General features: G+C 48.3%; 42 protein-coding genes and 2 pseudogenes. 14 read left to right on the top strand and 30 right to left on the bottom strand.

Translation table 11 applies throughout. The annotated features are described in order from the left end of the window. Positions 1 to 303 precede the first annotated feature (303 nt). Complete coding sequence (locus TW77_RS21335; RefSeq protein ID WP_046006979.1) at positions 304 to 669, bottom strand: hypothetical protein; 366 nt, start codon at positions 667 to 669, stop codon at positions 304 to 306. Positions 670 to 867: 198 nt separating this feature from the next. Between TW77_RS21335 and TW77_RS25830 the strand changes: the two are divergent. After that, positions 868 to 1,053 (top strand): annotated as a pseudogene (locus TW77_RS25830) (transposase); the annotation flags it as partial. A gap of 938 nt (positions 1,054 to 1,991) precedes the next feature. Here the strand turns inward: TW77_RS25830 and drt5 are convergent. The 7 genes from drt5 to TW77_RS21300 all read right to left on the bottom strand — a co-directional run bounded on the left by drt5 (position 1,992) and on the right by TW77_RS21300 (position 10,517). Next, a complete protein-coding gene (gene drt5 / locus TW77_RS21330) occupies positions 1,992 to 3,467 on the bottom strand; it encodes an antiviral reverse transcriptase Drt5 (protein WP_046006978.1) in 1,476 nt (491 codons plus the stop codon). Positions 3,468 to 3,509: 42 nt separating this feature from the next. Then, entirely contained in the window at positions 3,510 to 3,941 is a 432-nt protein-coding gene (locus TW77_RS21325) for a hypothetical protein (protein ID WP_046006977.1), read from the bottom strand. A 108-nt stretch (positions 3,942 to 4,049) separates the two neighbouring features. Further along, complete coding sequence (locus TW77_RS21320) at positions 4,050 to 4,643, bottom strand: hypothetical protein (RefSeq protein WP_046006976.1); 594 nt, start codon at positions 4,641 to 4,643, stop codon at positions 4,050 to 4,052. Positions 4,644 to 4,988: 345 nt separating this feature from the next. Continuing rightward, complete coding sequence (locus TW77_RS21315) at positions 4,989 to 7,799, bottom strand: bifunctional aconitate hydratase 2/2-methylisocitrate dehydratase (RefSeq protein WP_082079005.1); 2,811 nt, start codon at positions 7,797 to 7,799, stop codon at positions 4,989 to 4,991. Positions 7,800 to 8,121: 322 nt separating this feature from the next. Further along, positions 8,122 to 9,177 carry a succinylglutamate desuccinylase/aspartoacylase family protein gene (locus TW77_RS21310; RefSeq protein ID WP_046006975.1) on the bottom strand — a complete coding sequence of 352 codons (1,056 nt, stop codon included), beginning with the start codon at positions 9,175 to 9,177 and terminating at the stop codon, positions 8,122 to 8,124. Beyond that, on the bottom strand, positions 9,164 to 10,069 hold the full coding sequence (rimK, locus tag TW77_RS21305; RefSeq protein ID WP_046006974.1) for a 30S ribosomal protein S6--L-glutamate ligase: 906 nt from the start codon (positions 10,067 to 10,069) through the stop codon (positions 9,164 to 9,166). The genes TW77_RS21310 and rimK overlap by 14 nt, the downstream gene beginning before the upstream one ends. Position 10,070: 1 nt before the next feature. Further along, positions 10,071 to 10,517 carry an ATP-dependent zinc protease family protein gene (locus tag TW77_RS21300; protein WP_046006973.1) on the bottom strand — a complete coding sequence of 149 codons (447 nt, stop codon included), beginning with the start codon at positions 10,515 to 10,517 and terminating at the stop codon, positions 10,071 to 10,073. 343 nt (positions 10,518 to 10,860) lie between these two features. Here TW77_RS21300 and TW77_RS21295 point away from each other — a divergent pair, with 343 nt between their 5' ends. Together TW77_RS21295 and TW77_RS21290 are read left to right on the top strand one after the other, a co-directional pair. Next, on the top strand, positions 10,861 to 13,380 hold the full coding sequence (locus TW77_RS21295) for a TonB-dependent receptor plug domain-containing protein (protein WP_428838753.1): 2,520 nt from the start codon (positions 10,861 to 10,863) through the stop codon (positions 13,378 to 13,380). 228 nt (positions 13,381 to 13,608) lie between these two features. After that, positions 13,609 to 14,127: a flagellar protein FlhE gene (locus tag TW77_RS21290; RefSeq protein WP_046006971.1), complete on the top strand. Its 519-nt coding sequence runs from the start codon at positions 13,609 to 13,611 to the stop codon at positions 14,125 to 14,127. Positions 14,128 to 14,165: 38 nt separating this feature from the next. Here the strand turns inward: TW77_RS21290 and TW77_RS21285 are convergent, their stop codons facing one another. The 3 genes from TW77_RS21285 to TW77_RS21275 all read right to left on the bottom strand — a co-directional run bounded on the left by TW77_RS21285 (position 14,166) and on the right by TW77_RS21275 (position 17,617). Then, positions 14,166 to 14,633, bottom strand: a complete 468-nt coding sequence (locus TW77_RS21285; RefSeq protein WP_046006970.1) for a hypothetical protein — start codon at positions 14,631 to 14,633, stop codon at positions 14,166 to 14,168. A gap of 222 nt (positions 14,634 to 14,855) precedes the next feature. Next, positions 14,856 to 16,208, bottom strand: coding sequence for a M24 family metallopeptidase (locus TW77_RS21280; RefSeq protein WP_052713298.1), 1,353 nt, complete (start codon positions 16,206 to 16,208; stop codon positions 14,856 to 14,858). 407 nt (positions 16,209 to 16,615) lie between these two features. After that, positions 16,616 to 17,617, bottom strand: a complete 1,002-nt coding sequence (locus tag TW77_RS21275; protein WP_046006969.1) for an FHA domain-containing protein — start codon at positions 17,615 to 17,617, stop codon at positions 16,616 to 16,618. A gap of 301 nt (positions 17,618 to 17,918) precedes the next feature. On the opposite strand from TW77_RS21275, the gene TW77_RS21270 reads away from it, so the two are divergent. Next, entirely contained in the window at positions 17,919 to 20,537 is a 2,619-nt protein-coding gene (locus tag TW77_RS21270; protein ID WP_082079003.1) for a serine/threonine-protein kinase, read from the top strand. A 25-nt stretch (positions 20,538 to 20,562) separates the two neighbouring features. On the opposite strand, the gene TW77_RS21265 is transcribed toward TW77_RS21270, so the two are convergent. Then, positions 20,563 to 21,105, bottom strand: a complete 543-nt coding sequence (locus tag TW77_RS21265; protein WP_046006967.1) for a hypothetical protein — start codon at positions 21,103 to 21,105, stop codon at positions 20,563 to 20,565. Between the two features lie 210 nt (positions 21,106 to 21,315). On the opposite strand from TW77_RS21265, the gene TW77_RS21260 reads away from it, so the two are divergent. After that, complete coding sequence (locus TW77_RS21260) at positions 21,316 to 22,044, top strand: glycosyl hydrolase family 18 protein (RefSeq protein ID WP_046006966.1); 729 nt, start codon at positions 21,316 to 21,318, stop codon at positions 22,042 to 22,044. Positions 22,045 to 22,080: 36 nt separating this feature from the next. Here the strand turns inward: TW77_RS21260 and TW77_RS21255 are convergent, their stop codons facing one another. Next, entirely contained in the window at positions 22,081 to 22,482 is a 402-nt protein-coding gene (locus TW77_RS21255) for an ACT domain-containing protein (RefSeq protein ID WP_046006965.1), read from the bottom strand. 351 nt (positions 22,483 to 22,833) lie between these two features. Here TW77_RS21255 and TW77_RS21250 point away from each other — a divergent pair, with 351 nt between their 5' ends. From TW77_RS21250 to TW77_RS21235, 4 genes are all read left to right on the top strand, one after another. Next, the gene (locus TW77_RS21250; RefSeq protein ID WP_046006964.1) at positions 22,834 to 24,342 is read left to right on the top strand and encodes a helix-turn-helix domain-containing protein; all 1,509 of its coding nucleotides are present in this window, start codon (positions 22,834 to 22,836) and stop codon (positions 24,340 to 24,342) included. 237 nt (positions 24,343 to 24,579) lie between these two features. Next, the gene (locus TW77_RS21245; protein ID WP_046006963.1) at positions 24,580 to 25,713 is read left to right on the top strand and encodes a DcaP family trimeric outer membrane transporter; all 1,134 of its coding nucleotides are present in this window, start codon (positions 24,580 to 24,582) and stop codon (positions 25,711 to 25,713) included. Between the two features lie 10 nt (positions 25,714 to 25,723). After that, complete coding sequence (locus TW77_RS21240; protein ID WP_046006962.1) at positions 25,724 to 26,581, top strand: substrate-binding periplasmic protein; 858 nt, start codon at positions 25,724 to 25,726, stop codon at positions 26,579 to 26,581. Between the two features lie 10 nt (positions 26,582 to 26,591). Next, positions 26,592 to 27,896: a dicarboxylate/amino acid:cation symporter gene (locus tag TW77_RS21235; RefSeq protein ID WP_046006961.1), complete on the top strand. Its 1,305-nt coding sequence runs from the start codon at positions 26,592 to 26,594 to the stop codon at positions 27,894 to 27,896. Between the two features lie 38 nt (positions 27,897 to 27,934). Here TW77_RS21235 and TW77_RS21230 read toward each other — a convergent pair whose 3' ends face one another. The 10 genes from TW77_RS21230 to TW77_RS21185 all read right to left on the bottom strand — a co-directional run bounded on the left by TW77_RS21230 (position 27,935) and on the right by TW77_RS21185 (position 36,332). Next, a complete protein-coding gene (locus tag TW77_RS21230) occupies positions 27,935 to 28,915 on the bottom strand; it encodes a hypothetical protein (protein ID WP_046006960.1) in 981 nt (326 codons plus the stop codon). Positions 28,916 to 29,022: 107 nt separating this feature from the next. Next, positions 29,023 to 29,679, bottom strand: a complete 657-nt coding sequence (locus TW77_RS21225) for a hypothetical protein (protein ID WP_046006959.1) — start codon at positions 29,677 to 29,679, stop codon at positions 29,023 to 29,025. A gap of 127 nt (positions 29,680 to 29,806) precedes the next feature. After that, positions 29,807 to 30,805 (bottom strand): hypothetical protein, encoded by a 999-nt coding sequence (locus TW77_RS21220; protein ID WP_046006958.1) that lies wholly within the window; start codon positions 30,803 to 30,805, stop codon positions 29,807 to 29,809. An 18-nt stretch (positions 30,806 to 30,823) separates the two neighbouring features. After that, positions 30,824 to 31,654: a lamin tail domain-containing protein gene (locus tag TW77_RS21215; RefSeq protein ID WP_046006957.1), complete on the bottom strand. Its 831-nt coding sequence runs from the start codon at positions 31,652 to 31,654 to the stop codon at positions 30,824 to 30,826. Between the two features lie 2 nt (positions 31,655 to 31,656). Continuing rightward, positions 31,657 to 32,292, bottom strand: a complete 636-nt coding sequence (locus TW77_RS21210) for a glycoside hydrolase family 19 protein (RefSeq protein WP_052713297.1) — start codon at positions 32,290 to 32,292, stop codon at positions 31,657 to 31,659. Between the two features lie 175 nt (positions 32,293 to 32,467). After that, positions 32,468 to 33,268 (bottom strand): hypothetical protein, encoded by an 801-nt coding sequence (locus tag TW77_RS21205; protein WP_046006956.1) that lies wholly within the window; start codon positions 33,266 to 33,268, stop codon positions 32,468 to 32,470. After that, on the bottom strand, positions 33,261 to 34,298 hold the full coding sequence (locus TW77_RS21200) for an MlaD family protein (protein WP_046006955.1): 1,038 nt from the start codon (positions 34,296 to 34,298) through the stop codon (positions 33,261 to 33,263). Before TW77_RS21200 ends, TW77_RS21205 begins: the two co-directional genes overlap by 8 nt. After that, positions 34,270 to 34,968, bottom strand: coding sequence for an ATP-binding cassette domain-containing protein (locus TW77_RS21195; RefSeq protein ID WP_046006954.1), 699 nt, complete (start codon positions 34,966 to 34,968; stop codon positions 34,270 to 34,272). The genes TW77_RS21200 and TW77_RS21195 overlap by 29 nt, the downstream gene beginning before the upstream one ends. Then, complete coding sequence (locus tag TW77_RS21190) at positions 34,968 to 35,720, bottom strand: ABC transporter permease (RefSeq protein WP_046006953.1); 753 nt, start codon at positions 35,718 to 35,720, stop codon at positions 34,968 to 34,970. Before TW77_RS21190 ends, TW77_RS21195 begins: the two co-directional genes overlap by 1 nt. Positions 35,721 to 35,870: 150 nt before the next feature. Beyond that, entirely contained in the window at positions 35,871 to 36,332 is a 462-nt protein-coding gene (locus TW77_RS21185; protein ID WP_046006952.1) for a GNAT family N-acetyltransferase, read from the bottom strand. Positions 36,333 to 36,507: 175 nt separating this feature from the next. Between TW77_RS21185 and TW77_RS21180 the strand changes: the two genes are divergently transcribed. Continuing rightward, positions 36,508 to 37,851 carry a dicarboxylate/amino acid:cation symporter gene (locus TW77_RS21180; protein WP_046006951.1) on the top strand — a complete coding sequence of 448 codons (1,344 nt, stop codon included), beginning with the start codon at positions 36,508 to 36,510 and terminating at the stop codon, positions 37,849 to 37,851. Positions 37,852 to 37,881: 30 nt separating this feature from the next. On the opposite strand, the gene TW77_RS21175 is transcribed toward TW77_RS21180, so the two are convergent. Together TW77_RS21175 and TW77_RS25280 are read right to left on the bottom strand one after the other, a co-directional pair. Then, positions 37,882 to 38,319: an energy transducer TonB gene (locus tag TW77_RS21175; protein ID WP_046006950.1), complete on the bottom strand. Its 438-nt coding sequence runs from the start codon at positions 38,317 to 38,319 to the stop codon at positions 37,882 to 37,884. Between the two features lie 94 nt (positions 38,320 to 38,413). Next, on the bottom strand, positions 38,414 to 38,584 hold the full coding sequence (locus TW77_RS25280) for a DUF6435 family protein (protein WP_125780123.1): 171 nt from the start codon (positions 38,582 to 38,584) through the stop codon (positions 38,414 to 38,416). 242 nt (positions 38,585 to 38,826) lie between these two features. On the opposite strand from TW77_RS25280, the gene TW77_RS21170 reads away from it, so the two are divergent. Then, the gene (locus tag TW77_RS21170; RefSeq protein WP_046006949.1) at positions 38,827 to 40,086 is read left to right on the top strand and encodes a phosphatidylserine decarboxylase; all 1,260 of its coding nucleotides are present in this window, start codon (positions 38,827 to 38,829) and stop codon (positions 40,084 to 40,086) included. A 155-nt stretch (positions 40,087 to 40,241) separates the two neighbouring features. Here the strand turns inward: TW77_RS21170 and TW77_RS21165 are convergent, their stop codons facing one another. Together TW77_RS21165 and TW77_RS21160 are read right to left on the bottom strand one after the other, a co-directional pair. Beyond that, positions 40,242 to 41,117, bottom strand: a complete 876-nt coding sequence (locus TW77_RS21165; RefSeq protein WP_046006948.1) for an SDR family oxidoreductase — start codon at positions 41,115 to 41,117, stop codon at positions 40,242 to 40,244. A gap of 97 nt (positions 41,118 to 41,214) precedes the next feature. Beyond that, positions 41,215 to 41,775, bottom strand: coding sequence for a DJ-1/PfpI family protein (locus tag TW77_RS21160; protein ID WP_082078999.1), 561 nt, complete (start codon positions 41,773 to 41,775; stop codon positions 41,215 to 41,217). Here TW77_RS21160 and TW77_RS21155 point away from each other — a divergent pair. The 3 genes from TW77_RS21155 (at position 41,768) to TW77_RS21145 (ending at position 45,188) form a co-directional block, all read left to right on the top strand. Next, positions 41,768 to 42,526 carry a LysR substrate-binding domain-containing protein gene (locus tag TW77_RS21155; RefSeq protein ID WP_240479529.1) on the top strand — a complete coding sequence of 253 codons (759 nt, stop codon included), beginning with the start codon at positions 41,768 to 41,770 and terminating at the stop codon, positions 42,524 to 42,526. The genes TW77_RS21160 and TW77_RS21155 overlap by 8 nt on opposite strands. A 269-nt stretch (positions 42,527 to 42,795) precedes the next feature. Next, positions 42,796 to 44,085, top strand: coding sequence for a peroxidase, FMP-type (locus TW77_RS21150; protein ID WP_046006947.1), 1,290 nt, complete (start codon positions 42,796 to 42,798; stop codon positions 44,083 to 44,085). 359 nt (positions 44,086 to 44,444) lie between these two features. Beyond that, entirely contained in the window at positions 44,445 to 45,188 is a 744-nt protein-coding gene (locus tag TW77_RS21145) for a hypothetical protein (RefSeq protein ID WP_046006946.1), read from the top strand. Between the two features lie 108 nt (positions 45,189 to 45,296). On the opposite strand, the gene TW77_RS21140 is transcribed toward TW77_RS21145, so the two are convergent. From TW77_RS21140 to TW77_RS21130, 3 genes and pseudogenes are all read right to left on the bottom strand, one after another. Beyond that, on the bottom strand, positions 45,297 to 46,361 hold the full coding sequence (locus TW77_RS21140; protein WP_046006980.1) for a nuclear transport factor 2 family protein: 1,065 nt from the start codon (positions 46,359 to 46,361) through the stop codon (positions 45,297 to 45,299). Between the two features lie 124 nt (positions 46,362 to 46,485). Then, entirely contained in the window at positions 46,486 to 47,514 is a 1,029-nt protein-coding gene (locus tag TW77_RS21135) for a helix-turn-helix domain-containing protein (protein ID WP_046006945.1), read from the bottom strand. 88 nt (positions 47,515 to 47,602) lie between these two features. After that, a pseudogene (locus TW77_RS21130) lies at positions 47,603 to 47,804 on the bottom strand (MBL fold metallo-hydrolase); the annotation flags it as partial.

Raw genomic sequence — 47,804 nt, 5'->3', positions numbered from 1 at the left:
TCAAAACTACTCGATTTAGGCCCGTTTTTAGAGAATAAAAACTGGTTATTCTTAGCTTTGACACTATTCACAGTGCCGCTGTTAATTGCTGAGAACAAGTACTTTTGGCGAGTTGACAGACGCCCACTCCAAAATTGGTCAGCCATTCTCACTGAGCATTGATTTTGAATGGGTGTCTCTTTCAATTACTCTGGAAGACATGACTCCAGTTGGCTACCTTGAGGCTGCATAATTCTACTAATGAGCTGTACTAGGTTGGGTGGAGTTAGATTTTTTGATTGGGTGTCCGTGTTATTCCTTTACTTAGGTTGACGCTCCACAGAAGTCTCTACCATTTGGCAAAGACAGCACCCAAGGTTCTATCGTTTCAGAGGTAAATATCTCAAGCTTTTTCCCTGTGGACAACTCAAAGACTGGGTCTATTGCAATTTGCCGTCCTTGCACCGACACCCTTATAACCTCGGTATCTAGGGTTTCTAGTATCTTATCTTCAGCCCCTTCATCCCAACAGGCAAATTCAACCACTCCATTTGAGATTACCCGCCACGCTCCCAAGGTATGAAAACTCCAATTTTCACCACTCATGGTCAGCACATCCCCGTTCCAAGAGCTAAAAGAGACTTTCAATGGAAGGTGTTGTTGCACTTCTAATATTATTTTTTCAATCATAAATCTTGCTCTACATGAGTTCTTAAACGGGCAAACTGTTTACGCTCGGCCTTTGTTGGCCCTCTAGGGCACTAGGGCACGAGTTGACAGACGCCCACTCCAAAACCTGTCTGCCACTGGGTGTCTACGTATTTTCTCGCAGTCGCAGTCATTCTTCAAGGGCCCATAAAAGGAACAAACAACGCTGGGTGTCTGTGCTTTTGCTCCCACCCTATCCTCACCAGATTGCAAATAGAGCCTGAAAACTGGCTCAAACTCACCACACGATTCACCAAAGTATTCCACGGCGCAGTCGGCAGCCAGCAAGCCTTGACTGAATTTTGTGAGCACCTGCAAAAAAAGCGGCGCCCTAACCTGGCAAATTGTGAACGCTTATTAGGATAGAGTTGTCATTATCCTAAATTCAAGTGGTGACTGTCTTACTCTGGCAGCGCTTATCTGTGCCCCAAAATACCAAATAACTACTGTTGCAACTGAAAGTGCTCATCCGTAAAGCCTGATTTCTGAAAGTTTTCACTTATCTGTTTGCAGTAGCGCTTGTATTCACAGTCTACGAACCCATTAATGGAACAAGTTGCGTTGGGTGTCTGCGTAGCTACTTTGGGTGTCTACGTAGCTTTAGGATAGAGTTGTCATTATCCTAAATTCAAGTGGTGACTGTCTTACTCTGGCAGCGCTTATCTGTGCCCCAAAATACCAAATAACTACTGTTGCAACTGAAAGTGCTCATCCGTAAAGCCTGATTTCTGAAAGTTTTCACTTATTTATTTGCAGTAGCGCTTGTATTCACAGTCCGCGCATCCACTAAAGGAACAAGTTGCGTTGGGTGTCTGCGTAGCTTGCGTTCCAAAACTTGTCTGCCACTGGGTGTCTGTGTATTTGTTCGGTCGTTACAGACCGAGTGGGTGTATTAATTTTAGGGTGTGCAGGCTCGGAACTCATTTGGGGCGCTGAATAATCAGTTAAGCCCGGATATATGTCAGAGCAACACATTTATAGCGGACTGGACCAAACATCAGGCACGGCAACACGGGTAACATAACGAACGAGATAACGAAAATTCGCTATCTCGCAGGCCTTCTCGGCTTGACATCGCTGGAGCGTCCATATATGTCCGTGTTATTCCTTTTCAACGGACCCGTAACTAGAACAAATAAGGCTGGGTGTCTCTGTTATTTCGGACACCCATTCGAAAACTTCTAACACATGACAAGCCAGAAAAGGAACTGATAACAATGGATATCCGTGTTTTTTCCCTCACTGATCGCTGGTTTTGAATGGGTGTCTTCTTTAATTCCCTTTTAATTCTGCTTTAATTTCTTTTATAAACTTTTTATACAACTACCAATTAACTTATTTATCGGACTTACTTTAGAAAAGTAATCCATCAAGTAGTTTTTAGCCTGCTTGTTATCGTTTCTCATACCCACAGCTGAAGCCCATGCTAACCAACCACTAGAACCATTTTTAAGGTGGGTTTCACGCAGTTCTGGCATTCCATATCTATGCTCTGGTATTTCAAGGATTTTTGCTTTAGAAATAATAGTTGCATCATTATGTTGGTACAATGCGCTAAGTAACTTCGATGCAAACTTCGTATCAAGTAAGTATGTCTCAACTATTTTAGCTAACCAGAATAATTGATATTCGTTCAGAAAGTGATTTTGTGAGATTAAACCATAAAACCCTTCTGCCAAAGCTTCTTTGTCAGCACATTTTTCACTGTAAGCATAAACCTTTTTAATCAAATTCGGATGTTGATGAAGAAAGATTGGGAGGTATTTGTGAAGTTCATTTGTGTAAGAATTGATTGCTTCGAGCACTAAACTCGCCTCACGATCAGAAATATTTATCTTATCTAATAATAGAATTAAACTAGTGACTTCCTCTGGTGTTAGCTCCCTCATTATATGTTCAAAGGTTTCATAACCTACATCAGAGCCATGATAGATAGTGATTTCACCAAAGATGTTACTTATAACTTCATCTACTTGTGCATCGATTCCTTCATTAGCATCGATATATAATTGAGTCTTATGAGAATTTATATTTAGAGATTTTTGACCTAATAGCTTCTGGATCGCTTGAAAGTCTTTTGTGACAGTTTCTTTTGAATCAGATGCAATAATAAAATCATCCATGAATCTGCACATCTCTTCAGATTTTATTAACATAGAGTAATCTATATATGACAAGAAGTGACTACCTAACATTTTAGACGGGTATATACCATGAGGCAGGAAATCAATCGAAAACCCACCATTAATCTCCCTCATAAACTGTCCTAACATCTCGACCTCTGAAGTGGGTGCTCCACAAGAAGCAAACCAATTAATAAGATCATGATGGTAAATAGAATTAAAGTAAGACGATATATCAAATTGAATATGATATTTATACTTTGATTTAACTGAATTTAAGCGCGCATTAAAATCCAGGAAAGATTCATTTATTGGTACAGGTTTTCCATCTTTAAATTTATATCCAAAACTTAACCTTCCATCATTTTGTTTACGATTGAAAATAGCCCTATTCTTATATGCAAGTTGGTACATATAAAACTCTGCGACAGGATCAAGTTTTTTTGTTCTTCTCAGGTGCTGTTTCGCTTTACTGGCATAAACAACTTGTTGAGGTAAAAAGCAATGCTCTTTATCTCGAGGGTCAGCGATTTTATTTAGATAAGCTTCAAGTTCATCATACGCATTTTCAATAATGAATTTACACGTTTCTAGAGGAAAAAGCGTTCCCTCAAAATCAGAATTATAAAACTCTAATATTTTATCTTTATTACTCATTTTTATGCGACTCTGCTTAAATGAATATTTGCGTCTAACGTTTCACTCAGCCGCAGCTTTAGCTGTCGGCTGGAGTGACTTGTTAGCTGGTGTTAGTGAATAGAAAAGGGGCGCATGTTTTTCAGATACACGCTTTTCCTTTACCCAACGCTCTACATCCTGCGCAGTGAAGCTAGGCTCTGAAAATTGGATTTGCCGAATTACATCTTTAAATACATCTTGACCGAATGCATCGGCCTTTGATAGCCACTCAAAAGCTTCAAGATCAACAGTTTGGCTTTCTGCCTGTTTATATTTTTGTAGTGCCAACTGAACTGAACCATTTGCATTATTTGCTTTGGAATAAATATGCCAGTTCTGGGCTCGAATATAATCAGAAAGCCTCGCTTTAGAGCGATTCTCATAAACCGCATATGCTAAACCAGCGATACCAACAATCAAGCCAGCAACTCCTAACCAATCTGAACCTGTCACTATTTCTCCTTTGGATAGCTAACGCCTCGTTAAGGGCAATAAATTGTTGGCTAAAGTTAGCGATGAAGGAGCAAAAGCCAACTGTTTTTTGTCCTTTCAAACGACTTGTTAGCTGCATTTGGCACCAATACTTTCAAGTTCAACTGCAGCATTTAATGGAATAACTTGGTCATTACTAAATCGAGCGTTCAAAGTAAGATAAGCTGATAGATCTTTATAGTTTACTAACTCCGGCTTGGAATCTATTACTATTACCAAATAGAAGCTTAAGCTATCCGATGGTCTAATTAATTCACCAATTTGCTTATAAGAAGCTTCGAATTCAGGTAATCTCTGCACTTGTTCTAGCCAAGCAAATGGAATCGAACCTATTGAAGAATCTGACATATATACTTTATATGGTAATTCTACCTCTAAATCTTTTTCAGAATGATTTACAAAGCTTATAAGCGGAAAACTATCATCGAGACGCAACTGTCTTAAGGTTACAGCTTCTTTTCCTGAATTTTGGAATGTAACAGGAACAGATAGTACGTATGAACATTGTTCTCCGTTTATTTCGACATACTTAATTAACCCACTACCATGTACGATAAATGGTTTATTAGCATCTAAGGACGTTTTATAAGCCAAGCCACTTAAAATAAGAGCCCAAAAAGCAATTACTTCAGACCAGCCAATTTCCTTTTTAAACTTAAACATACACTCCCTATTCGACTATGCAGCTAACAGCTCATCAGCCTGAATGCCAGTTAAACCCAGTTCCTAAAACCGTACAGAACCACATCTAAATTAATTTATTCATATCAATAACAATAACCTACCACTATTGTACTAGCTACTCAAGCCAAATCAGCTCAGTTAGAACGAGCCGTGATCATAGCGAGGCTCAAAAGTAAGGACAAAACAAGAAACTTAACCCAATAAACAACCACACTCACCTATAACTGTACAAGCGAACAATACTTAGAAACGGCTTCCCCCAATCTCCACCCAATAAAAAAGCGCGTAAAAACGCGCTTTTTTTAGTCTTTTAATCTGTAAAGATTAAAGAACTTTAACAGGTACCGCTTGCTCTGAACCGAACTTAGTTGTCAGTTCTTCTTCAAGTGGGGTGAACGCAGTCAGGTCGATGCCTTCAACAGCGGCTTGGTACTCGTCCATAGTTGGGAAACGACCCAGAACAGTGGCAAGTACTACCAACGGCGTAGAGCCAAGTAGTGATTCACCTTTCTTCTCGGCTGAATCCGCTACAACACGGCCCTGGAACAGGCGCGTAGAAGTTGCGATTACAGTGTCACCCGGTTCTGCTTTTTCCTGGTTACCCATACACAGGTTACATCCAGGACGCTCTAGGTACAGGATGTTTTCGTACTTAGTACGTGCCGCTGTTTTCGGATTTTCATCGTCAAACTCAAAGCCTGCGTACTTAGCCAGTACTTCCCAGTCGCCTTCTGCTTTTAGCTCATCAACAATGTTGTATGTTGGTGGCGCAACAACCAGTGGTGCTTTGAACTCGATTGAACCGTTTTGCTTCTCAAGGTTGCGTAGCATCTGTGCGATGATCTGCATGTCGCCTTTGTGAACCATACAAGAACCAACAAAGCCCAGATCAACTGGCTTACCGTCGTAGAAAGACACAGGACGGATCACGTCGTGTGTGTAACGTCTTGATACGTCTTCGTTGTTTACATCCGGGTCGGCAATCATTGGCTCAACGATTTCGTCCAGGTTAACCACAACTTCTGCGTAGTACTTAGCGTTGTCATCTGGTGCCAGTGCTGGTTGCTCACCAGACTTGATACCCGCGATACGCTCGTCCGCCAGGTCAATCAAACCCTTAAGCGTTTTCGCTTCGTTTTCCATGCCCTTGTTGATCATGATCTGGATGCGGCTCTTAGCCAGCTCGATAGACTTGATCAGCGTTTCGTCGTTAGAGATACAGATTGACGCTTTCGCTTTCATCTCTGCAGTCCAGTCAGTGAAAGTGAACGCCTGGTCAGCCATCAGCGTACCAATGTGTACTTCGATGATACGGCCCTGGAATACGTTTTCACCGCCGAATTGCTTCAGCATTTGTGCCTGAGTAGCGTGTACCACATCACGGAAGTCCATGTGCTTCGCCATTGCGCCTTTGAAGGTTACCTTCACAGACTCTGGAATTGGCATTGCAGATTCACCCGTAGCCAGTGCCAGCGCCACAGTACCTGAGTCGGCACCGAATGCGACACCTTTAGACATACGCGTGTGCGAGTCACCACCGATGATGATTGCGCGGTCATCCACAGTAATGTCGTTCAGTACTTTGTGGATTACGTCGGTCATTGAGTGGTAAATGCCTTTCGGATCACGTGCTGTGATCAGACCGAACTTGTTCATGAACGCCATCAGCTTAGGAATGTTTGCCTGTGCTTTTGCATCCCAAACAGACGCTGTGTGACAGCCTGACTGATATGCGCCGTCTACCAAAGGAGAAATCGTAGAAGCAGCCATAGCTTCCAGCTCCTGAGACGTCATTGGACCTGTGGTGTCCTGAGAACCAACAATATTTACTTTAACACGTACGTTTGAACCTGCGTGCAGCGGCGTCTCAGACGCAACACCGATTGCGTTACGGTTAAAGATTTTCTCAACCGCTGTCAGGCCCTGGCCTTCATGCGATACTTCTTTAGAAGGCGCATATACTTCTGGTGCTTCAACACCTAAAGTTTCAGCTGCAAACGTCTGTAGTTTCTTACCGAATACCACCGCGTAAGAACCACCCGCCTTCATGAACTCCACTTTTTGTGGTGTGAATGAAGATGATACGTCAACCAGCTCTTTGTCGCCGTTGTATAGTTTCTTCGCTTTGGTGTCGATAGTCAGCAGAGTACCAGTCGCAACAGAGTATGCTTCTTCCAGTACCGGGTCGCCATTTGCATCGGTAACCACTTTGCCGTTTTCGTCGGTTTTCTTCACCCAGTTTTTCAGGTCAAGACCAATACCACCGGTTACATCAACGGTTGTCAGGAAGATAGGTGCGATACCATTAGTACCCGCTACAACCGGTGCAATGTTGATGAAAGGAACATAAGGGCTTGCCTGGGTACCAGCCCAAAGTGCCACGTTGTTCACACCAGACATACGAGATGAACCTACACCCATAGTGCCTTTTTCAGCAATCAGCATCACTTTTGCATTTGGGTGCTTCTTCTGTAGCTCAACAATCTCTTGCTGTGCTTCAGGCGTGATCATGCACTTACCGTGTAGTTCACGGTCGGCACGTGAGTGTGCCTGGTTACCCGGAGAAAGCAGGTCAGTTGAAATATCACCTTCACCGGCAATATAAGTCACAACGTCAATTTTTTCGTCAATATCAGGCAGCTTAGTAAAGAATTCCGCGTTCGCGTAGCTTTCTAAGATGTCTTTTGCAACGGCATTGCCCGCTTTGAATGCTTCTTCCAAGCGTGACGTGTCTTCATCGTACAGGAAAACCTGGGTTTTCAATACGTCGGCCGCTTGCTTAGCAATGGCTTCGTCGTTGCCCAGCGCAAGGTCAAGTAGTACCGCGATAGAAGGACCGCCTTTCATGTGCGAAAGCAGTTCGAATGCAAAGTCAGCCGTGATTTCAGCTACAGACTCTTCGCCCAGGATAATTTCTTTTAGGAATTGTGCTTTCACACCAGCAGCGCTGGTTGTGCCCGGAAGCGTGTTGTAGATGAAGAAGTTCAGTGAATCTTCACGGTGCTCATGCCCTGTGTCTTTGATTTGGGCAATAATTTCAGATAGCAAGTCAGCGCTATCGATTGGTTTTGGACTCAATCCAAGTTCCGTTTTACGGGTTTGGATTTCTTCCATGTACTCATTATACAAACTCATATAAACCTCGTCAGGCAGTAATACGTGTAGATAGAACCGACCCATTCTACCCTACTTTGCCCTTGCACGTAATCTTTTAACGAAAAAAGCCTGTTTTCGCTCAATTTTTACGCCAATTTAACCACATAGGGCCGCGTCAGGAAGGATGAAAATTTCGGTGTCACTTAACCTCAGGGGAAAGGCTTTAAACTCGGGTTGAAAGTGTTAACTTTTGAGATAAAAAAGATGAACAAAATACAGCCAACTAAACAGCCAGCTTGCTCCAGGAAGTACAAACAGCTGGCCGGGCGCAATGAAATCGCCCGAGACCAGCTGCGATGGATCAGTTGTTGAGTTCGGTGTCGACCGGCTGCTCTTCTAAATCCAGCTCGTCGATAAACTCACCCAGTTGTTGCTCCACTATGGTGTTAGCATGGGCAAAGTAGGCAATATGAAACACCGCATCACCTTCATTGACCAAAGGTAAAGACTGCTGACCGATAATAATGCCACTGCGTGGTGCCTGGATAGCCACTTCATTGCCACCCAGCGGGTTACTGATATACCCCAGCACCTGCTCTTTATTGACTCGCTCTCCCAGGCCCACCATTGCGCGGACAATACCGTCAGTATGGGCGCGCACCCAGCTGGTGGAATCCGCAATCACTGGCTCTGGCACCTTTTTAGTACGCCGGCCTTTGAGTACCTTCAGCCGTCTGAGTACGTTTTCAACGCCTTTTAGTCCGGCGGCAATGCCCAATGGATCAAAGCGCAGCGCTTCTCCCGCTTCGTAGGTAATAACGGGGATCCCCAGGTTGCTGGCTTCACTGCGTAACGAGCCATTACGCAGCGTGGCGTCTATTACCACAGGTGTGCCAAAGGCTTTGGCAATGTCTGCGGTTGCTTCGCACTTCAGATTGGCCCGTATCTGGGGCAAATTGGAACGATGGATAGCACCTGTATGTAAATCAATAATATGCGTACATTTGCTGGCAACCCGTTTAAAGAACACATTGGCAACACGAGCAGCCAATGAGCCCCGCTCTGAACCCGGAAAGCAGCGGTTCAGATCTCGTCTGTCGGGCAAATAACGTGACTTATGAATAAAACCAAATACATTCACTACCGGCACAGCAATCAGGGTTCCCCGCAACGCCTTTGGATCCACTTTTGCTAAAAGCTGGCGCACTATCTCTACGCCGTTAAGTTCATCGCCATGAATGGCGGCGCAAACCATCACCACAGGGCCAGCCTCTGCGCCATTAACCACTTCAATAGGAATGGTTAACGGAGAGTGGGTATAGAGCTTGGCCACTTCCAGCGACAAGGTTTTGCGCTCAGCCACCTCAATGGGTGTATCAAGTAGTGTAAATACCTGGTTTTTTTTAGCCTTTGCCACGCGTTGCGGTCCTCTTACTGGCTGCATTCTTTTCCATAAACTCTATGATCATACCGGCAATGTCCTTTCCGGTTGCTTTTTCTATGCCCTCAAGGCCTGGCGACGAGTTTACTTCCATCACCAGTGGCCCACGCTCTGAGCGCAGCAGGTCAACACCGGCTACATTCAGGCCCATTGCTTTAGCCGCAGCAACAGCGGTTTTGCGCTCTTCCGGGGTAATGCGGATCAGGCTGGCACTGCCGCCGCGGTGCAGGTTAGAGCGAAACTCGCCTTCCTGCGCCTGACGTTTCATCGCAGCTATCACCTTATCCCCAATCACAAAGCAGCGAATATCCGCACCGCCGGCTTCTTTAATGTATTCCTGCACCATAATGTTGGCTTTCAGGCCCATAAAGGCTTCAATGACACTTTCTGCCGCTTTACGGGTTTCTGCCAGCACCACGCCAATACCCTGAGTGCCTTCTAGCAGTTTGATCACCACGGGGGCACCGCCAACCATTTCCAGTAAGTCTTTTACATCATCGGGCTTATTAGCAAATCCGGTGATGGGCATGCCAACGCCTTTACGGGATAACAGCTGTAATGAGCGCAGCTTATCACGCGAGCGGGTAATGGCCACCGACTCGTTTAACGGGTAAATGCCCATCATTTCGAACTGGCGTAACACGGCACAACCATAAAACGTGACCGAGGCACCAATTCGCGGCACCACAGCATCTACATCTATTACCTTTTCGCCTTTGAAATGAATTTCTGGCTCATTGGAGTTGATGTTCATGTAGCAGCGCAGCACATCCAGCACCACAGGCTCATGGCCGCGCTCCTTTGCCGCTTCTATCAAACGACGGGTCGAGTAAAGGTTTTTATTCCGGGATAGAATGGCGATTTTCATGTTAATTCCTTGCTTCAATTCTTTTTTTAGTTAAATACGAGGCTGCAGGATCGACACAGATCCGCCCCTCCATTGCTGTACGACCGAGTAACATTCTAAATTTCATGTTATCCCGGTTGGTCAGCGTGATTTCAATGGGCCAGCGCTCGGTACCAATGTGCAATGTCGATTGGATCACATAGCGAGATTCCTGATGGCCCCCCGAGTCTGTTACCCTGCGCACGTCCAGCACCGGCGCTTCACAGACCAGTTCATAGTCGGTGTCTTTTTGTTTAGGGTGCATCCAAAAACGAACCCAGGATGCGCCTTCTTTTTCAAACTCTTCTACTTTGAAGGCATGCAAACAAGAGGTTCGGGCGCCGGTATCCACCTTAGCTTTGATCCTGTCTATACCCAGCTCAGGCAAAGACAGCCATTCGCGCCATCCAACCTGTATTAAAGTCGACATTTTTGTGCTCCTTAAAAAAGCGCTTTATACCTTGCTCTTAAACAATAGACTAACAAAATTTATTTATCCAAAGCAGCAAAGCAATTGATTGAACAATAAAATTTTGACCCACAGTAACAAAGGCGTGATGACTAAGCCAGCAAGCCTGACTCTGATTGACACTTTGTAATTTTCTGACTGGCATTTAATACAATGTTACTAAATAAACATAAAAACTTGAGCTGTTATAATTTATAACGAATTCGAATTTCCCATAGAATTATCCACCTTTAGTATTGCCATCCTTTTCGTGGGCCAGACAAAAAAAGCCCGTACAGAAATCAACATATAATCAGGAATGACCATGTTAAGACCGAGTACTCTGGCAGCCAGCATCAGCATGGTGCTGGGCGCCGCCGCTTCGTTTCACACCAGCGCAGAAGAAAGCCAGGCACCTAAGGCCAGTAACACCACAGAAGTGATTGAAATCACAGGTACCCGACGCAGCCTGCGCAGCGTTACTGAAAGCACGGTACCGGTCGATGTTATCAGCCTGGATGAAATCACCAGCTCAGGCCAGCTTGAACTCAGCCAGGTTTTGACAACGCTGGTACCAAGCTTCAATTTTCCGAACTCGCAACTGGCAGACGGCACCGATCACGCACGCCCGGCAGTATTGCGCGGACTGGCGCCCGATCATACTTTAGTGCTTATCAATGGTAAGCGCCGCCATGCCAGTGCCCTGCTGAACCTGAATGGCACGGTTGGTCGTGGCTCCACAGCGGTTGACTTGAACACCATTCCGACCGCAGCTATCAAGCGCATCGAAGTATTGCGTGACGGCGCTGCGGCACAATATGGCTCAGACGCCATTGCCGGTGTGATCAACATTGTGCTGAACGATGCCGATGAAGGCGGCAACCTGTCGGTCACTTATGGTGAGTACGACACGCAAATGGCCGGCTCTGCACAACTGCTGCGCACCTATGAAGATGCCGAGGGCAACCTGGCGTTTGACAAAGGCGCAGATCGCGAACTAAACGATGGCGGCACCACCACTGTTAGCGGCAATATTGGCTTTGAGCTTGGCGACAAGGGCTTTATCAACGTGGCTGCTGAGCTGCGTAACAAGCAACCGACTAACCGCTCAGGCATTGATGAGCGCGAGCAGTATGCCCGTGATGAAAACGGCAAGCTGGATCCCCGTGAATTTACCGCAGAGCGTTATAATCACCGATTTGGTAAAGCCGACATCGAAGACTTTGCGCTGTTTTACAACGCAGGCTACGCACTGGCGTCAGACTTAGACTTGTACTCATTCGGCAGCTTCTCAAGCCGCGATGGCAACTCGGGCGGTTTCTTCCGTCGTCCTCAGGATGGCCGTAATGTCCTTGAAGTTTATCCGGATGGCTTTTTACCGCAAATAGACACCGAAGTGCGCGACTACAGCTTTGCTGTGGGTGCCAAAGGGGATGCCGGTGACTGGCAGTACGATGTCAGCACCAATTATGGCCTGAACGACTTTGGCTTTGGCGTATCGAACAGCCTGAATACTTCTATGGGCGCAAGCAGCCCAACCGAATTCGACAACGGCGCACTGGTTTATAGCCAGTTGCTGGTCAATGCAGAAGCCAAAACGGAACTGGATTTAGGACTGTACGACAGCGTATTTGTTACGCTTGGCAGTGAATACCGCCGCGAAACCTATGAAATTCAGGCGGGCAAACTGGCGTCTTATCAGACGGTATTAGATGCAAACAGCCAGCCGGTTGCCGCAGGTGGCGCACAGGTTCTGGCTGGATTCTCCCCAGAAAGTGCGGTAGATGAGTCACGCCATAATGTCGCGTTGTTTGCTGAGTTTGATACTTACCTGACCACCGACTGGAACCTGGTATTGGCGGCCCGCTATGAAGATTACAGCGACTTTGGCTCAACCCTGACTGGTAAGCTTGCAACCCGTTATGTAGTAAGCGACCAGCTGTCGCTGCGTGGTGCGCTGAGCACAGGCTTCCGCGCGCCTTCGCTGGCTCAGACTTCATATAAGTCGATTGCCACCGTATTTGAAGACGGCGTACCAAATGAAGTTGGCCTGTATCCGGTCGATACCCCTGCGGCTGAGGCACTGGGTGCCAAGCCACTGGAAGCCGAAGAGTCTGTTAACCTGACAGCCGGTTTCATTTATACGAAAGACGCTTTTAGCCTGACACTGGATGCGTATCGCATTGATATTGACGACCGCATTGTGATGTCTGAAAACCTCAGCGGTGACGCGGTTGAGCAGATCCTGCAACAGGCTGGCGAATTTAATGTACAGCGTGTTCGCTACTTTACCAATGCGATTGACTCGCGCACTCAGGGTGTAGACATTGTTGCAACCTATCGCTTTGATTTGGCGGATTATGGCGACCTTAACCTCAGTGCTGCCCTGAACCTCAACGATACCGAGGTGACAAATGTCAAAGCCAATCCGGCTGAGCTTGCTGCGCTTGGTGAAAGCTACCAGTACTTTGCTCGTCGTGAAATTGAACGCTTTGAGTCGGGTACACCGGATAACAAATGGAACCTGGTGGCAAACTGGCAACGTGAACAGTGGCAGGTTATGGTCAAAGCAACCCGTTACGGAGAAGTGACCGATCCTTCCAGCACAGTTGAAAAAGACGAAGTACTGGCAGCCAAATGGATCACAGACCTGGAAGTGGCTTACAAGGTGAACGAGCAATGGCGCGTTGCCCTTGGTGCAAACAACCTGTTTGATCAGTATCCTCAGGATACCGTCAGCAACATCGGGTTCAGCAACTTTAACCAGATCTTCCCTTACTCAGCGTTCTCTGCTTACAGCACAGATGGCCGCTTTGTTTATGGTAAGGTGTCGTTTAACTTCTAATTTTACACAGGACTGACTCCCCTGCAGCTGCAAGCTCAGCTGTAGGGGTATACGCTTTTCAATTTAGAGCCTCACCTCCCCGCTCAGCACTTTTATCCTGAGATTTGAACAGTTCATACCTGCGTCAGAATTCACTCAAAAAGCTATTTTGTAACTTGAAGATTACTTAATTGACACAACAAAGAAAAAACAAAACACTAACACCTTTACAACAAAAGGAGTTAGTACATGTTTACAAAAAAACACATATATTCATTGTGCCTGGTATCTGCGTCTGTCTTATGGACGAGTGCTTCGGCAGCCAATACTCAACCTGATGACCTGCTATACCCTTCCATCTCAGTGTCTACCGAAGAAATTTCACCTAACAACCTTGAGGGTCCGATTACTATAAATGGCGGTGCCTGGGCAAGTAGTGGTTATGGACCAACATTAAGAAATACGGGCCTATATTACACGCTGGACCTTCCCGTTGTTGGTTCCGTGCCTTTTGGCTCAAAGATTACTTCTGTTCATTACTCGTGGAGTTATTCATACGTACCTCCAGGCATGTTGGTATACCTTTGCCTTAACTCAACGAATAATTGTGTCAATGTCAGTGCCAGCAAATCAGGCCGACTCACTAACTTCAATGATCAGGCTGCCAACAAGAAGTTTATCTTCGCATTTGGTGTCCGAGGCAATGGCAGCGCATTGTCACCCGCAGCTTACGGGCAGCGTAGTCAGGTTATCGTCAATTATAATTAGAAATAAACTATAGGCCTTCGAGAGAAGGCCTATAAAGATCACGCATACTCATTAACACTTAACATGCCCGCTTTTGCCTGATAGTCCATTGGCAGCGTTTTATTAAACGCAATCATTTCGTTATAAATATCAGCATCAGAGGCTCCCTCACCTTTCATACGATTGAACAAAGCAATACGTTGCTCAGTCACCTGTTCGGCAATTCGGTCAAACTCGACGGACTGATCGGCCCACTTTTTGTGTGCAACGGGATCAGTCAGTGGTGGCGCCTCATTGAGGTTAACGGTCATTTTGTTAGGGATAAAAGTGATGGCTTCTGCCATTTCTCTTGCAAATACAGGATCTGATTCAACATCATCCCGAAAAGAATCCCATGTATGCTTCACGGCCGTGGCGCTGGCTTGTGTAGATTGGTTACTGACATCAGCTTCCGTGTTGGTCGTTTTTACGGAAGCATACTGCGAGACTGGGCTCACTGCGCCCTGGATAGAAGTGTTTAAAATCATAATTCGTCTCCTTGTGAATGTTTTGTTACTTAAGCAAAACCTACGCCACTTCTAAATACCCTTTAAATTTAGAGAATTACCAATACACCCTGCCCTTAGTTGCAATTAGGTGCCGCACTATGGCGCCAAATTGCCGCACCAATATACCGCTGATTGCCTTTTCGAAGTATGTACAATACTCGTGATAGTTGCACCTGCCTCCTTGTAAGCGCTGATAAAACGTTATCTGATCACATGCCATTGTGTCTGACGGCCTGCCAGATACCAGACGTGCTTACCATCGAATACCGCATCTTGTTCCAGCTTAATTTGGATCCACTGGTTGTCCCACTCCGGTAGCTGCGTCTTAATGTTTCCCTCAATGGCATAAACTGTGTTTGGATGCAGTTTCCAGTCTCCCTGTACCGGTGTCGGCCCCTGATTATCCCACATGCCAATGGTTGGCCCAGGCGCATGACCAACAAAGCCGAGCGGATGGGTATAAGTACTGCTGACGATGCCTGCCGCTTTACTTTGTTTAATGGTATTGGCCAGGATCTCATTGCCCGTTAACCCTGATTTAAAGTTACTGGTCAAAATATCCTGCCAGCGATTGCCTATGGCCATAGCCTGTTTCAGACCTGCTGGTACATCGGTTTCGTGTAGCTTTAGAACGTAGCCCATTTCCTGTGTATCCGTGCACTGATTCAGATAACAAATACCCACATCGGTGTGGATAATGTCTCCGGGTAAAATAGTGCGATTGTATTCACCAATAAACACATCGTCTTTACTGGTTTTGTCGCCCTGACGTTGAATATTCACATACGGCTGGAACCAGGGTCTGAGCTGTAATTCTTCAAAGCGCTCGCGTAAGTACCATTCAACGTCTTTGGTAGTAGTCACGCCGGGTGTGATCACCTTATTGGAGAATGCTTCTGCAATTACCCGGCGCGCCAGTGTCACCGCCTGCGGGTAAACATTAAGCTCTTTTTGACTGCGCGTTTCCAGCCAACGGATCACCAGTTTTTCGGCGCTCACCAGGCGTTCCTGATATTTGCCCGGCAATACCTTCAACAGTTGCTTATGTAGTCCAACGCTTAGGCCATCGGCCAGTGCCCAGTCTTCACTCACATTAATCCCAATGCGTTTCGGGTCACGCTCGGCAATCACCTCAGCCAGACGCTGCCACTGTTGAGCCTTTGTGCCCCCTTCCCATACAGTCGGGTACAACTCGCCAATGGGATAACGGCTCACACTAAAGCGCTCAACGCTGCCATCCGCTTGTTTTGAAAACACCAGTAAAGTGGTCCGGCGCGCTGCAAACGTGGGCTGCGGCACCAGGGTATAAAACAGCTTATCTTCGCCATATTCGCGGTTGATGACCAGCCACATATCCAAGTCCGCTTCACGCATCAGCTCAGGAAGTAAGTTATCCAAGCGATCTGTCACCATATCATTGATGGGCTGAACACGCTCCCTGAATGACAACACATCCGGCAATGCCGATATCTGACGGCCCTGTGCATATTCCTCGGCCATAGCGGGAGTGCTTATCGTGCACAAGCTCAAAAATAATCCCAAAATTCTCTGCATAATCGTCCTGCTCGTTATTTATATTATTGTCGCCAAAGCCGGGGCAACCCGGCAACAGGCAAAGCTTTTTAAGTAAACGGTTTTCAATCTTATTGCAGAGTTTGGGGGCCAGCAAACCGTTCGGGATGAATGCAAAAAGAAGCGCTATTAGCCACGCAACATTGCTGTCTTAGAATCGACGCCCAAGGGCATTTTTGACCAGGCTGGCATAGATGCGCTGCAGCAATGGCGTTACCATGTCACACTGGATGAGCAAGGAAAGGTAATAAAAGGCCAAAACCTTAAAGCGTACTTCGGATGGGCCTTGGAATACTAGACCTGCCACCTTCAGGTATGACCCAAACGTAAGCCCGAGCGTTTATCGGGCTTACCAGTATAGTGCAACTATGTGCACCAGCTCGCTGCTATCAACTCACCAGCAGTTCATCACTTTGTTGGTACATAGTAGACGCCTCGAGCTGCTGGCCTTTAACAATACTGAAATGCCTGCCACCAAAGCGCACCCTGCCGCGTTTACGCTCAATAAGAGATTCAGCCATTGACTTGTCTTTCATCCGATCAACAAACTGCTTGCGCGCGCGGTGGATCTGGATATTAATGTGGCTTTCTGTCAGCCCCAGGTCGCGTGATAACTGCTTGACCGACACCCAACCTTGTGAGGCATCATCTACCTGATGCTGCATGTCTTTCACCTTATATCTGGCCAGTAAGGCGGTCAGGTAATGGTGTGTCCGGGTTTCAAAATCCACTTTTTCCTGCGCCTGTGTCACCTGTAATTCAGCATATTCCTCATCCTGACTCAGCGTGAATACATACTCAAGATCGCACGGATCGGTTTCGGTCACTTCTGCGGTGCACTCTTGCTGGCTGGCACGAGTTTGGATCAAACTCCATACCTGCTGAGCAAAGCGTAGTTGCTCGCCATCGGTAATACTCACCGGATGCTCCGAGCCAACTTCTTCATAGCACCAGGTTTGCTCTGCATTATTGAAGTAGACGATTAGCTCAGGATCTGACTCGCTGGGTAATAAATGATAGTTTTCAAGCTGGATCACCGGTGTTTTACCATCAACGAGTTCATCATGACTGTAAGGCACCAATAAATCCTCGGGTGGTGCCAGATCAGTCACACTGAAGCTATGACAACTTGACTCAGAAAAGCGAATTTCATCGTTTACGTTTAAAGCAACGTCCTGATTGTATGGCACTCTTGCATCGTTTAGCCAGGTCCCATTACGGCTCAGATCGCGTAAGTACCAGTAACCTTGCTGCCACTCAATCACGGCATGGATCCGGGAAATAGCCAACTCATCAAAGCAGCTGTCCACAGAGTGCTTAAGTCGCCCAAAACGATGAAAAGACTTTAAATATAAATACTTAGATTGCTGTTTATGTTTTAGCGTGGCCATAGTCGCTCCTCGATAACGGCTCAGGCAGGCTGCCAGTATCACCACTGGGCCCGACCTTGAGATCTGTTCCTTATTAATCGTAACACCGTTTTTGAAAAACACCGATTTCACCACATTACACCACAATATTGTCATATTCAAAACAATCAGATGGACCTGTTAATCTGATAAGCTGGTATTTAATTTGCTTAAACGTTACTATGACAATTCGGTACATGTGGTTCTTTTGTAATGCCATTTTTCCGGCACCACGAACACGCCTAAGGCGATAGCACCCGTAAGGTAATAGACAAAAAGTAACATGGATAAATCGCACCCCCCTTCATCCTCATCACAGCCGACGGATAGCACGTCCACTGCGCAACAGGCTGACTTACCAAAACACTACCATGTTAAAAAAGTGTTAGGGGAAGGAGGCATGGGCGAAGTGCTGCTGGCACAAGACACCCGGCTGAACCGCCTGGTCGCGATTAAACGCCTAAAGATGCAAAACGCAGAGGAAGATATCTCTGTCGCCCTTGGCGAAGCTCAGATCCTGGCCAGGTTAAACCACACGCATATCGTGCAGCTTTACGATATAATCACAACCCCCTCACAGGTCTACCTGATCATGGAGTACGTAGATGGCAGTACGCTGTTTTATCACCAAAAAACGCAACTACTCAGCCTCGAGCAAAAACTCACGCTGCTGATCCAGGTGGCCAATGGGGTGGCTGCAGCTCACCAGTGTGGCGTTATTCACTGCGATCTCAAGCCCGCCAATATCCTGCTTGATGCAAGCCTTCAGGTTAAAATCACCGACTTTGGCATTGCGCGAATTAGCCAGACGAAAGACGAAACACACACCCAGACGCTGAATCAAAGTCGCGGAAGTATCAGTGCCACCTCGCCCGAACAATTGCGCGGTGAAACGCTTACCCCGCAATCAGATCTATTTGCGTTCGGTATTTTGGCCTTTGAGCTGATAAGCGGGCGTCATCCTTTTGGTAAGGCTCAGTTGCGTGAGCGTATATTAAATGGCGAGCATGACGATGCCAAAGCAATACTACCTGCCCTGCCTGAGCCACTTTGTGTCCTGCTGAATCAACTGTTATCAGCAGACCCCCATGAGCGCCCAACAGATGCACGGCAAGTGGCCAGACGTTTGGAACAAATCCTGATTGCACTCACACAAAATGCGATTATGGAGCAGGAGACCGTGCCGTTTGAGCCACACAGCCTGACCACCGAAAGCGCAACTGAGCTGCCTGCGCCTATCAAGCGCCATAAAGCGCGTATTGGTGTAGCACTTATCGTTTTCCTGTTGTTGAGCATACTCGGCGCCTGGCTGGTTAATTCCGAACAGCCACAAAAACGCTACGTGCTGGTGCTCAATCCTCAGCTTACCCTCACACAGCCAATCAATGATGAGCGCAAGAAAAGTACTCTGGCCAGCGTTGACCATGCACTGCGTCAGCTGATCATTGAGGGGCAGCACACAGAACTTATCGCACAAAGGACGCAATCAGATGCCACTTTGCAGCAGCTTGCGGCCACAACTGGCGCAACCGATATACTTAGCACCGAGTTAACCTGTAGCGAGCACAGCTGTGAAACCGTTTTGACCCGCCTTGGGGGAGAAAAGTGGACGGTCCAGCAACAGATCCGCTGGCCAATGGCACTGACCAGTGAAATTGAAAACTTCTATTCCACACAGGCCCATGCTGTAAAGTTATTTAATGATTTAACACCAAGCAGTCTGCCAGTAAAGGCCATCAGGCAACAAGACTATTTAAGTTATCTGCAAATTTATCAGGATGTATCGAATAACGGGGCATATAATCTGAGCAACTTGCAGGCATTGCAGCAGCTCCTGACAACCTCGCCTTACCTGTTCGCAGCCTACGGGCTTTACAGCGATATCAGCTTAACGCTGCACCACCAAACTAAAAACGAGCAGCTGCTGAGTCAATTGCAAAATATACTGACCAACGCACCAGCAAGTTATCAGCAAAAAGCACTCTTCGATAAAGAAATGATGCTACTGGCGCTGGCAAGCCATAACGACGCCCTGTTTGACAAACACCTGCTCAGTGCCCGGACACGCAATTTCAGCACCTATGATTTAGCCGTGATCCTGTCAAAGCGCGCTAAACAGCAAGGCGATTTAAAGGCCGCAATTGAACACTTGCACACCGCAATGGCGCTGAGAAAGAATACCTCCATTATGTTTAACCTTGCTAACACCTATTATCAGAATAGCGAGTTTGAGCAGGCAAAACATTACCTGAATGAAGTACTCCAGCTGTCGCCCGATGACTATCTAACCAATCAGCTGCTTGCAGATATTCACCTTGCACAGGGCAATATTGAGCAGGCCATCGAGCGTTATACCAAGGTGGTATCGGCAGACCCACAACCATTTGATATCAACGTATTAGCACTGTGCTACATGCTCAATGGCCAATTTGCTAAGGCGCTGGAAACCGCCAGCCCATTGAGTGAAATAGAAAACAACTCGCTCTTTTTACTCAACCTGGCTGATATTGAAAAGCTCAATGGAAATATGCGCGAAGCAACGCGCTACTATCAACAGGTCATCGAACGTAATAGCACATCCGACGATTTCTACGACTTACTGGATGCCGCCCAGGCGCATGCACAGATAGGAAACCATGAAACCGCTGTAACCTTACTTAACAAGGCAATCAAACTATCACCAGACAATAGTGAATATGCGTTCACGGCTGCACTCGTGTATGCTCAGGTCGGTGAGCTGACCTCAGCACTGGTCAATGTCAAAGCTGCTATGTCTGTCGGTTATGGCGCGGTTTGGTTTAACCTGCCGTGGTTCGAAAACCTGTGCCAAAGAGCTGAGTTTGTTGAGATTGTTAACCGCTCCGCTGGCGCTACCTTGTGTCCAAGACGTCAACCTAAGTAAGGTTGACGTACTCAGTCCGCTCTGGTTATGCCGGCTTGTCGCGGCGCACGCCGATGCGAGGATCTTGCGAGTAGAAGATCTCGTTTAGCTGGCCTGCTGATTTATTCAGTCTTACCGCGACAAATCTGAAATCAATTTTATCGAATTCACCTGCGCACAAGGCAGCGTTGCTAAACACATTGTTGATGGTCAGCACCAGTGTTTTACCCTGATTTTGCACCTGCGCATTTAGTGTGTAATCCTGCTCGTCTTGTTCACTGGACAAAGAAATGCCATTTTGCCAAAAGCGCCAGTCTCCATCTGTACTGGTGTCGTCCATCTCGACAATAAACACAGCCTGTTGCTTAGAGGCCAGAGCACGGCGAGCCAAACCTGAAATATTGCTGTCAAAACACGCTTCTCCCAGTTCAAACTCAACATTAAATTGAGTATCCTGGGTTGGCGCTTCATATTGTTGAGTCGCTGGATCATAGTAGGTCAGATCCCAATCCGTACTTGTCGCCTTCGGGCTTAGTTTAAACAAAAAGTTGTCAGCATTTTGCTCAAGCTTTAAAACAATTTTTTTCATCTTAGTCGCTCCCTATGTGGTTAGTGCGCTTATTGAGCTTACTCGGTGCTTTTAAAAACACCAATAAAATCCGCGAATTATTATTACTTTTACCACAACGCAAAGCACATCACCAGCGCGTGTAATAGAGTGTAATACTGGTGTAATGGTCCCGCTGAGCACGATTCGTCATAGTATTGTCCCAGATAGGTGAATGATTAAGTTGTTACTATGACTTTTGAACACAAAACATGTCCGACAGAGACCGAAGCACAACGTAAAGGTTGCGAGCAAGCGATATACATCAGTGGCGCACAAGTCAGACCGGCGGGTCTGGATGGCGCCCGACTTGTCGCAGCCGGTGGCGAAGCTGCCTTTGCGGCACATCTGGATGCGACACGCGCTAACTACCCCGACACCCGGTTATTGCTCAGTCTGTCACCTGATGATAACGGCTGGCGCTACCTCAGCCAGGACATCAATGGCTGTCAGCTATTCTGTCAGAGCGTGGTCGATTTTTTGCAACACTATAAGCTGGATGGGCTGAATTTAGATGCCGCGTCTTACTATGCGCAACTAGATACGCAAGCCGTCAGTGGCAGCGCGCAGTTTCAGAGTCTGACAACCATTTCACCCCATGATTTTGACGCGCTACTGCTGGGGTTAAAATATCAGTTTGGTCAGGCTGCACAACAAACCGGACGCACTTACTTGCTGACGCAAATTGCCAACAGCACCGGGCCCTTGCTCAACCACAGCTATCCTGCTGATTTGGCAACAAATAGTCATAGCACCGGAACAATGCATACTCAGGCGCGATGTGCTGAGCGCACAGTAAGTCTGAGTGAAAAAGAAGCGGCGAGCCTCAGAGGGGGAAACATAAGCGGCGTCGTAAAATACCATGAAATGCCGCTTAACGGCGCACAAGAGCGGGATTACTTCAGATATAGCCGCTTTTAGGGCCAAACGTGCTTAAATTAATCGCATTGCAGCAAATTAACTGGATGCAGCCAGTTGAGTCAGCGCGCTGTGGGCCGCCTGTGCATCACTGGTCTGAACAAAAATATGATCATGATAAAAAGCGGCAACCACATTGGCGCTGATCCCTTGCTCTGTAAGGCACTGGGCTACGGCAGCGGTCAGGCCGACGGCATCCAGGCTGGAATGCACACTCAGGGTTATCTGCTTAAACGGTCCCTCATACTGAAGGCCATACTGCTGTGCAGCTGCTTTAGTGACTATCAGTGTCAGACCTTCGTGCTCCTGAAACGTGGCGATGGGGTTAAGTGGTATATACTCTTCCAGTCCCCCCGAGACAGAGCAAAAAACATATTCGGTGTCATGTAATACAGGTTCCATGGTTTTTAGCAACGCTGCCAGGTCAATAATGCCAGCCATTCTAACCGTTCCTTTTTTAGGTTTTATTTTCGCTATACCCTAACAAACCCACCGTGACATGCCAAGCTATCAAACACCAATCAAGGTAAATACTTAAGTGTAAAAATATTAAATTCAACACATAAACACCACTAAATTTAATAAAAATTAACCCCAATGTAATAATCCGTAACTAATACTTCGTAGTTTACCCCGATTGAATCCCCGTTGAATTCCTTAACTTGTACTCATCAACCCACTAAAAAACCTTGTTTGCTGCCATACAGCCGGGTAATAAGTCACTGAATAGGCAGGCTTATTGCTTAAAAAGGAGTTTGGACAGACAAAGTTGCTATTGCTTTGGAGTCAACGATGAACGAGTTAAACCACCCTGTTACACGTCATGTATCGCCATTCGAACAACATGCACCACTTACCAGATCACTTACCCGCTATCTGAACAGCCGCCTGTCACCACAATTACTGAAACAAGTTCAGCTGGAGGTCAGCGACTTTGATAATCCGGCCAGCACACATATTTATTTTAATCAGGATAACCGCTTCGCTAAAACGGTTGAGCACAGCTTTCCTATTGTCTATCAAAGGAAAAAAATTGGCGCTCTGAACCTGCTTAAAAGCCAGGACACGCCGCCTAATCAAACCCAGCTGTCGCAAATCACCAGCCAGCTTGCCGTATTGGTCAGACGCAACTCTGTTCAGTCCCTGTCACATCACCATCTTGGCCATGCAATTACCCTGATGGGGTATAGTGAGTCCATTATGGCATTGGAAAAAACCATTGAGCGCATTGCCGAAAGTCACTGCCCGGTGTTTATTCGCGCAGAGCCTGGCAGCGAAGTACTGGATGTGGCCTGTAAGTTACACTTTAGTGGTCCATCTAGCCCCTATCCTTTCTATGAGATCGATTGTGCCGGACTGGATGATCAGCAATTTTCTGAAAAACTGCATTATATTGCTGACCAGTTGACGCGTGGCTGTGTCTTTCTTAATAATCTGGAAAGCCTTAGCCAGGTTCAGCAAGGCCGGTTATGTGACATGCTGACCACACGCAGTCATCACAACACGGTTCGCTCGACAATTAACTTAAGCCAGGTACGACTGATCACTGCCAGCACTGAGGACATCAGGCAACGTGTGACGCAGGGCCAGTTTATCGCCTCCCTGTGGCAAAAGCTCAACTTCTTTTCAATGGCGCTGCCACCACTGCGCGAACGTCGCGATGATATATTGCCGCTGGTAGACTTATTTACCAAGCGTCACCGATTGTATCGGGAGCAACGTTTCAGTGAAGCTGCGCGCGCGATGCTGCACAATCACGATTGGCCAGACAATACGCAAGAGCTAGAGAAGGTCGTACTCAGGCTGCTTACTTGTGCCCCCAAGCCCGAAATTGACACCTGCCATATCCAGGCATTGTGTCCAAATATAGTGACCGAAAATCCCCTTCGCGCTGAACAGATAACAACAAACTACATTCAGGCCTTAATGGACCAGGAACTGGGTATATTTTCTAAGTTTCACCCCAGCTTACAAAAAGCCCTTGAGTACATTAGTCTCCACTGGCAGCAAGACGTGTCGCTAAGTACTCTGGCCGCCAACGCCTATGTCAGCGCTTCTCATTTGTCCTACCTGTTTAAACGCACGCTCAACAGAAGTTTTAAACAAATTCTCGCTGAGCTGAGAATAAGACATGCCTGCCGTATGCTTGAGGAAAACCCCAACCTGAGGATCACTGACTTATGTATGGATGTGGGATTTGGCGATCTCAGTCACTTTGAAAAGATTTTCCGCCGCTATACCCAGGTCTCGCCCCGCGAATATAAAAAGCGTCTTTTAAAGACGGTGTACAACCAAGTTTGATGGCAACATGCGTTAGCCAAGACAAACTCTCGCCTCTCCTGGGCTGTCACTGGGACTGTTTATGCATACCAATGACTTGCCCGGGCCACGCACTTTCCCTCAGCACCTTTCAGACAGTGTAAAAATATCGGGTAAATACACTGCCTGAGTTTGCCCGACTATTTCAGCCCTTTCCCTCAGCGCTTTATCTGGCCCAAGGCTAAGCTCCTGTTAATTATATAAAAGAAGGAAAAAGCCGTGAAAAAGCCATCTCTGTTTGCACTGAGCTCAGTGCTGCTCAGTACCACCGCAAGCGCCTCCCCACCTGAGCTTACGCTGTCCGGTTATATTAAGGTTGATACCCTGTATGACCTGTCCGGGCACAGTGGCGATAGGATCGATTATGCCACACTAGGACAAAACGCCCCCGGCAACACAGTTAGGGTCCATGCAAGAGAATCCAGACTCAGGGCCAGCTGGCAAAGCATCCAACACCCCAAACTGAGCGGCGTGGTGGAGTTAGACTTTTTTGCCGAAGGGTCTTATTCCAGCGCTGGCAGCGAGAAAATTGCCAATAGTGCAAAACCACGTCTCAGGCTTGCCTACATCAGCTTTAACAACTGGCAGTTTGGTCAGAACTGGTCGAATTTTGTGGATGTTAAAAGCTTCCCCGAGACACTTGATTTTGCCAATGAGAGTGGTCAGGCCATGCTCCGGCAAGGCCAGATCCGCTATACCCGTCACCATGCTGACTGGCAATTTAGTGTGGCAGCAGAAAATCCACAAACGGATTATCAGCAATCCAAACTGACGCCACAGTCCAGCTACCACAGCATAGATCCGGTGTTTGATATGAGTGCACGGGCGCGCCTGACATTGAGCTCGGGCCATGTCTCTGTGCAATCTGTGTATCGCCAGCTCAAACTGGAGCACGCTGCCTCATCACCTCAGCCAGACAGCCAGAATGGGTTTGGTCTGGGGCTTTCAGGCAAGCTTGCAGTTGGGGCTAGCACCACGTTGAAAGGCTACCTGGGGTACGGTCGGGGGTTAGGGCGCTACACCCAGGAGGCCAATAACTATGCTGCCTACCTGACAGATGACGGACTGCAGTTACTCAAAAGTGCGGGTGGCTATCTGGCCTATCAGTATCGCTTTGACTCGCAGTGGCGCAGTAATCTGAGTCTGGGTGCGGTGCGCATTGAGCAACCCCAGCCGCTTTCCCCCGGCAGCCTTCTGTCTTATCGGTTTACGTCGCTGCACCTCAATACCATTCACCAGCTGACCCCCGCCATGTACATCGGGTTTGAGTACGCCGTTGTCCGTCGCGAAATGACCAATGAACAAAGCCACTGGCTGCGCCGGTTACAGCTTTCCACCAAATATCGTTTTTAAGGATGCGATTATGAACACTCTGCCTTTTTCTTTAATTTGTCTGCTTTGCTGTGTATTCACTTTCAGTGCTTTTGCAGCGCAGCCACCAGCGCAAATTCCCAGTGTGGCGCAAGCCCCGGCGCTTGCGAAAATTTTAAATCGCGGTACTTTGCGCGTCGCTATGTATCACAAAGATACGCCGCCGTTTTACTACCGTGATGCACAAGGCACCCTGACAGGAGTGGACGTGGAGCTGATCCGTGGGTTTGCCGATAAACTGGGGGTTAATCTCATTTTTGACCGCAGTGCCAAAACCCTGAATCAGGCCATCGACATGGTCGCAGAGGACAAGGCCGACTTGGCTATCTGTAAGCTCAGCATTACCTTTGACAGAGCCAGCCGGGTGTTGTTTACCCGCCCTTATATTCGCCTGCGAAAAGGACTGCTGGTCAACCGAATACTGCTGCAACAGCAACTCAATAATCGCAGTAAAATAGAAACCATCCAGACGCTGCAAGGCAAGTTGGCGGTGATTGGCAATTCTTCCTACGTGGGTTATGCCAGACAGCGTTTTAGCCAGATGACTCTGGTTCCTTACCCTAACTGGCAAGAAGCAATCGAGGCCCTCAAAGCACAAGAGGTGATCGCCGCTTTTCGCGACGAGGCCGAGATTAAAAAAGTGATAGTCGACAATAAAAACAATGCCATGTCTTTGCTGACTGTGGTGCTGGAAAAAGACTATGACCCAAAAGGCATTGCACTGCCCCCCAATGGCCACTTTTTACGCGCGCTGCTTGAGTCCTATCTCGATAACCTGTCTCTGGAGCTGAATGCCGACAAGGTGTTGTTCAACTACGACGACGTCATCAATCAGATCCACCGCTATTAACGGAGCTATCATGAACAAGTTTATCTCTTATCTGCATCACCTGAAAAGTAACTGGGCGATTTTCATCGGCGCCGCGGCAGGTATTCATATTGGTCTGAACGAGCCACAGTTGATCAAAGTCGTATCGCCGCTCGGCCAGTTTTACCTCGACATGCTGACTATGTGTGTGCTGCCGATTTTGCTTACGGCCATTGCCCTGAGTATTGGCCGTTTGCTCAATCAGCCAGACAGCCAGCGTTTTGTCAGCCGCCTGAGCTGGGTCTTTCTGGGGGGAATTTTTGCCGCCAGTGCCACGGGCACCTTCTTTGGTCTGATGTTTAACCCGGGCAGTCACCTGGATACGGCCTCACTGGATGCCATAGGTAACGTGATCCAGGATTTATCCGCCGTGGATTTGGCGGTCGACCTCAATGCCCCTTATCAGCCCCCTAAAGACAGCTCGCTGTTACAGGCGTTCTTTTTCACCCTGGTGCCGTCCAATATTTTTTCTGCACTGGCCAATGGCTATACCATTAAAGTTTTGTTTTTCGCCATTTTATTTGGGTTTGCCATCGGCACCATCAAACACTCGGTAGCAGAGCATATTTGTACCTCGTTTGAGGCAATCTATTCCGCCTTCAGTAAACTGGTTCAGTGGCTGATGTACGTGTTCCCGTTTGGATTATGTGGTTTGCTTGCCGCCACCTTGTCGCAAATTGGCTCTGACGCCATCTTAGCGATGATCAAGTTCATTCCCGTCGTGATCCTGACTTTCATTGGCTGGTTTGTGCTGATGTGTCTGGTACTGTGGCATCGTACCGGCACTTTCTGGTACTCCCTGTCCGCGCTTAAAGAGCCCATTACGGTCTCGCTGGGGACGGCCAATTCAATGGCCAGCCTGCCGTCAGCCCTGAATGCACTGACCGACAAATTTGGTTATCAAAAACAAAAGGTCGATTTACTGGTGCCTCTGACGTTTAACCTCTGCAGAATAGGCCCGACACTCTACTTTGCGCTGGCAACGGTGTTTGTGGTGCAAATATATAATCTGGATATCGGATTGCTGACGGTGGCCGTGATCATCATAGGCTCCGTGCTGGCGGGCACGGCTACGGCAGGCTCTTCGGGGGTTTCTATGCTCACTATGCTGACCCTGGTTTCCGGACCGCTTGGACTGCCCCTCGATGCCGTACTGGTGCTATTCGTCGTGATAGACCCCATAGTGGCGCCATTTCGGGTGCTTGCTATAGTACACAGCTCCTGTGCCATTATCTCAGTGGTGCTGCCTAAACCCGATGTGCAACAAAACGCCCTGTCAGAACACCCACAGCCGTAATAAGGTCCCAGGTCGAAATAGGTCGACCTGGGCTATTTTCAGACTACATCAAAGCCCAGGCATTGGCGTGTATCGAACTGTTTGAAACCACGTTCGGATAGCCGCTGCGCAAACCAGTTGCAATGGTAACTGGCAGCCAGATTAAACATATACCAGTGCGATTGTTTAAACTCATTGATAGCCTGAATGCGGCCTGCTTTGGTGATCCGGCCAAGCAGCCGCGCCTGTTCTAAAAAGGCCAAATCGCGTGGTGATTTGCTGTCACTTTCGAGCGATTCTGGATACGTGTAATCACCAATTAGTGACACCCATAAACGCTCTCGACTCACGCTGTTTGGCGTCTTTATCATCTTTGGGTATAGCGCACATAGCCTGCGGTAAATGTATTGTACACGCGCATTTTTCTGCATTTGCCAGTCGCTGCCACTGAGCTTGAGCGGTTGACCATGTTGCCAGCAATGCAGCGCATAGCATGTCGCAAGCCAGCACTGGCATAAAGCCTGCCAGTGCTCTAACGGCCAGGTATTTTGGTACACATAGAGCCGACAGCCGAATAAAGCCTCGGACATCAACTGTACCTTGTGGTGATAACGTGCTTTAAAAATCACATCATTGAGCATAGTGCGAGCAAACCGGCTGTCGGGCTGACAGGTTAATAAATCGGGCACCTCAGTTAACTGGGACTTGTTCAGCTGCGTAGCTGGCTGTTTGATTAACGCAAGGCCGTCAACGCAATTGGCTGACCAGATAGCGGCCTCTTTATGCTCATCAAAAGCCGGCAAATGGGTAAAAGCCAGCTTACAATGAAATGGGCCCAGGTTATTGATATCACTGTCAGAACACCCGGTATGAATGGGGTAAACAGGAGTACAGTCGCTGTGCCAGTTTAATCTCGTCTGCGGCGCTTGCTGCAATACCCCCTGGCCAGCATACTTTGCTAACAGACGTGCCGTTCTGGGCTCAATATTTAATGCCAGTCCGGCCAGATAGGTACCATAGAAATGGAATAAGGAAGTCATAAATGCTCCGGAAAATTCAATAGGGGAAGACGCCGAACCGGGTGCGGGCTGTGTGTACCCGGTTCAGCATTGGGCGGCGCTGGTGGGCCGGTGAATAAGCAGGTTATTTATTGATGTGCGCGATGATAAGCGCGTAAACAGTCCGTGAAGCGATTTAGGGCCTGTTGAGCTGTGCGTTTATCTGTTGGGGAGACGCCTTGAGGCTTCAGCCCAGCCTTGCCACGCTGCTCAATAATGGCGCTAAAGGCCTGGGCAAAAGCAAAGCTGCCAGGCTGACAGTAGATGCGATGCTGTTGCAGGGCCGGATCAGCCGGCTCACCTCTTGGCACACTGTAACAAACCAGATAGGCCGGTATATCAGGCGTGTGGGCCTGACAAATAGATTGAGGGAAAAGCACAAAGTCGGTTGTGCAATGGCTGTCCATCACCTCATCACATACAGGTAACCCCAGCGCATTACCGAGCGCATAGCTGCAAAACATCACGTCTACCCCGCTGATAAGCTCAGACATGAGAGCATTAAACGCGTTTTTGACCTCCCGGGGGATTTCCTCCAGCTCCGTCAGCGGCGCAAAGTCCTCGCCTTCTACACTGTACTCCTCCACCCAGCTGTGATGCGGCTGTGTGGGTATGGTGCAATGGCGATTTGGACTGGCCAGTGCATAGCCCAAATCAAATAACTCGGGCACCTCTGGTCTGTCTGACAAACACCCAAACCGGCTACCATCGGCGGCTTCACATAAACGAAAAATCAATGTACTCATGTTATCTGCTCCGTAGTTTGTACACTTAATTACGATCAGAATAGGCGTTTACATCGCAGGTTTATCGGGTGATTTGCGCGGTTTTTTGCCGTAAATCTACGCATTTAATATACTTATGCCGTTGAATTTACTGCTCTGTGTGCTGATGTGCGTTCAAAGCGCGGACCAGCTCACTAAGCATCAACTGCATTTGCTCGGCCGTGATGCTCGGGTCGCTTGCCAGCTTTTGCTGGATAGCCATCACCGCCAGGCTGACAGAGTTAAGCTGCTCAAGTGACTGCATACGTGTGTGCATAGCCTGCGCTTGCAGATTATTATCAGGAGCCGGGCTTGCGGGCGGAGCAATAAAGGACTGTACGGTTTCCACTACTCTGTCGAGGATTTTATACACCAGGTTTGCCGAAAACCCGCCAACCAGTGCCATAGTTATCCTCAGCGCAGCCTGACTGACTTCGGTATTGCGGTTTTGTGCCGCTGTGGCATCGGCCACCGCTTGCAAGTCGATGGGAATAAGCTGGGTAAGTATGATCCCCGCTATCAGACCAACCACAAAGCGCACCCAGTAAGAGCTTTCATACTTAGGGTCGTAGCAGCCGGCGGTCACATAGGTATTGGCTTTAAATAACGCCGAGAAAGAGGCGCCGATAGCCGCTGCGGCCAGCAAAATTGCCTGTACGTATAGCAGCCTGGTCCCTTCCATATCAAACATGCTCGCAACCATGTTTTCGTTATTGATATAGCTCGACAGGCTCAGCGCAATCAACGCAATTAACGAGGTAATCGCCACCAGCATCATTTTGCGGATAAGCTTTACCCGCCCCAAAAACAACAGCCAGGATCCCTTATGGCTTTCTTCTGCCATCAGCCAGATGGTCTCGGGCTTGGCAGGCGACACCAGTTCAGCCAGGCGATTGTGAACCCGGGCAAGATCCCGGGCGCCAGCGGCATTTTTATCTGTCCATTCAAGCTGGTGCAACATCACCACCGTACCTTCGGGCACCTGCAATCCTTTACGAAACGCAAAGGCCATCATGGCATGACATTCTTCTATTAGTTGCGCCCAGGCGCTCAGCCGCATGGTCTGCTGTTCACAATCGCCTGCACTTTCGGTGGCTTGTTTTGTCATTGCTACGCCCTCCTTGATTTACCAGTTAAACTCGCTGACCTGCCGGTTGCGGTAATCAAGCAAACGGGCTTGACCGCCCTCGTGTGGCCACAATGCCTGGTTACTGTTAAAGCTGAAGCCACCGGTTTGCGGACTATGCAAATTCGTATAGACCCGGACCATGCCCTGAGGACGTAACACAGCACCAGAGTGAAATTCAAAATGCTGAGACTTATCGCCCTGGATACACCAGCCACTCAGATCAATCCAGGCGGAGCCCAGGTTGGCAATTTCGACATATTCATCGCAGTGATCCTTTTGCTGTGCTCTGATGTAATGAACCTGGCTGATAGCCACTTCAGAGTGCGCCGCTGTGCCGTATTTCCAGCAGGAGATCTCTGCCCAGCTGGGATCGAGCAGGGTTGCGCAGTCTCCGTGGTTGTTCCAGATAGGCTGGCCGCTGGCAAAGTTGGGCGCTGAACTGCGCCCGCTGGTTGCAATGGTCAGTTTCTCTTTGGGGTATATCAAGGTACGACGAGGAAAAACCAGCGACTGGCCCCGATCACCTGCGCACAGTTTCCAGCCATGTAAGTCAATAATGGCAGGCCCCCGATTGAATAATTCCAGGTATTCGTCCCGATAGTTTACATGACAGATCTGGATTTGATGTGGCGATAACAACTCGAAGCAAGTCTGCCACCACACCGACATGGCATCGACTTCCTGGCCACTTTGTGTTGCCTGCACAAAGTTGTCTTTGCATTGCTGCAAGATAAGATGTTCAAGCCTTTGCCAGCACAGTTCACTATTTTGCAAATAGGCAAAGTGACGACTCAGTTCTATCAGTGACATTTTGCTGATCGCATCCATACTCATACTCCCCTGTCTATGGACATAAACTGTTTGGCACGATTCAAAAACGCCGCTCTATCTTCCAGGCCATGGAGCCCGCCATTAATTTTACGGGTAATGGTGACCAGCTCGTCCTGATCGGCCAGCGCATTCAGCTTACGACTCTGCCAGTAAAAGCAGGCCGATCTGACTGCTACGTCCGGGTCGCTGCACACCAGCTCGGGCTGGCTCAGCAGATCCTGTCCTATGGCTTCCCCACACTGCTGGTAATTGTGTTTTCCCGTCAACTGTATCAGCCCTCGGCCGCGATAACGCCAGCCATCACCAGACGCCTCATCGCCATTGCCCATGCGGTCGGCATATACCCGGTTGGCAATTTTCTCTGGCTTGCGTGCATAGTCCGACGCCATTGCCGAAGTGGGAAAGTACTTACCAAACACCGAGCTTAACGCCACGGCAGAATAATTGAGGTTTTCCTGCGTATATCTGAGACTGCCGCTTTCATGGCCGATTTGTGCCAGAAAATGTGCTACCCGCAACGGTGTTGTTATTTCGTACTCGCTCAACACCGAATTGAGTGCGTTCAGGTAATAACGTATGTTATCGATTCGGGCATGGGGCATGATTTCCTGGATAAGGCGTTGTTCAAGTTGCATATTGGTCGTCCTGTGGTCTGTTTTAATGACCATCAGTCTGCCCAACCCTTAATGCAGATACTCGGACAATCAAATGCAGGTTCGTGGGGAATCTATGATGTGCCAAAGCCGCAGGCTTTAAAAATAATGCGGTGTATAAAGGATAAAACCGGCAAGCACAGCGCAGTGGCCGGATTTAATCGCCGCCGCTCAACTCAGTCAGGCGCGCCTGATAATATTGCGCCCGCTCCGCCTCCCCTGCTGCGTCGTAATATTGTGCGGCCAGCTTAAAGCACGCGGCCAGCCAGTTGCTCAGCTCCAGAGACGCAAAGTGCCTGATAGCGGTATCCAGTGCCTGCTCCACACCGCTTTGCCCGCTTGCTGTACGCCACAATACATTGTGGTAGAGCACAAAAGATTGAATTTCTATGTTGTTCAGCGATTTGTCTGCTTTAAGCTTGGCCAGCTGTGCAATATCCAGCTCCGCCTGACTCCAATCGAGCGTTGCCGGTGCGTACTGCCACCCCACCCAGCGATAATAAATGTGTTTTTCTGCCTGCTCGCTAAACTGGGTTTGTAGTTTGGCCACCAGCGCTAACGCCTTCCTCTGATCACCACGTGCAAAGGCCAGCTTGCTGCGTACAAAGTCGATGGCGGGCGCAAGCTTAGTCTGCTCGAATCGCGCGAATACCTCAGCCTGCACAATGCGCCGCTCGGCGCGTTCAAGCTGACCTTGCCTGATATGCACCGCCGCCTGCTTAAGCCGTGCCAGCCCCATTTGCTCGGCGTCGTGTCTTTTGCTGGCATAGCGATAAGCATTATCGTAGTAAGCCAGTGCCTGCAGGTAAGCACCTTGCTGGCGTTTGCGATCGCCCTGAGCAAGCCAGGCCGCGGCCTGGCGCTGATAAGTCGTTACCTGATAGTCTCGCTCCGGGGCAGACGAGCAGCCAGATAGCCACAGCGCCCACAACACTGCCAGCGCGCTTGTCCTAATCATGCATTTCTATCCCTTCGTTCTCAATAGGGGCGCTGATCCCATCTCTGAATACCGGATGATTGTTAAGCGCCTCCAGGGTTTTTTCCATCTGCTGCAATACTTGTTGCACACTGTGCACTGTAAGGACAAACTGCTCCCGCTCGCCGTGCACATCTTTGAGCATTTGCTGCATCACCGTCAGGTTGGCATTGAGGTTGTGCAGCACCAGAGGAAGCTGGCTGTCGGTGATCTCTTTCACCAGCTCAGTGGGCTGACCATAGGTCGTCAAAGTGGTTTGAGCCTGGGTGAGCATGCTGTCGGTTTTAAGCAAAGTCTGGTTAAGCTGGTTCAGCAACTGCGGCATCTGGGCAAGCCACACCTGACTTTGCTTAAGCGTTTTTTCGGCTTCCGGGAGCAATTCGCTCTCGCGCAACTCTTCGCTGACAATCATGATGTGGTCACTGATCTTGGCCACTCTGTCGAGCGCCCTGAACAGCGATCCGGCTTCTGGGTTGTTCTCTTTTTGCAGGTTCTGGAGTAAATCCTGAATGCTGGTCAGAATAGACTCTACATCGTCTTTTGCGCGAGAAACATAACCTGCTGACAGATACTGCTGGCCAAGCGCGCTGTTAACGTGTGGCACCAGCGCCCCGGCTGGTAGGGCCACAAACGGGCCGACTTTGTCCGCCTCTGGCAAAATCAAATCTAAGGTTGTTACCTCATCAAATATGGGGTGCTGCTCACCGGTTAACAGTGCATATTTGACCACTTTTTCGCTGTATTCATGAAACACCCAAAACTCAACGTCGATTTCGTTACTCTGTAAATTAAGCTGGTAACTGTCAATCCGGCCTATCTCCATGCCTTTAAAGTACACGGCAGGCAAAGCACTTAACCCACGTGCATTATCCAGCACCGTTTTGTAATACACCTTGTCTGCAAAAGTGTGGTTGTTCACCAGGATCATGATACAAAACGTGGCCAGCAGGAACATACCGGTGAGGCTAAACGCAATCACAATTCTATTGGCATTTTTGGGCTTGTGCTGCATGCTCACTCCCCAAGGTTAGTTCATCCGGTAAGCCCAAATGTAATTGCTGATCCGCCAGGCTAGTGATGAGCTCCTGACGATTTGAGCACAACACTAAGGTGGTGCCTTTTTCTTTGAGTTGCTTAAGTAACTCCAGCTCATGTCGACACCAGGCGCGGTCAACCTGGGCCATGGGTGCGTCCCAGATCAGGGCTTTTGGCTCCATGAGCAAGGCTCGGGCAAGCCCCGCCAGTGACGCCAGCCCCGACGACAAACGGTCGGTACGCTGATCCAGGTATTGAGTCAGGCCAAACTGCTGGCAAATTTCCCGCACCTTTTGCTGCTTTTCCTCCTGACTCAGGCGGCTATGATGGCGGTTTAAAGGCAACAGCAGGTTTTCTTCGAGCGTCAGGTTAGAAATTAGCGCAGAAACCTGGAAAATCACGCCGAGATCGCGGCGAAAACGAGCATATTGCAACGCCGTCATTGCCGCAATATCAACGTCATCGATCAGCACACTGCCCTGCAGCGGCCGGGTAATGTCACAAATAATACTGAATAACACAGATTTGCCGCTGCCCGAGCGCCCGGTGATCAGCAAACACTGACCGGACTCAAGGGTCACATTGATATTGGCGAGAATGGGTTGCTCCGCAACACTGTGGCTGATGTCTTTGAGCGTGATCTTCATTACCAGTCACCCATCAGTGCAAAGTACAGCAAGGTAAACAACACATGGATCACACACAAGGCTATCAACCCCCGACCCACCGCCTTGATATTACGCTGTGGCACTTCAGTGATTGCACTTTTTACGGTCAACCCATGATAGCTGGCTATCAAGCTGATCATCAGACCAGAAAACGCGACTTTGGCCAGCATGATCACCATATCAAGCCAGTGTAACTGCGCCATTAGCTTAGCAAAAAAGGTGCTGACGGGAATGGAGGCAAAGGCGTTACTCACCAGATAACCGCCAAAAATACCGCAGGCCACAAAGTAGCTCATTAACAGAATAAGTGAGGCCACCATGCCCAGCACCCGCGGCGCAACCAAATAGGAGATGGGCGACACACCCATAGCGATTAATGCGTCTATTTCCTTACGTACCACCATGTTGCCAAGCTCTGTGGTAATGGCGGTGCCTGAACGGGCGAGCACCACAAAACAAACAATAAACGGGCCGAGATCTCGGACAATGGTGGAAATTAAAATCGCGTAAATCCACTTAACCTGGCCAATGGAAGATAACAGCGGGTAGCCCTGCACTATGATCAGCGCCCCGATCAACAGGGCTATTAACATGACCAAACCCAAAGCTTCCACACCGGTGAAGCGGATCTGGCGAAGTAAGATCTCCAGACTGATAGAGCGGTTACGGTGGAACACCAAAAAGTCTGAAACCACGTACGCTGAAAAAGGTAAAAATCCGTAATTAATCATGACTGCTCCCTATTGCTTGATACAACAGACACAGCATTGTAAGGCCCTTATTGATGCAGTTAACTTTAAGCGTAGCAGTAATTTGCTTTAATACAGTGAACAAATCGTGATTACTTGGTGAACCAAGCGATTCGGTTTTAGTCAGGTGAGTTACACGTGTTTTTCCATAGAAAAGTTCACCAGCGTAACGCCTTGTCGCTCAATTTGATTGCGCTTTATCAGGCTGAAGCCGCGCGCTGCAAAAAAGTGTCGGGCGAGTATTGAAGCTTCTACATACAGACGCGACAACCCTTGCTTGATTGCCTGCTCTTCGACCTTGTCGTACAGCGCGCCAGCCACGCCAATGCCCTGAAAGTCCGGATGTACGTAGGTACAATCAATGTGCCCGTCAGAGTCCAGTTCAATAAACCCGACCACCTGGTCGTTACTCAGCGCCACCCAGGGTTGTTTTTCAGCCAACCGCTGCGACCAAAACGCATAGTCCGGTGGGCTGGGCGCCCAAACGGCTTTTTGCGCGCTTCCATATACCTCATCGTCAATGGCATGCACCGCGGCATGAAACAAGTCGGCAATGTCTGAGGCCCACTCAGACTGATAGGGTTGAATATTCATCTTAATCCTTTTTTAACGGTTCGGGTGATAATCTATCGCTGACTGACACCCCCTCTATTTGCAGTGTAACAGCGACGGATCATTGTGGGTGGATGTTTTGATACCGGTCAATGTTAACTGGTTTTATTCTGCTAGGATATTAACTCTAATCGTGCTATTTAGTCAGGGACCACTTATGACAGACACCCAATCGACCCAAGAACCAGCCAGTTTACTGCAAAAAAAGCGCCTCTGGCTACAAATTGTAATTGCCCTGGTATTAGGCATCACTGTGGGCTTACTGCTCTCACCTCAGGGGGCGGCTTTGGTCAGCAAGCAAGCTGCCATGGACATTGCCCAATGGGTTGCCCTGCCCGGGCAGGTTTTTCTCGCGCTGATCCAGATGGTGGTGATCCCTTTGGTGCTTTCCTCCATTATTTTGGGGATTGCCGGTAACAAAGACACCGGGTTTCTGAAAAAAGTCGGGATCCGTATCTTACCTTATTTTGTCACCACCACGTTTGTCGCGGTTATTCTTGGCCTGGCTGTGGTCTACCTGATAGAGCCGGGTAATTATGTGGACAGTGCTTTGTTCAATGCCATTGCGGATCAACCCGTTCAGGTTGTAGCAACGCAGGCAGTCCAAACCTCCATCCCCGATAAAGTTGCAGCCATCATTCCTGCCAACCCCACGCAATCCACGCTTGATAAAGACATGTTTGCCATCGTTATTTACGCCAGCTTTATTGGTATGGCCCTGACAACGTTAGCCGAGCGCCGCAAAGCATTGCTGGTCGATTTTATGGATGGGATCCAGTCTGTTTCTTTGCAGATTGTAAACTGGGCCATGTTGCTGGCTCCCCTCGCCGTGTTTGGTCTGCTGTGTGACATCACCATTCGCATTGGCGTAGATGCCCTGATCGGTGTCTCGGCGTACGTTGCAACTGTGCTGCTGGGCCTGGCCGGCCTATTACTTATCTATACCCTGGTAGCCTCCATGGTTGGCAAACTGCATCCACTGAACTTTTTACGAGCGATCCGCAGTGCTCAGCTGTTAGCCTTTTCTACCTCCAGCTCGGCGGCTGTGATGCCGCTGTCTATGCGTACCGCGCAGGAACAACTTGGAGTGAAAAAACCCATTGTACAGTTCATCATTCCCCTGGGCGCAACCATCAACATGGATGGCACCGCACTTTACCAGGTTGTGGCCGCTATTTTTCTTACTCAGGTATTTGGCGTTGACTTATCGATGAATCAGGTTGTACTGCTGATCCTCACCACAGTTGGTGCATCAATCGGCTCACCCAGTACACCCGGCGTGGGGATAGTGATCCTGGCATCGGTGTTGGCCAGCTTTGGCATTCCAGCAACTGGCATCGCCCTGATCCTAGGAGTCGACCGGATCCTGGACATGTGCCGTACCGTCATTAACGTCAGTGGCGATCTGACAGCCTGTGTGGTGATGAACCACTGGTTAAAAGACGAACTGGCGCTGACTGAGCAAGCGCACATAAATGCGGATAACGCGGTCACAAGCTAGTATCAGGGGTAACGCCAAACAACAGTGCGCTTAGGCTTCGCAGCTAAGCGCTGCCTGGGCTTTACACAGAGCCTGGGCCTCATCAACGGATTGCCCGCCAAGACAAAAATCGAGCCGCACGGTTTTCTCTTCGGCCTGAGCAGCTGTACCCTGCGCTGTCGACCACGGCCATTTGCTGAGTATTTTTTTGCCCGGTCTGGATAAAGACTTCGACGGCGCACTATACAGTAGTTCGACCGACTCGGTGTTTCCCCGTGCATTCACGGTGACCTTAAAAATTGCACAACCTGCTGTGCCCTTGCGGGCTAAAGATATCGGATAGAGCGGCTTGTACTCGGGATTAGGTACCCAGACAACCTGCCCCAGGGAGGGCTGAACTTCAGTCAATCTCACATCACCAAACAAGGTTTTACTCTGCACATTGAATGCGCTTAAAAAAGACAGGCCAGCCAATAAGCAATACCGCACAGTCCATTCCTTTCTAATTTCATATTAAAAAGAGGACTTGTACCACATTTAATTCCAAAGCACCATCAAAGCAAGTTGTCAGGATAAACTGACGTTACTTTTTTTCTAGCTGCTCAATTTGTTGCCAGAGTGCTTCAGCCTCCGATGTGAGCATTGCGTAGCCCCGAATATCACCGTTTCGCTGCGCATGCATCGCCTCTTCGAGCTTAGCATCGTAGGCTTTGCGCAACTTTTTGACCGGATCACGTTTTAAAAACTGAAACATAGATAGAAATTCCAAAATGCAAATGTGCTTCGTTAAACGTAGTGTAAGCCGCCAGGGATCAACTCACCCAAAGGCAAACTAAGTTACGAATGCCTGCCCTGTCCCTAACCGGATAGTTAGGTGTAATCCGCTGTAATTGCCGAAAGTTGAGTCTTTGCCTATACCCTCTTCATTGCAACCTCGATCGCCAGTTTAAACTGGCTAGCCCTGTTCACCAGCTTTGAGTCTAAAGGACCAACAACATGACTGATATTTCAACTATCCCATTACCTGATCCCATTAGCTGGGATGAAAAAAGCGCAATGGCAGAGCTGCACATTTTGGGGCTGGATGGCGTTTTTCTGGAAAATCAGCTCAACCTGTTGTGGTATCTTGAAGCTCTCGCCGAAGTCTGTTCAGAAACCCATATTGCAAGACGCGAAGAGTTAGCCACCTTCTGGCAGCCCTACTTGTATCGCGAGCCGGGCTATACGTTACAAAGTTTCTTTTCTGAGTGGTTAACTTATACACCAACCCCAGAAAAGCCGGGCTTATACATAGAGTATTGGGATTACCTAGTTAATACCGAAGCCGGTTTAAAGCTGGCCAACGATGGCTATTTCAGAGGCTGGTTCAGACAGTTTTTAAACTTTCACGGTGACTGGATCAACAGCACTTCATCCACAGATACCCTGAGTGCCTGGATGCAATACAAAGGCACGGATGCGCACCCGTTTAGTATTGACGATTACCAACGCCCGGATCCGCACAGCCCACAAGGCGGATTTCAGTCATTTAATCAGTTTTTTCTGCGTAACCTGAAACCCGGCGAGCGCCCTTTGTGTCATTGCGCCAATGATGAAGGGGTGATTGTGTCTCCTTGTGATGGCGGGGTGTTTTTTCTGGATAAAGGGGGGTATGAGGTAAACGAAAGCCACGCCAGTAACCGCTATCTGCTGCCCGGCAAATCCGGCGACCACTTTAACCTGACAGAAGCCATTCCAGGCTATGGCAGGTGTTTTGTCGGCGGGCCTTTACTTGATATTTTGCTCTGGTTTACCGACTACCATCATTTTCATGCCCCCGTATCTGGCACAGTGATAGATCAGGGCCTTTATGAAGGGTCATACAATTACGATTTTGATAATTTTAATCCAAGACACCCATACGACCCGTTACCGCCAAAAAGCAGTGACCAGGTTGGCTGGTATCAAAAGCTCGGAAAGCATCAGCGGTATGTCTGGGTAATTAAAACGCCCGATCTGGGGCTGGTGGCCATGGTTGCTATCGGCTTTTGGGGAGTCGGCAGCATAGTGAATGCCATTGAAACGGGCGCTCAAATTGAGCGAGGTGAATATATGGGCCACTTTGGCTACGGCGGCTCGTCTATCGTACTGGCGTTTGAACCAGGCAGAGAGTATCAGTTTCAAGTGGGTGGGCAACCAGTTAGCGGGCCAAATAATCCCACGCAAATGAAGGTTCGAGGTTGTCTGGGTAAAGCCTTACCACCATTAAAATGGTAACAAACTGGCGGTAAAAGTGTCCGTGATAATGCCGCTTGTTTGCGTACATGCAGCGAAGTGGCTTGCTGTGCCCAGCGATGTGTCAGGTGTGTGATGTATCCCCACATCCATGTGGGAACAAAGCCTAGGGAATACGCTCGTTTAACAACCTGGGGTTAGTTTTGTTTTACTTTCAACATAGCATCCATACCATAAGCGTTATATATATGCTGCATGGCTTGCTCTCTGGCTTCATTTACCGCTTCAATAACCGGATTTAAACCTGTGCCATCTACCGTGGTTCTAAATGGGCGTGCAGATACATCGGTTTGTAGCAGTTTCAGCACAGCATCGGCCGCCATTTGCGGGCTGGGCGCATTTTCTGCATCGTGACCTTGCTCTGTACCTGCCCACATTTGTTCTGGCGCATCGGCAAACTCACCATAGCTTTGTGTAACCGCATTATCACTCGATCTCAGTAAGTTGGCGCCAAAGTCAGTGCCAAATCCGCCAGGCTGAACAATCAAAGACTGAATACCAAACTGAGACAGCTCAACCCGATAGTTTTCGGCCAGGCCTTCCACTGCATGCTTTGTCGCGTTGTAAGACCCCAAAAATGGCAATACGAACTGACCTAAAATACTCGAAACCTGTACTAACGTTCCCTGCTCGCGTTGTTTTATATGTGGTAACAAGGCACGCGTCATCCGTTGCACACCAAACACATTGATGTCAAATACGCGTTTAAAATCGTCGATATCAAAGCTTTCCTGCCAGCCTAGAGTACCTACACCTGCATTATTGATCAGTACATCGATGTGCCCTGCCTGCTCAAGCGCCGTTTTCACGCCCTGCTCAACACTACTGTCGTTTGTCACGTCAATATCGATAACATGGATCCCTTTGGTCCTGAGCTCATTGGCAACCGAGGCATTGCGCCCTTCCGGGTCGCGCATGGTGCCCACCACGGTAAAGCCGTTGTCTGCCAAAGTGTTTGCAATGAGATAGCCAAACCCGCTGTTTGATCCGGTTACCAGAACTGATTGTGTCATAATATGCTCCTGAATTTTTTAAATCTGGTCTGTCAGGGCACCACAAGATGGTTTGCAGTGCCCTTATGTTTGTTTTGTACCGCTATGTACGGTGAGTTTATTGATCAAGTTGCTTAAGTAGTGCTAATGCCACACCGGTTGACGACTTGTTGTTCTGACCGGTGATCAGCTCGCGGTCAACCACAATATGCGGGTGCCAGTCTTTTTCGCCGCGAGAATAATCTCCACCCGCTTTGGTTAATGCGTCCTGTGGCCAGTAATACAGTTCGTCACCACCGAGATAGTATTGTGTTGCGACGGCTTCTTCAGAGTTACTGAATGTGGTCATGCGATACCCCTCATACACCCAACCTTCTGCGGGTTTGGCATTCTTTCCTGACTTCATAGCTACTTCGAACTGGGCGGCATTTGGCAGTGCCGAAAGTAAGGCAACCGGACCGTGGCAGACCAAACCGGTTGGCTTTTTCTGGGCATTAAAGTGACGTAAAAACTCACCCAGCTGAGGGTTAGCAACCAAATCACCCAGTGGTGCATGGCCACCCGGTACAAACACCGCGTCAAACTTGTCGATGCCAATTTGCTCTATGCGAGCAAAGCTGACGACGGGGCTGTCGGTCTTGTCATCAATTTTGAGCTGATTAAATGATTCTTTGGTCATTCGTCAGGGCAATAAGCTGATCCTGACACCACGTGCAGAATACCTGCAATCCCAGCTTAACCGCTGGCTGAATGACTTTGAGCGTCATATCCTCACGCAGGAGCAGTTCGATCCAGCCCATTCCAGTCGTACTTTTTTTATTGCCACCAGCGATCTGGTTGAGCAGTCACTGGCGCCGGCCCTGATCCAACACCTAAGCAAAGTTGCACCTAACATTCAGGTTGTCTTTGCCAAGCTCGACAAACGTGGTTTTGCCAGTCAGATAGAAAGTGGTGAAGTAGACTTTTCAATCAGCGTGATAGAATCGAGTCACCCTGCTTTGATGGTGACCACCTTGTATAAAGACGACTATGTGTCGGTCGTCAGGCAAGACCATCCCTGCCTGGACGTTGCATTCGATCTGGCTAATTATTGTCGCTATCCACATATTCTGGCAGGCACAGGTAAAGACATTCGGGGTACGGTGGATGACGCGCTGGACAAACTAGGCCACACCCGCAAGGTGCAATACAAAGTCGCAAATTTTTCAAGCGCTCCTTATATTGTTGAAACCAGCGATGTCATATTCACGGCACCACGCACCTTTGCAGAAGCCATTCGCGCTAAGTTCAACATCACGATACTTGAACCACCGCTGTCAGTTCCGCCTTTCTCGATGAAAATGTACTGGGATATCCGCAATAAAGACGACCAGGCAAATCGGTGGTTCAGGCAGGAGCTCATCAACGTTGCCAGGCAAAAAGCCCCCTGATCAGTAAGGTGTATGTTCAGTGTAACGGATGTGTGTATCCCTCTGTTTTGGAATTATTTTAAACAACTTTGTCGCTTACTCCCTGTAATAGCCCGTAATGGTTTAATCCATCGGTTTGGTCCACTCTTTATTGATACCGTTGTCACACGGGCATCTGGCAGTTTTTCTGCAGAGGTCGTGTGCGCTTTGTTTACAAACAGGTATGCCAACAGCGCGTCACTTTGGACGAAAAACGCTGTCAGCAACCGTTACACGATAAGGACCATGCAATGACAAGCAAATCACAGCCCTCTTCCATTCGCCCTTACCCCGAATTAGTCAAGGATAACGAACCCACAGTGCCGCAATTTGGCATACTCGATAAACTTCACGGTACCTGGGTAAACTGGAAAGGCGGGCCCAAAGGCTTGCATACTACGCCCATGCCCTCTCCCGGCACTTCTTCAGAAACCGTATTTGGGGTTTTCCATTTTAAGTCGCAGCAATACCGCGAGCAGTTGACCTTTAGTAAAGTGAACGCGCCAGTTCGCAACCGCGCGGGCTCAAACGAGCAGTTTAATGGCCCGGTTAAGTACGAAACAGCCATCATAGATAACAATGACGATCTTCAACACTTTGAGAACGGCATGTACTTGTGGCTGGGCGACAACACGATGCCGTGGCAAGAGGACGGCAAATACCAAAACCCACGTACCATGTTCTCCCGCCCTTCAACCCAGGAAACCGTTGATGAAGATGGCGGTGTGCCGGTTATTGGCCCTGGCGAACTTGGCCCACAGTTTGTCCCGCCACACTCTATCTCACGCTCCGGCGTGATCCCCCATGGCACCACGATTCACCTGACAGGCAACGTGACGCATTTTGACAAAAAAGAGACACCGGATGCCCCTGAAAAACCTGAGATTGCAAAACTTTGGGAACAGCCCTACCTGTCTATCTCTCCGACCATGGGTATAGATCCAGAACGCGACCTGATCCCGGGTAGCCTGAAAAAGCCATTCTGGACAAATCTGCCACGGGAGGAACAAAGAGATTACCCTGGCCAGCCCGAGGCGCACTGTGGGGTAAACAGTGCCCGAGCCTATTTTCTGAATATCTTTAATTATGATGAGGATGGTGCCAAGTTCCCCTACACTGTTCAGCCAAATCTGTTACTGTCACAGTTCAATGAGGGGTTAAATTTCAAAAGCTATGATCTGATCGAATTAGACAGCCAGCACGATACCGGGGTGCAGGGTGCCACCGTTAATAATGTTATGATTGAGCGCTACTGCCGTGTGGTTCGCATGCGCCATCGCATGTGGCTGGAGCGAATTGAACTCGAAAATGGCAAAGAGATAGATCAGTTGCAATATGAGCAAATCGTAGATTTTGAATTTATGTTCGGTGCCAGTGGCGAAACCACCCAGTGGCCTCATATTCAGGTCAATACTTTGCGCCGTATTGAGGACATTGCAGAAGAAGACCGATACACCCCTATTGAATTGCCTGAAGAAGCCGACAAACCTGTCAAAACACCTAAAGCTAAGGTTCATCACATGAACCATAAAGTAAAATAAGGCCACCTGGCTTGATGCGATGACAGGCGGGGTAAAGGCTTGCAGTCATCGCACTTGTCATACGTACTCTCAAATAACGCTTCTGAGTCTTATACAAGCAAAACTCTCAACCACTCCAAAGCTGAAAAGTTTCAACAGCGATGTTTTATCAGAACTGTCAAACCTGCAAAGAACGGGAACACAACCAAGCCTTTAAGTAAGAATATATAATGAGAAAAGTATAAAAATAAAATAATAAAGAACCACTCTGGCACGCATACTGCTTAAGAACTGCGACTGCCAAGTCAGGCAGCAACGGTTCGGGATGTTCTAACGAATGCATCTCGGCATATTCATTTTTTACTAAGGAGTAGCGCAAAATGAAACAACTTTTACTTTCCACCGCCCTTGTGGCCTCTGGCGCTTTTGGCTTTTCTGCACAGGCTGGCGAATTAGACCCAGCACTACAAGCCAAACTTGACCGGGCACAATTCCTATACGACCACGGATACTATCAGGAAGCACTAAAACACATTCAGTGGCTGTTTAACAATGGTATTGCGACGGATTATGACTTTACGCCACACCAGGTGAGTATCATTACTTTGTGGGCCGCAATGCGAGACCACCATGAACCTGCCAGAATTAGCTATGATCGCGCTTTGAAGGACACCATCACGCAGCTTAAACGTGCGCCTCATAACTGCGCCGCATTTGATGATGCAGAAGTGATGATGGAGAACAAAAATGCACTCGAAGACTTGGTGACAGTATTAGAAAACGAGACCGCAGAGCACCCGCAGATCTGGCAGCGCTGCTGGGGTTACAGTACCTCTTTGATAGCAGTTGAGCAAACATCTAAGCCACTTATGGATGCCTACCTGGTCGACCTGTCTGATCATTTCAAAGCTGAGTTTATTCCTGTTATTGATGGCTTGTACACGCAGTGCGACGATGATGTTGACTATAGAGAAGCCTGTCAGGACAGTGTAATTGACTACCTGACTGATGTATCAACCTCTTTCAGACATGCCGCCACGACGCATTATAGCTTAAACGAAGCCGGCCAAATTGGCGTTTTAACTGTACAACTGCGATTAAAATGGCAGGCGCAAGATCAATAACCTGACATTTAGGTTGAGGCAGGTTTTTTGCCTCTACATTAACACGGTAATCATAAACCAGCTTGCCTTCCAGACAGTGCTAGTTCACCCCCTCGCCACCCAAATGCCTCAGAGTTTCTCTAATACAGCTATCATAGCTTGGGCAACCGCCACGGAAGATAAATAGTTTTGTCCGGTGATCAATCTCCCATCTACTTCGACAAAAGCGGCATTGCGCTCACCATACAAAAACACCCCGCCCCGCGCTTTAACTTGCTCACCAATTAAAAACGGAAATTCTTTAAAGTAAGCGGCATCCTGGCGCTCAAATGACTCGGGATAACCGCTCACACGCTTATTGGCCAGCAGATACTCTCCAGATTTAAGCTTCAAATTAACAATTCCAGCAGTGCCATGACACACAGCAGAAATAATTCCGTTATTCTGCTCATAAACCTGCATAGCAATCGCCTGGATCTGCGGATGCTCTGCCACTTCGTACATGGCATTGCTTCCCCCAACATAATGCACGGCATGATACTGTGAGGCGTCTACCTGCTCGGGCGTCAGACTATGGCCAATAGCATACATAAACTCAGGATCGTACAGATAGTGTTTATGAATAGGCATAGAGGTATTGATATAAGACAGGCTCAGCGCACCACCTCGGGTACTCATAAAATCGACCTCATAGCCAGCTTTGATAAAAGTATCATAGGCATAGACTAGTTCAGAAAAGCTGGTACCTGCTGGCAATTCGCTGTCACCATGAAAGCTGGCACTGGAGGCAATAAACAAGATTTTCTTATCTTTATACTGGGTGCTCTGCTGTGTCGCCGTTTTGCTGACGATTTGCCATTTTCCTGCAATGCGTTTAAGCAAAACGTGATCGATAAAAGCCTGATAAGGTGGTGAGACGGCAATTTTTAACCGCGCTGTGGCAATATCGCCATCGATTTTTAGGGAAAGAATTTTCCCCCGCCGCTGCTTTTCTTGCTTAGCGGCAAACCAGCTACTGTATTGACTGGCCGTGACTGTCCAAAATGGCTTGGTACTATGAGAAAGTAGCAACTGAGCTTGCGGGTGAAATGCATTTTTAATGCGCGCGGGCTCACCCATTTGTGTCCCCTGAAGATAGTCATTTAGGGCACGTATCACCCCGCTCTCGTCGGCATGGGAGTGCCCCCAGTGCATCAAACAAAATAAAATCAAGATCGTCTTAAGACAAATTCTCATGGTGTGTCTCCGGTTAACTTAAAGTCACCTCACCATAATACATAACCTTAAAAAACAAGCTCCTGGATTATAATTTGGGTGTTCAGGATGATAATTTAGCAGTGTTGCTTGCCCTGAACTGACTGGGGGTCTGGCCGCTGTATTTCTTAAACGCCGTGTAAAATGTTGAGCTGGCATTAAAACCACACAACTCAGCCACGTGGTCCATTGTCAGGTTCTGCTGCTGGCATAACAATCCCTGAGCGTACTCGACTCGGTAGCGGTTCAGGTATTGGTTAAAGTTACAGCCATAATGCTGATTTAAAAATTGAGATAGTTTGGTATGACTTACCCCTAAGCGTCGAGCCAGCCTGGGTAAAGACAGGTCGGGATCGGTAAACAGGCGCTCTTCATCCAGCAAGTGCGTTAATTTTGCCGACAACTCATGGCTCTGCTGATCTGAAATACGCTGCGCTGCATATTTTACTTTTGCTTTGCCTGCACCGGAGTAAACCACCACGCTCAGATAGAGCACCATAGAAAATGACAAAGCCCCCATAATATAGGAGGTGTAAGCCGCGGTATAATAGGCAAGCCAGATCAACCAACCGCCACCCAGCACCACCAGTGGCATATCACGCCATGCCAGACGACTTGGTGTGGACCAAAGCGCAACAAGTTTATCCCTGCAAACCCAGCTTGCCGCTAACAAATATCCGAGCCAGACATAACTTGATCCCCGATATATCCAGCTTTGCCAAAGTTCCAGATGGCTGTGATAGGGATAAAAGTAACCTATTAGTGCAACCATAAATACCCAGGCAGCAAAGTGCCAGGGTAGCACCACACGGTATTTATCCGGGCTTTGGGCCCGAAAACAAAAGGAAAAAAGACTTGGTCCAATCAAACAGCAGGCGCTTAACCCGAGCTGTAAAATGTCTTTGCTGAGTCCCGGACTGAAATAAAACGCGACCGATTTGCCAATCCGAACACTCAGCATAAGTAACAACAAAGACAGCCAGGGCGCCCCGGTTATCGCTTGTCGTTTATGATAGATCCAGATGGCAAGCAAAACCCCGTTAAACGCGCCAAGGGAGGCAAAAAAGAACAAAAAGTAGCGTGAAAATTCCATAGTTTTATTGATTGGTCACAGACGCTGTCACTATCGCACATCAACCCGATAACGCCAAGGCTCGGCGTTTAGCGGTCGTACATTTCAACTACAGCGGCTCATGCTCAATAACCTGGAGCGTCCTCTGTACAAAGCGTTTATAGGCTTTACTTGGCAAAAATGGCGACTTACCTTGCAGGTTAAAACGCGCGACCAACTCAACGACCCTTTTATCTGCCATGATTTGTTCTACACTTAACCCTTGTTTTTTGAGCGCCCTCACTGTACTCACCACGGCGGGATCGCACTTT

The sequence above is a fragment of the Pseudoalteromonas rubra genome (assembly GCF_000967655.1).
Lineage (GTDB): Bacteria > Pseudomonadota > Gammaproteobacteria > Enterobacterales > Alteromonadaceae > Pseudoalteromonas > Pseudoalteromonas rubra_A.
This window is presented reverse-complemented; position numbering and strand designations above follow the sequence as displayed.

Excerpts from the sequence above, each read along its gene's own strand:
- TW77_RS21290 (WP_046006971.1), top strand. The coding sequence starts at position 13,609 with ATGTTTACAAAAAAACACATATATTCATTGTGCCTGGTATCTGCGTCT.
- TW77_RS21140 (WP_046006980.1), bottom strand. The coding sequence starts at position 46,361 with ATGCACTGGGGGCACTCCCATGCCGACGAGAGCGGGGTGATACGTGCC.
- rimK (WP_046006974.1), bottom strand. The coding sequence starts at position 10,069 with ATGAAAATCGCCATTCTATCCCGGAATAAAAACCTTTACTCGACCCGT.
- TW77_RS21320 (WP_046006976.1), bottom strand. The coding sequence starts at position 4,643 with ATGTTTAAGTTTAAAAAGGAAATTGGCTGGTCTGAAGTAATTGCTTTT.
- TW77_RS21205 (WP_046006956.1), bottom strand. The coding sequence starts at position 33,268 with ATGATTAGGACAAGCGCGCTGGCAGTGTTGTGGGCGCTGTGGCTATCT.
- TW77_RS21295 (WP_428838753.1), top strand. The coding sequence starts at position 10,861 with ATGTTAAGACCGAGTACTCTGGCAGCCAGCATCAGCATGGTGCTGGGC.
- TW77_RS21190 (WP_046006953.1), bottom strand. The coding sequence starts at position 35,720 with ATGATTAATTACGGATTTTTACCTTTTTCAGCGTACGTGGTTTCAGAC.
- TW77_RS21250 (WP_046006964.1), top strand. The coding sequence starts at position 22,834 with ATGAACGAGTTAAACCACCCTGTTACACGTCATGTATCGCCATTCGAA.
- TW77_RS21285 (WP_046006970.1), bottom strand. The coding sequence starts at position 14,633 with ATGATTTTAAACACTTCTATCCAGGGCGCAGTGAGCCCAGTCTCGCAG.
- TW77_RS21195 (WP_046006954.1), bottom strand. The coding sequence starts at position 34,968 with ATGAAGATCACGCTCAAAGACATCAGCCACAGTGTTGCGGAGCAACCC.
- TW77_RS21240 (WP_046006962.1), top strand. The coding sequence starts at position 25,724 with ATGAACACTCTGCCTTTTTCTTTAATTTGTCTGCTTTGCTGTGTATTC.
- TW77_RS21180 (WP_046006951.1), top strand. The coding sequence starts at position 36,508 with ATGACAGACACCCAATCGACCCAAGAACCAGCCAGTTTACTGCAAAAA.
- TW77_RS21185 (WP_046006952.1), bottom strand. The coding sequence starts at position 36,332 with ATGAATATTCAACCCTATCAGTCTGAGTGGGCCTCAGACATTGCCGAC.
- TW77_RS21265 (WP_046006967.1), bottom strand. The coding sequence starts at position 21,105 with ATGAAAAAAATTGTTTTAAAGCTTGAGCAAAATGCTGACAACTTTTTG.
- TW77_RS21210 (WP_052713297.1), bottom strand. The coding sequence starts at position 32,292 with ATGCAACTTGAACAACGCCTTATCCAGGAAATCATGCCCCATGCCCGA.
- TW77_RS21255 (WP_046006965.1), bottom strand. The coding sequence starts at position 22,482 with ATGGCTGGCATTATTGACCTGGCAGCGTTGCTAAAAACCATGGAACCT.
- TW77_RS21160 (WP_082078999.1), bottom strand. The coding sequence starts at position 41,775 with ATGACCAAAGAATCATTTAATCAGCTCAAAATTGATGACAAGACCGAC.
- TW77_RS21275 (WP_046006969.1), bottom strand. The coding sequence starts at position 17,617 with ATGGCCACGCTAAAACATAAACAGCAATCTAAGTATTTATATTTAAAG.
- TW77_RS21200 (WP_046006955.1), bottom strand. The coding sequence starts at position 34,298 with ATGCAGCACAAGCCCAAAAATGCCAATAGAATTGTGATTGCGTTTAGC.
- TW77_RS21170 (WP_046006949.1), top strand. The coding sequence starts at position 38,827 with ATGACTGATATTTCAACTATCCCATTACCTGATCCCATTAGCTGGGAT.
- TW77_RS21220 (WP_046006958.1), bottom strand. The coding sequence starts at position 30,805 with ATGACAAAACAAGCCACCGAAAGTGCAGGCGATTGTGAACAGCAGACC.
- TW77_RS21215 (WP_046006957.1), bottom strand. The coding sequence starts at position 31,654 with ATGGATGCGATCAGCAAAATGTCACTGATAGAACTGAGTCGTCACTTT.
- TW77_RS21235 (WP_046006961.1), top strand. The coding sequence starts at position 26,592 with ATGAACAAGTTTATCTCTTATCTGCATCACCTGAAAAGTAACTGGGCG.
- TW77_RS21145 (WP_046006946.1), top strand. The coding sequence starts at position 44,445 with ATGAAACAACTTTTACTTTCCACCGCCCTTGTGGCCTCTGGCGCTTTT.
- TW77_RS21150 (WP_046006947.1), top strand. The coding sequence starts at position 42,796 with ATGACAAGCAAATCACAGCCCTCTTCCATTCGCCCTTACCCCGAATTA.
- TW77_RS21230 (WP_046006960.1), bottom strand. The coding sequence starts at position 28,915 with ATGACTTCCTTATTCCATTTCTATGGTACCTATCTGGCCGGACTGGCA.
- TW77_RS21135 (WP_046006945.1), bottom strand. The coding sequence starts at position 47,514 with ATGGAATTTTCACGCTACTTTTTGTTCTTTTTTGCCTCCCTTGGCGCG.
- drt5 (WP_046006978.1), bottom strand. The coding sequence starts at position 3,467 with ATGAGTAATAAAGATAAAATATTAGAGTTTTATAATTCTGATTTTGAG.
- TW77_RS21280 (WP_052713298.1), bottom strand. The coding sequence starts at position 16,208 with ATGCAGAGAATTTTGGGATTATTTTTGAGCTTGTGCACGATAAGCACT.
- TW77_RS21225 (WP_046006959.1), bottom strand. The coding sequence starts at position 29,679 with ATGAGTACATTGATTTTTCGTTTATGTGAAGCCGCCGATGGTAGCCGG.
- TW77_RS21300 (WP_046006973.1), bottom strand. The coding sequence starts at position 10,517 with ATGTCGACTTTAATACAGGTTGGATGGCGCGAATGGCTGTCTTTGCCT.
- TW77_RS21260 (WP_046006966.1), top strand. The coding sequence starts at position 21,316 with ATGACTTTTGAACACAAAACATGTCCGACAGAGACCGAAGCACAACGT.
- TW77_RS21270 (WP_082079003.1), top strand. The coding sequence starts at position 17,919 with ATGGATAAATCGCACCCCCCTTCATCCTCATCACAGCCGACGGATAGC.
- TW77_RS25280 (WP_125780123.1), bottom strand. The coding sequence starts at position 38,584 with ATGTTTCAGTTTTTAAAACGTGATCCGGTCAAAAAGTTGCGCAAAGCC.
- TW77_RS21165 (WP_046006948.1), bottom strand. The coding sequence starts at position 41,117 with ATGACACAATCAGTTCTGGTAACCGGATCAAACAGCGGGTTTGGCTAT.
- TW77_RS21315 (WP_082079005.1), bottom strand. The coding sequence starts at position 7,799 with ATGAGTTTGTATAATGAGTACATGGAAGAAATCCAAACCCGTAAAACG.
- TW77_RS21335 (WP_046006979.1), bottom strand. The coding sequence starts at position 669 with ATGATTGAAAAAATAATATTAGAAGTGCAACAACACCTTCCATTGAAA.